Annotated in this window: 37 protein-coding genes and 3 pseudogenes; 30 read left to right on the top strand and 10 right to left on the bottom strand. The window is 38.5% G+C overall.

All coding sequences use genetic code 11. The features are described from left to right. Positions 1–229: pseudogene (locus H541_RS13805) on the bottom strand (transposase); the annotation flags it as partial. Positions 230–370: 141 nt separating this feature from the next. Here H541_RS13805 and H541_RS11645 point away from each other — a divergent pair. Next, complete coding sequence (locus H541_RS11645; protein WP_022796316.1) at positions 371–622, top strand: hypothetical protein; 252 nt, start codon at positions 371–373, stop codon at positions 620–622. A 138-nt stretch (positions 623–760) separates the two neighbouring features. Here H541_RS11645 and H541_RS13610 read toward each other — a convergent pair whose 3' ends face one another. Beyond that, positions 761–1,276 carry a hypothetical protein gene (locus tag H541_RS13610; RefSeq protein ID WP_022796315.1) on the bottom strand — a complete coding sequence of 172 codons (516 nt, stop codon included), beginning with the start codon at positions 1,274–1,276 and terminating at the stop codon, positions 761–763. Positions 1,277–2,258: 982 nt separating this feature from the next. Between H541_RS13610 and H541_RS0105395 the strand changes: the two genes are divergently transcribed. Then, on the top strand, positions 2,259–3,173 hold the full coding sequence (locus H541_RS0105395; protein WP_022796313.1) for an ATP-binding cassette domain-containing protein: 915 nt from the start codon (positions 2,259–2,261) through the stop codon (positions 3,171–3,173). Further along, entirely contained in the window at positions 3,173–3,946 is a 774-nt protein-coding gene (locus H541_RS0105390; RefSeq protein ID WP_022796312.1) for an ABC transporter permease, read from the top strand. The genes H541_RS0105395 and H541_RS0105390 overlap by 1 nt, the downstream gene beginning before the upstream one ends. 270 nt (positions 3,947–4,216) lie before the next feature. Here the strand turns inward: H541_RS0105390 and H541_RS0105385 are convergent, their stop codons facing one another. After that, entirely contained in the window at positions 4,217–5,167 is a 951-nt protein-coding gene (locus H541_RS0105385) for an aldo/keto reductase (RefSeq protein WP_022796311.1), read from the bottom strand. Positions 5,168–5,414: 247 nt separating this feature from the next. Between H541_RS0105385 and H541_RS0105380 the strand changes: the two genes are divergently transcribed. The 5 genes from H541_RS0105380 to H541_RS0105360 all read left to right on the top strand — a co-directional run bounded on the left by H541_RS0105380 (position 5,415) and on the right by H541_RS0105360 (position 9,780). After that, entirely contained in the window at positions 5,415–5,879 is a 465-nt protein-coding gene (locus tag H541_RS0105380; RefSeq protein ID WP_022796310.1) for a hypothetical protein, read from the top strand. Between the two features lie 387 nt (positions 5,880–6,266). Continuing rightward, on the top strand, positions 6,267–7,535 hold the full coding sequence (locus H541_RS11635; protein WP_022796309.1) for a betaine/proline/choline family ABC transporter ATP-binding protein: 1,269 nt from the start codon (positions 6,267–6,269) through the stop codon (positions 7,533–7,535). Between the two features lie 2 nt (positions 7,536–7,537). After that, a complete protein-coding gene (locus tag H541_RS0105370) occupies positions 7,538–8,173 on the top strand; it encodes an ABC transporter permease (RefSeq protein ID WP_022796308.1) in 636 nt (211 codons plus the stop codon). Further along, on the top strand, positions 8,173–9,108 hold the full coding sequence (locus H541_RS0105365) for an osmoprotectant ABC transporter substrate-binding protein (protein ID WP_022796307.1): 936 nt from the start codon (positions 8,173–8,175) through the stop codon (positions 9,106–9,108). Before H541_RS0105370 ends, H541_RS0105365 begins: the two co-directional genes overlap by 1 nt. 6 nt (positions 9,109–9,114) lie before the next feature. Further along, complete coding sequence (locus H541_RS0105360; RefSeq protein ID WP_022796306.1) at positions 9,115–9,780, top strand: ABC transporter permease; 666 nt, start codon at positions 9,115–9,117, stop codon at positions 9,778–9,780. Positions 9,781–10,009: 229 nt separating this feature from the next. Here H541_RS0105360 and H541_RS0105355 read toward each other — a convergent pair whose 3' ends face one another. After that, complete coding sequence (locus tag H541_RS0105355) at positions 10,010–10,987, bottom strand: NAD(P)-dependent oxidoreductase (protein ID WP_022796305.1); 978 nt, start codon at positions 10,985–10,987, stop codon at positions 10,010–10,012. A gap of 212 nt (positions 10,988–11,199) precedes the next feature. Between H541_RS0105355 and H541_RS0105350 the strand changes: the two genes are divergently transcribed. Beyond that, positions 11,200–11,898 carry a YjjG family noncanonical pyrimidine nucleotidase gene (locus tag H541_RS0105350; protein WP_022796304.1) on the top strand — a complete coding sequence of 233 codons (699 nt, stop codon included), beginning with the start codon at positions 11,200–11,202 and terminating at the stop codon, positions 11,896–11,898. A 275-nt stretch (positions 11,899–12,173) separates the two neighbouring features. Here H541_RS0105350 and H541_RS0105345 read toward each other — a convergent pair whose 3' ends face one another. Next, positions 12,174–14,270, bottom strand: a complete 2,097-nt coding sequence (locus H541_RS0105345) for a heavy metal translocating P-type ATPase (RefSeq protein ID WP_022796303.1) — start codon at positions 14,268–14,270, stop codon at positions 12,174–12,176. Between the two features lie 259 nt (positions 14,271–14,529). On the opposite strand from H541_RS0105345, the gene H541_RS0105340 reads away from it, so the two are divergent. Next, positions 14,530–15,789, top strand: coding sequence for a chloride channel protein (locus tag H541_RS0105340; RefSeq protein WP_022796302.1), 1,260 nt, complete (start codon positions 14,530–14,532; stop codon positions 15,787–15,789). 314 nt (positions 15,790–16,103) lie between these two features. Here the strand turns inward: H541_RS0105340 and H541_RS13760 are convergent. Beyond that, positions 16,104–16,329, bottom strand: a pseudogene (locus H541_RS13760) (hypothetical protein); the annotation flags it as partial. Positions 16,330–16,700: 371 nt separating this feature from the next. Between H541_RS13760 and H541_RS0105335 the strand changes: the two are divergent. From H541_RS0105335 to H541_RS0105305, 7 genes are read left to right on the top strand one after another with little or no spacing between them, the layout of a single operon-like run. Then, positions 16,701–17,357, top strand: coding sequence for a glycerophosphodiester phosphodiesterase (locus H541_RS0105335; RefSeq protein ID WP_022796301.1), 657 nt, complete (start codon positions 16,701–16,703; stop codon positions 17,355–17,357). Continuing rightward, positions 17,354–18,190 carry an ABC transporter permease gene (locus H541_RS0105330; protein WP_022796300.1) on the top strand — a complete coding sequence of 279 codons (837 nt, stop codon included), beginning with the start codon at positions 17,354–17,356 and terminating at the stop codon, positions 18,188–18,190. Before H541_RS0105335 ends, H541_RS0105330 begins: the two co-directional genes overlap by 4 nt. Positions 18,191–18,244: 54 nt before the next feature. Continuing rightward, complete coding sequence (locus tag H541_RS0105325) at positions 18,245–19,219, top strand: ABC transporter ATP-binding protein (RefSeq protein ID WP_022796299.1); 975 nt, start codon at positions 18,245–18,247, stop codon at positions 19,217–19,219. 11 nt (positions 19,220–19,230) lie between these two features. After that, positions 19,231–20,415 (top strand): extracellular solute-binding protein, encoded by a 1,185-nt coding sequence (locus H541_RS0105320; protein WP_022796298.1) that lies wholly within the window; start codon positions 19,231–19,233, stop codon positions 20,413–20,415. Then, a complete protein-coding gene (locus tag H541_RS0105315; RefSeq protein WP_240470902.1) occupies positions 20,382–21,317 on the top strand; it encodes an ABC transporter permease in 936 nt (311 codons plus the stop codon). The genes H541_RS0105320 and H541_RS0105315 overlap by 34 nt, the downstream gene beginning before the upstream one ends. 19 nt (positions 21,318–21,336) lie before the next feature. Beyond that, entirely contained in the window at positions 21,337–21,786 is a 450-nt protein-coding gene (locus H541_RS11630; RefSeq protein WP_022796296.1) for a hypothetical protein, read from the top strand. Beyond that, positions 21,783–22,769, top strand: coding sequence for a CehA/McbA family metallohydrolase (locus H541_RS0105305; RefSeq protein ID WP_022796295.1), 987 nt, complete (start codon positions 21,783–21,785; stop codon positions 22,767–22,769). The genes H541_RS11630 and H541_RS0105305 overlap by 4 nt, the downstream gene beginning before the upstream one ends. Before the next feature lie 372 nt (positions 22,770–23,141). Here H541_RS0105305 and H541_RS0105300 read toward each other — a convergent pair whose 3' ends face one another. Continuing rightward, entirely contained in the window at positions 23,142–24,164 is a 1,023-nt protein-coding gene (locus tag H541_RS0105300; RefSeq protein ID WP_022796294.1) for an oxidoreductase, read from the bottom strand. A gap of 193 nt (positions 24,165–24,357) precedes the next feature. On the opposite strand from H541_RS0105300, the gene H541_RS0105295 reads away from it, so the two are divergent. The 3 genes from H541_RS0105295 to ppdK are packed head-to-tail and all read left to right on the top strand — an operon-like array spanning position 24,358 to position 28,521. After that, positions 24,358–24,993, top strand: a complete 636-nt coding sequence (locus H541_RS0105295; protein ID WP_022796293.1) for a CBS domain-containing protein — start codon at positions 24,358–24,360, stop codon at positions 24,991–24,993. Between the two features lie 12 nt (positions 24,994–25,005). Further along, a complete protein-coding gene (locus tag H541_RS0105290) occupies positions 25,006–25,824 on the top strand; it encodes a pyruvate, water dikinase regulatory protein (protein ID WP_022796292.1) in 819 nt (272 codons plus the stop codon). 57 nt (positions 25,825–25,881) lie between these two features. Continuing rightward, positions 25,882–28,521: a pyruvate, phosphate dikinase gene (gene ppdK / locus H541_RS0105285; protein WP_022796291.1), complete on the top strand. Its 2,640-nt coding sequence runs from the start codon at positions 25,882–25,884 to the stop codon at positions 28,519–28,521. Positions 28,522–28,738: 217 nt separating this feature from the next. On the opposite strand, the gene H541_RS0105280 is transcribed toward ppdK, so the two are convergent. Further along, positions 28,739–30,178 carry a cryptochrome/photolyase family protein gene (locus H541_RS0105280; protein WP_022796290.1) on the bottom strand — a complete coding sequence of 480 codons (1,440 nt, stop codon included), beginning with the start codon at positions 30,176–30,178 and terminating at the stop codon, positions 28,739–28,741. A 612-nt stretch (positions 30,179–30,790) separates the two neighbouring features. On the opposite strand from H541_RS0105280, the gene murQ reads away from it, so the two are divergent. The 6 genes from murQ (at position 30,791) to H541_RS0105250 (ending at position 37,274) form a co-directional block, all read left to right on the top strand. After that, complete coding sequence (gene murQ, locus H541_RS0105275) at positions 30,791–31,684, top strand: N-acetylmuramic acid 6-phosphate etherase (RefSeq protein WP_022796289.1); 894 nt, start codon at positions 30,791–30,793, stop codon at positions 31,682–31,684. A gap of 221 nt (positions 31,685–31,905) precedes the next feature. Beyond that, positions 31,906–33,399 carry a PTS transporter subunit EIIC gene (locus H541_RS0105270; protein WP_022796288.1) on the top strand — a complete coding sequence of 498 codons (1,494 nt, stop codon included), beginning with the start codon at positions 31,906–31,908 and terminating at the stop codon, positions 33,397–33,399. 327 nt (positions 33,400–33,726) lie between these two features. After that, positions 33,727–34,572 (top strand): MurR/RpiR family transcriptional regulator, encoded by an 846-nt coding sequence (locus H541_RS0105265; protein WP_022796287.1) that lies wholly within the window; start codon positions 33,727–33,729, stop codon positions 34,570–34,572. A 410-nt stretch (positions 34,573–34,982) separates the two neighbouring features. After that, positions 34,983–35,705 (top strand): methionine ABC transporter ATP-binding protein, encoded by a 723-nt coding sequence (locus H541_RS0105260; protein ID WP_026501639.1) that lies wholly within the window; start codon positions 34,983–34,985, stop codon positions 35,703–35,705. Between the two features lie 26 nt (positions 35,706–35,731). Continuing rightward, entirely contained in the window at positions 35,732–36,373 is a 642-nt protein-coding gene (gene emtB / locus H541_RS0105255) for a metal ABC transporter permease EmtB (RefSeq protein ID WP_420805189.1), read from the top strand. Between the two features lie 61 nt (positions 36,374–36,434). Further along, on the top strand, positions 36,435–37,274 hold the full coding sequence (locus H541_RS0105250; protein WP_022796284.1) for a MetQ/NlpA family ABC transporter substrate-binding protein: 840 nt from the start codon (positions 36,435–36,437) through the stop codon (positions 37,272–37,274). 107 nt (positions 37,275–37,381) lie between these two features. On the opposite strand, the gene H541_RS11625 is transcribed toward H541_RS0105250, so the two are convergent. Further along, the gene (locus tag H541_RS11625) at positions 37,382–38,677 is read right to left on the bottom strand and encodes an aspartate aminotransferase type Ic (RefSeq protein WP_052168268.1); all 1,296 of its coding nucleotides are present in this window, start codon (positions 38,675–38,677) and stop codon (positions 37,382–37,384) included. Positions 38,678–38,860: 183 nt separating this feature from the next. Then, positions 38,861–39,127, bottom strand: coding sequence for a YitT family protein (locus H541_RS0105240; RefSeq protein ID WP_026501638.1), 267 nt, complete (start codon positions 39,125–39,127; stop codon positions 38,861–38,863). 487 nt (positions 39,128–39,614) lie between these two features. On the opposite strand from H541_RS0105240, the gene H541_RS0105235 reads away from it, so the two are divergent. From H541_RS0105235 to H541_RS13755, 4 genes and pseudogenes are all read left to right on the top strand, one after another. Further along, positions 39,615–39,869, top strand: a complete 255-nt coding sequence (locus H541_RS0105235) for a DUF302 domain-containing protein (protein ID WP_231455875.1) — start codon at positions 39,615–39,617, stop codon at positions 39,867–39,869. Positions 39,870–39,874: 5 nt separating this feature from the next. Next, positions 39,875–40,183: pseudogene (locus H541_RS12930) on the top strand (DNA topoisomerase); the annotation flags it as partial. A gap of 76 nt (positions 40,184–40,259) precedes the next feature. Then, positions 40,260–41,422, top strand: a protein-coding gene (locus tag H541_RS0105220) for an IS3 family transposase (RefSeq protein ID WP_156831878.1) whose coding sequence is annotated in 2 segments (ribosomal slippage) — positions 40,260–40,533 and positions 40,533–41,422 — 1,164 coding nt in all. Because the reading frame shifts where the segments join, the coding sequence is not laid out codon by codon here. Positions 41,423–42,383: 961 nt separating this feature from the next. Continuing rightward, a partial coding sequence (locus H541_RS13755) for a helix-turn-helix domain-containing protein (RefSeq protein WP_169461099.1) occupies positions 42,384–42,553 on the top strand: 170 nt, incomplete at its 3' end.

The raw sequence follows: 42,553 nt of genomic DNA, 5'->3' as shown, positions 1-42,553 counted from the left end.
CTATCGCTTCTTGCTGAGCATAGGTATCAAAGTGCGTTGAATCCACGTCAATGATCAACTCTGAAGAACTGTTGAGAGGCTCAAAATGATCCAGTAAAGCTAAATTCAATGTCGAAAAATCTTTGATGGTTTGTTCATCCATCCGCTTAAAAAAACGTGAGATAGTTGGTTGGGATACAACTTTGTGGTTAAGAATGACGGGAAATACTTGATCTTTATTCAGATAATCAGCAGCAGAATCTGTTGATTATCCGGTAGCCAATTGAAAAATCAGTTGTTCAAGCGTATTAACATTGGAATGCTTAAAGTGCTTGCGATAGTCCTTAAAATGTTAGAATAAATTTAAAGCGTGTTGATAGGAGCCAAAAATGTGAAACGATTAATGAATGAATATAAAAATTCACGTCAACCAACTGAAGGGTTTATAGAATGGCTTTTAAAGAGAAAACTAAATGGACTTGGTAAGTTGTGTTTTGCAGGAACACTTTGGTTTACTTGGTTAATTATATGGATAAATCCTCCTGTAATAGTATTTACTTTTGAAGGTATCTTTTTAATAATTTGTTTGGTTACTTTAATCGCAATCGTCAAAAAGATAGCTAATTTGGTTAGACGAAAATAAAAGTATATTATCATGCTAAAAGAAATATATAGACTTAGGCAATAGTTTTGTATGAAGCATAAGATAAATATTAGTTAGATAGATTTGATTTAATAGTGTCTGAGGTATATTAATATTGACTAAGTAAAATATTATAAATTAATCTCTACCATAACACCATGCTTCTGCAGATATTGTTATATACTCTTGTGTTTGTGAAGCAGTTTGAGTAATGTGTTGAGTAGTTTTCATCTTATAAGACGTATTTGCACTCACACTGCCATATTTTGCAGTAACTGCTTTCCTTTGAGCTTTTCCGACAACGTTTAAAGTACTCATGTTACTACCTTTAACCCAAAAATAATTAGTAACGTAATGTCCTACCTTACCATCCCAAACAACTGTGCCCTCGCCCCATTTTGTTCCCGGAGCTGCTAACGGTTGTATCAGCGCTGATGAAGATGTGTCTTGAGACAGATAAAAAGAGTCTATTTCATTGACAACTTGTTCAATTGTTTCCCCTTTTTCAAAGACGGTTGGTTGAGAAGTTGCAACGGTGTTTTGATCTATACCTATTTCATCTGATACAGAATCTGCTTTAACATTATCGGTTGTTGCAACAATGAACATGCCTAATAGGAATATTGTCCTTGCTAATTTAATTATTAACTTCATTAAAAGCCCTCCTAAATAAGTATTGGTAAAGTCTGCTAAATCACTGTTTCTTTTTCCCTTTTTTGATTAGTTCATCTAACCATTTTGCTCTTGAAACCAATCCCCATGCCCCTATTCCAATTAAAACAATACAAAAAATCAACAACCAAAAGTCCATTATCACCCCTCCTTTGTCTATCTAACATAAAGTGTAAACGCTTCTTTTTGATAATGCAAAAGATATTCTCATAAATTTTAACTGGTAAGTCAATTTGGCATGACCTTTCAAAACTAATTTGAAAAAAGTTCAATAAAGTATACCGTATTAAACAAAAAGGGAACTTTGATATAATAAGGTTTTTATGTGTTCAATAGAGTTGATCAATAACAAAATTGAGAATTTGAGATCTCAGAGGATGGTGGGTATAAAACAAGCGTCGTTGGAGAAAGACATTTTAGTGTAAGTAGTGGGGAAAAATAAAAATGCGGAATTTTAAAGTTAGCAATTGAATGAAGGAATTGCTAAGTGTTCCATGTCTATTTATCGGTTAAAATATTTCTCATGCCGATAATTTACACGTTTTTGTTAATTCAAATGGATCAGGTAAATTTTCACACTATATTTATACAAATCTAACGACAATTTCTGGAGTTCATGTTGGGGAGGCACATAAAAAATAATGAAAAACAAGGGAATAATATGTAGTCTAATCGGTGCTACTATCTAGAGGGAGTTGTTAGAGCAACTCCTCTTTTCGTTTGTATTCCACCTAGTAGTTCTCAAATGCTCAATCACGAGATTTTTATTCCCCAGTTATACCAGTTAATGATTGTCAATAACAGATTAGGTCTTAAGGCTCATGACAGCAAGACTATAAATCGCTATACTTTAAAACATTGATTCAATTGATTCAATTGATCAATGGGTCGATCATTAATTAAAAGAGCTATCATTAGAGACCCGTTTTATGATACTGGTTTTAACTGGCAATAGGAGGGTGTTATGACAACAAAATTAGAAGCAACATTGCTATCTAAGAAGTTTGGTAAGAAAGTAGTACTAGATGATATATCTTTTACTATTGGAGAAGGTAAGATAGTCGGTTTAGTTGGTCCAAATGGTGCGGGGAAGACAACCATTATGAAAATCATTTTAGGCTTGATTGATTTTGATAATGGAGAGGTCACTATTGATGGTAGTAAAGTCTCAATCACCAGTCATCAAGCGTTAGGGAAAGTAGGGGCTTTAATCGAGTACCCAGGTATTTATCCATTCTTAACAGGCTATGATCATTTGCGCTTATTCTCCACCAATAAAGATACGGAGAGCATCGAGCACGTCATTTCAGAGTTAAAGATGACGACTTATATCAAACGTAAGGCAAAATCTTATTCATTAGGGATGAAACAAAAGTTAGGGATTGCTTTGGCAATCTTGAATCAACCAGAATTAGTAATTCTTGATGAACCAATGAATGGTCTTGACCCACAGGCGACACGTGATGTCCGGGAGTTGATCATAGGCTTAGCGAAAAGTGGGACCTCTTTCTTGATCTCAAGTCATATCTTGGGTGAATTAAGTAAAGTCACTGACGAGATGATCATCATTGATAAGGGTAAGATCATTAAGCAAGTCACAATGAGTGATCTTTCTGCTGATTCAGCGCACTATCTAGTGATCAAAACCTCTGATGATGCAGCAGCCAAGGCACTATTACTTGAAGAAGGTTACGAGCTTGCCAAAGACCCTGAGGCGTTAGCTTCGATCAGGATCAAGAAAACCTCTGACAGTATCTTGACTGAAGTGGTACAGCTGCTTTCTCAAAAGAATATCCAGTTACAAGATGTTGATCATCAAGATGAGGATCTTGAGTCTATCTTGTTAGAGCTATTATCGGATTCGAAGGGGGAAGCATAATGGGAACATTGGTCAGACAAGAACTATTTAAATTAACGAAGAAAAAATCGACTATTGCTGTATCAGTCTTGCTAGTTGCCTACATGGTCATCTTTTTGATTTTCGTAAGAGAAAATCAAAATATCATTGATCCTCCCTCTGTCGTTAGTCAACTTGGCGGTGGTTTATCATGGAGCGTTTTCGTCATGATTGCGGCGGCTAGTACGATGATCGCAATGGAATCTCAATATGGTACCCTTAAAGATCTGTTGTATCGGACCTATTCGAGAAATCAGGTATTAGCAAGTAAATGGATCACGTTGTTTCTTTATTCGATCTACCTCTATTTACTCATATTTGTCACCAACATTTGCTTGAAATTTATCCTATTCCCGGATATTTCATTGAGTGACAAACTCGAGGGCTCGAGCACGATTATAGAGTCGATGGGCTACTTCATGTTAGGAAACTTTATTGGATTGTGGCTGATCATTAGTCTAGTGCTGATGATCTCATGCTTTTTCAATACCTCTGCAGCAGCCATTTCTGCTGGTATCATTTTCTACTTTGCCTCTTCGATCTTATCCGGGCTCATGATGATGGTGATTGAGAAGTGGAACTGGCTGAAGTGGAATCCCATCAATATGTTGAACCTACCGAATCAAATCGATAGTGAATCAGTTATGATAGATTTTACGCATCTAACGACTGATGAGTTGATCATAGGAAATATTGTTTATATCATTCTATTCCTAGGCTTAGGTCTTCTTGTCTTCAGAAGAAAGAACGTCTAAAATATCTGTCAATAGAACAAAACTACGACTATTACTGCGAATAGAACTCGAAATAGAACTATCACTAAAAAGTGAGTTAAAAATGACGATTAAAAATAATGGTGTTTAGTGATATTTATTGCTATTTAAAAGAAAAAACAAGAAAAATGAGGCCTACATTCATATAGGCCTCATTTTTCTACCTTTATTAACTTTAAAATAACATCTACTTACAACATATAAATTATAATAATTGAATCGTTTATAACATTTATACCAGTGTTACAACCATTAAGGCAGATCATGTCCAGCTGCAAAATAGAGATCATACCACTCTTGATTTGTCAGAGAAACATCAGCACCTTTAACACTATCAATGATGTGTTTTGGGGTCATAGTGCCTAGAACAACTTGAATCTGTGCTGGATGTTTTAAAATCCATGCCGTGGCGATCGCATTTTTTAACACACCATACTTTTCCCCCAGCTCTTCTAATTTTTGGTTCAGAACTGGGTAATTAGGATCATCGATAAAGGTCCCTGCTATTTGGCCATGTTGAAACGGTGACCATGCTTGTAAGGTGATATGGTGTTGACGAGAATACTCTATAATTCCCCCATCACGGTTCACTGAAAACTTATCTTCCATGTTAGTATGTAAGCCAAAATCGATCATACCACTGTGAGCTAAACTGAATTGCACTTGATTGAATACGAGCTTTTGAGAAACAGCTGATTGGAGCATTTCAACTTGCTGAGGGTTAAAGTTAGAAACGCCGAAATAGCGAACTTTGCCAGAAGAGTGCAGAATATTGAAAGTTTCAGCAACTTCATCTAAGACCATCAATGGGTCAGGACGGTGAAGTAAAAAAGAATCAAGATAGTCGATCTGTAGACGTTTTAGAATATGCTCGACAGAATTAATTAAGTGTTCTTTTGAAAAATCATAACGATGGCCAAGAGGGAACCCGTCTGTAGCAACGTTGTTATTGATAATACCTGCTTTTGACTGGATAAAGAGACTATCGCGACTAATGTTTGAATGTTTTAAGGCATTTCCGAAAATCGTTTCAGAATCCCCCTTACCATAAATATCTGCAGAGTCGATAAACGTCATACCATGGTCGTAAGCAGTCGCTAACGTTTGACCAGCTTCTCTTGGGGACAAAGCTGCTATACGCATGATACCTAAAACAATTTGACTAGTGGTGATATCTGTATTTGTTATAGTGATGGTTTTCATGATGTTGTACGCCTCCAGTTGGGTACTTTTAGTTTAAAACAGTTAGTTTTCGTCATTTAATGGTATGTTACAAGTTAAAGGGGTCAAAGAAATATATTCCTATTTCTTTTTCTTAAAACTGTTAGTGAAAATAGAACCACTATTATGGTGGAAATTAGCAGAAGCAACATCCCTAATGAAAGGGTGATTTTGTTGTTACTCAGACAGGATAACATACTAAAATTACAATAACATTATAAAAGGATTAATGAAAGAATGTGATAACATGAAAAAAATTAAAGCATTAACTCTTATTGTATTAACCTTTATTACGATATTCCCGTCTGTTGTATCTGCAGTAGAAAAATCCGATTCAAACAATCCAATTGCATCTCAGCCAGATATTACTTTTCAAAAATCGGATATTAATAGTAAGGCAGCCACTAAAGAAGCAATTGAGAACGGAGCCTTAGACGCCAAGCGATTGGTCAGTTACCACAAGATGGTTAGCGAGCAACAGGATGTTTGGACAAAAGGGAGCTTGATTCCTAAGCAATCTATGGTCGTAAAGAAAAGAGACCATCCTATAATCGCAAAGAGAAACATAAAAATTGGGATGTTTAGCATTCCAACAACTAATATAGAAGAAATAGAAGAGAGCCCTATGCCGTTCAAGAGTCTTGAGATAGAGACTAAACTGCATAGGACTTTTTGCAAGGAATCAGTTTATTGAGCATATTAGTGGGTACAGACCCAAACTCACAAGGCTTGTCTGTAGATTGAGTCAGTTAGTTCTCACAGGATAATATTTATAGTATCATAATAAGTTTAAAAAGAGCATTATCAGTTTTTATCAGTTGAACAAAATCGAGATTTAGGGCATCATTATAGTGTCAGACTTTTTGAAATTATCACAATAAAGAGCTCGTTAGATAACTTATATTTTTGTTATTAGACCTAATAATTCGCAAAATATACTGTTTGTATGCGGGAAGCATTGTGAACCAATAGAATGTCTTCGGTTATCCTAAGAAGCGAAAGTCCATCAGGGGTTTAAAGGCGCTGACGTAATTATATGGTGTGATAAAGGCTTGAAAGATAAAAAACGAGAGGTGAAAAGATGATCGAGTTTAAAGATGTCTCGAAAATTTATAAGGAAGGAAAGGTCGCTGTTGAGGATGTAAATTTGTCCTTTGATAAGGGGGAATTTATCTGTTTTATCGGAACAAGTGGTAGTGGTAAAACGACTTGTATGCGGATGATCAACCGAATGACCAATCCAACTAAAGGAAAGGTATTAATCGGGGGTAAAGATGTTGCTGAGATGGACCCTGTAGAATTGCGTCGTAAGATCGGCTATGTCATTCAAAGTATTGGTTTGCTACCTCATATGACGATTCGCGATAATATTACGCTAGTGCAAAAATTACTTAAGGTCGGTCAAGAGGAACGTAATAAAACGGCAGAAAAAATGATTGATCTTGTCGAACTACCACGCGAAATGCTCGACCGTTATCCTAACGAATTATCCGGTGGTCAGCAACAACGGATTGGTGTGGTAAGGGCGTTAGCAGCAGACCAAGATATTATCTTGATGGACGAGCCTTTTGGCGCGCTTGACCCTATTACGAGGGATTCGTTACAAGATCTGATTAAGGATCTGCAAGTTCGGTTAGGTAAGACGATTATCTTCGTGACACACGATATGGATGAAGCTCTTAAATTAGCTGACCAAATCGTGATTATGAGTGAAGGAAAGGTCGTTCAATTCGATACACCGCAAAATATTTTACAACATCCCGCAAATGAATTCGTCCAAGAATTGATTGGTGAGGATCGTCTGCTTCAAGCAAAGACTGATCTTGTACCAGTCAAGGATGTCATGTTGTCTAAAGCGATAGCGATCACTCCAGAAAAGTCATTGCAAGAAGCTATTAAATTGATGAGAGAAAGACGGGTTGATACGTTATTAGTAACAGATGCAAGTGGCGTTTTAAAAGGGTTTATTGATGTTGAGACCCTGGACCGTAAGCATGGTAAAGCAACAAGTGTAGGCGATATTTTAAATACAGATGTTTTCTATGTCAAAGAGACATCCTTATTACGTGATACCTTACAACGAATCCTCAAAAGAGGACTGAAGTATGTGCCAGTTGTTGATGATGACAAAAAATTGGTAGGGATTCTGACGAGAGCTTCTTTAGTTGATATTGTATATGACGTTATTTGGGGCGATGAAGAGGGCATCGCGATAGATCAAGATAAAGAGACAGCATCATCTGATGCGCCAAGTTCTGAGAAAGTGTCGGAAACAAAAACAACAGAACAAGAAACATCAGAATCAAAAACAACTGAAACTAAAACCGCTACCATTAAAGAGGAGGTCTGACGATGTCCAGTTTCTTTAATGAATATGGGGGTCAGATCATAGAGAAGAGTGTTGAGCATCTCTATATCTCTTATGCAGCTTTACTTTTGGGTGTTTTAGTCGCTGTACCGTTAGGAATCGTTTTAACGCGTTTCCCAAGAGTTGCGACTGTTATTATTGGGCTTGCTAGTGCATTGCAAACCGTGCCATCGCTGGCTCTGTTAGCGCTAATGATTCCAATCCTTGGAATCGGTAAAGTCCCTGCAATAGCGGCTCTTTTCATCTACTCCTTGCTACCTATTTTAAGAAATACCTATATTGGATTAAAGCAAGTAGACAGTGATTTAAGAGATGTGGCTAAGGGCATGGGAATGACGAACCTCCAATCGATTATTCGAGTAGAATTGCCATTAGCCAGCAAGACAATCATGGCAGGGATCAGATTATCGGCTGTATATGTGATTGCTTGGGCGACCTTAGCTTCTTATATCGGGGCAGGTGGTTTAGGTGATCTGATCTTTAGTGGGTTGAATAACTATCAACCACCGTTGATCTTTGCAGGAACAATTCCAGTGACGATTTTCGCACTCTTGTCTGACTGGCTATTAGGAAAGATCGAGGATAAACTGACACCAAAACCGTTAAGGGAGGGTGTATGATGCATTTTAATAAAACAACAGTAAAGCGCCTAGTAATCCTATTGTGTTTGCCAGTCTTTCTTATTGTATCTGGGTGTTCGTTCCCCGGACTCGCTTCGACATCTGATGAAGATACCGTCGCAATTACCGGTGGCATAACGGCAGAGGCGCAGATTTTAGCTGCACTTGTGTCTGGAATGGTTGAACATTACGCCGATAAAAGTACGGTAATTATCAACAATTTGGCGACCACAACCATTAATCATCAAGCCATGCTTAATGGTGATGCTTCGATTTCTGCAGCACGTTATACGGGGACGGATTTGACCACGACCCTTGGTCTTGAACCTGAGTCAGATCCACAAGCGGCTTTTGATATCGTTAAAAGGGAATTTGAAGAACGTTATCATCAAACATGGTTCCCATCATATGGGTTTGACAATACCTATGTTTATCTCGTTCGCAAGGATACAGCAGAGGAATATGGGTTGGAGAAAGTCAGTGATTTGAAAGATGTGGCTGGCCAGTTGGTAGCTGGCGTTGATCCTGCTTGGATAACCAGACCTGGTGATGGTTATGATGGATTCAAGGAAGCCTACGGATTTGCTTTTAAAACTATTTTACCAATGCAAATCGGGCTGGTTTATGATGCCGTTGCTAATGGGAAAATGGATATTGTTTTAGGCTACTCGACAGATGGTCGAATCGGTAGTTATGACTTGGTGATGCTAGAGGATGATCTAAGATTCTTCCCTCCATATGATGCAGCACCGATTGTATCAGATGAGCTACTAGAGGAAACACCTGAGATAGGACCTGCAATTGAAAAACTAAAAGATACGATTGACACTGAGAAAATGCAGGAGCTCAATTATGAGGTCGATAATAACTTGGTCGAACCAAACATCGTGGCAGAACGTTTTCTTGAAGAAAATAATTACTTTGAAGGGAAGTGATGGAACATGACTGATATGAACTTGCTCGAACAATTTATATTTTATTTCAGAGAGAACGGACTGTATGTCTTATCTCAATTTTCCCGTCACTTCTTGATTTCAATTTATGGTGTCTTATTCGCCGCAATCGTGGGGATTCCGATTGGAATTGTGATTGCGAGACGGACAAAACTAGCCGATTGGGTGATCCGAATTGCCAATCTCATCCAAACAATTCCATCCTTAGCGATGGTTTCTATCTTGATGCTTGGTTTAGGACTAGGACCAAATGTGGTTATCTTAACGATTTTTCTTTATTCCTTACTACCAATTATCAAAAATACTTATACAGGTATGCAACAAGTAGATCATGGTATTTTGGATGTAGGTAAGGGAATGGGAATGACAAGTTTTCAACGGTTATATATGGTAGAAATACCACTTTCTGTTTCAGTGATCATGGCTGGTATCAGGAATGCCCTAGTTGTTGCGATTGGTATTACGGCAATCGGAGCTTTCGTTGGTGCTGGTGGTCTTGGTGATATCATTATTCGAGGAACTAATGCAACGGATGGTGGAGCAATTATCTTGGCCGGTGCCTTGCCAACAGCATTAATGGCAATCATTACAGATGTAGGTCTTGGCTTTATCGAAAGACGTTTAGACCCAGCAAGCCGTCGTTCAAGAGCATAAATTGATCAATAGCACCAATAATTGTTGATGGTTAAAATAGTTATTGATAATTAAGGTAGTTATCAGTAGAAAAAATTGTTATCAGTAGTAATAGTATCTATTAAGAAAAGAATAAAAAATCAAGGGATTATGATGTGAACTACGCCATCAAAGTCCCTTGATTTTTTTAATGAATTTAGTTTAGTTGTCAAATAAGTCTAGTGCGATAGTCTAGTGAGAGCAACTCAGCTCATTTTACAATGTTTTTAGGAACATCGCTTAAGAACGCTATTGTGTTGGCAAAGGCTATTTTTGCACGTGAGATCATGGCTTCTTGGGTAAAGTAGCCAATGTGAGGTGTCAACACAGTGTGCTTGCTATAAAGCAATGGATGGTCTTTTGGAAGTGGTGGTTCTATATCAAAGACATCGATCCCAGCGCCAGCGATAGTTTGGTGATTCAATGCGGATGCTAATGCCTTTGTATCAACAACTGGTCCACGAGCACAATTAATCAATACAGCTGATGTTTTCATAAGACTTAGCTCTTCCTTGCCAATCATACCTTTAGTGATTGGTGTGAGCGGCACGTGTAGCGTCACGATATCTGACTTTTTTAACAATTCTTTCAGTGGCATATAAGTGATGTCCATTTTTTTAGCTTCTTCTTTTTCAGAATGACTGGTTGCAATCACAGTCATTTGAAATGCCTTGAATAATTTTGCCACTTCAAGTCCGATATGTCCTGTTCCAATAATCCCTACAACTTTGTGCTTTAATTCAAATCCTTTGTAAATGAGCTGCTTTTCTTGATTTTTTGTTGGTGTTTTAATAGCCTGATTTTCAGCTGATATTTTTCTGAATAGATCAATAGTAAGACCAACCGTCAGTTCTGCTACAGCAGTATTAGCATAGCCCGACGCATTACAGATCTTGACGGGATTTTCTTGACCATCTGGTAGGGATTCTGGTAGAGAAACGTGATCAACGCCAGTAAAAGCAACATTGATCAGTTTCAATTTGGGATTAGCTATGACTGCTTCTTTGGGGAAAGGTGTATTGGCGATCATCACAATATCAGCATTTTCGCTTCTAGTCACTAATTCTTCCTTGGAAGTCGCCTTCTTAGAATAATAGACAAACCCATGACCAGCTGTTTTGAGAGGTTCTGCTAACTCATGAATCAATGAATCGGGAACATTTAGTGGTTCTAATAATTTGATCAACACTAGGATCTTCTCCTTTATCAGTTTTATCAGAAGCATACGACAACACTTGAGCATATGATAACACATGACACCAAAAGTGTATCCTCTATCTGAGACGATGTCCAATAAACCAATCATCTTAACACTAGAAGAATACTTGCAAATTTTTTGAGATTATTTAAAATTAGAAAACAAGTAAGAAAAAAGTGAGGAATCAAGTGAGGAGTCAAAAGGTGAGTTATCAGTATGTTATTTTAGATTTAGACGATACATTATTGGATTTTAAAAAGGGTGAAGCTGAGGGGCTATCTCGTGTTTTGAAGAATCATGGTGTGGCAGATGATGAATTATCCCATGTTGTCTCAATCTATCACCAAGTTAATCGGACAGTTTGGACTGAGATCGAACAGGGTAGTGATCGTAAAATGCTATTGAATCAGCGATTTACTAGACTGTTTAAACAACTAGGTCGCCCAGTTGATGATTTATTAGGTTTACAAATTGAAAGTGATTATAGAGCTTATTTAAACAATAATTTTGCCGTCATCGAAGGATCTAAGCAGTTGTTGGAACGATTATCTGCTAAAAACCTGACGTTGATAGCGGGAACCAATGGCAGTCAGGAGACACAAGAAAACCGGTTGAAACATACCCAATTAGGACAGTACTTTGATTCAGTCTTTATTTCAGAAGCAGTAGGATATGCTAAACCGAGTGAAAAATTCTATCAACCGATTTTTAAGCATTATCCCAAAATGGACCATAAAAATGCCATTATGATTGGCGATAGTTTGAACTCAGATATAGCAGGTGCTCATAACAGTGCTATTGATAGTATTTGGTTTAATCCATCTGGCATGAAAAACACTTCGTTGGTGAAACCCAAATTTGTGGCTAAAACGTACTATGATATCTTATCTATCTTGGTGTAACTGTTGGATTAATTTTTTGTTTTCAAATTTTTATTTTTATTTTTAATTTAAAAAAATTTTTGTGTTTTAATTTTTTGTATTTTAAATATTTTGATTAGTTTTATGACGACCTACTTGAGTAGGTAAGACACAGTCTATGTCCCTTTCATACAAAATGCCCAACCTATTACGAGTAGGTTGGGCGTTCTTGTTGTCATACTATTCGAAATTATCATGTTTCGCAAATTCATTAAAGCGTGGTCTTGATTAGGTATTAGGTAACCCTCTTAAAGGATTTAATCATTCATTTTCAAGAGCATGGCGTTGAGGGCGACAATCACGGTACTGAGTGACATCAAGATTGCTCCTACGGCTGGGCTGAGGATGATTCCCCAGTTGGCAAGGATACCAGCTGCTAGAGGGATTGCAATGATGTTGTATCCCGCTCCCCACCAAAGATTTTGAATCATCTTCCGTTGGGTGTTTTTAGCTAGTGTCAAGAAGTGCAAGATATCTGCTGGGTCACTTTTCACTAGGATGATGTCAGCTGAATCATTTGCTACATCCGTTCCTGCTCCAATAGCAACACCGATATCTGCTCTGACCAGACTAGGGGCATCGTTTACGCCATCTCCAACCATCATCACGGTTTTGCCCTCTGATTTGTAGTGTTTGATGATTGTTTCTTTGTCTTCGGGCTTCAAACTAGCGTGGACATCGTCGATTCCTAATTCTGACGCAACTAGATTGGCAACTGCTTCGTTATCACCCGTTAGCATCACTGGTTTGATTCCTTGTGCCTTAAGGGCTGTGATCATTCGCTTAGCTCCAGATTTGATTTGGTCTCCTTGAGCAATCAAACCGATGAGTTGTTGGTCGACCAAGAGATAACTGATTGAATTACCTTTTTCCGATAGGTGTGTAAAATCAGTAGCGTTATAGTCTATGGTGTGATCTTTTAAGTAAGAGACATTAACGATTTTGACATCGTGACCGTCAATAGTCCCGTCTAAACCAGTTCCTGGGATATTCTCAACTTGTGTTGCTACTGGCAGGTCAACTTTCTCCTCTGTTGCTTTTGTCATGATGCCTCGGGCAAGAGGATGACTTGAGTTTTGTTCCAACGCAGCAATATAGGCTAAAATCTTTTGCTTATTATAGCCATTTTCATTCGAATAAGAGATGATCTCATTGACGGCAAAGTTACCTTCTGTCAATGTACCAGTCTTATCCATCATGACGACATCAACCTGTCGAGCAACTTCTATTGCTTGCCGATTTTTAATTAGGAGACCATTTTTGGCACCTAGTGACGTCGATTTGGCGGTCACCAATGGGATAGCTAGCCCTAATGCATGTGGACAGGCGATAATTAACACGGTCACCATCCGTTCTAGTGCTATTCCGATATCTCCAGTTAGAGATAACCAAATGACGAAGGCTAAGATGCCGACCACTAAAGCTACGTAGAATAACCATTTTGCAACTTTGTCAGAAAGTGTTTCTACTGATGATTTATCTTGTTGAGCTTTACTGACTAAAGCCATCACTTGAGACAAGTAACCAGATTCCCCAGTCCCTGTGACAGTGATTGTTAACGTACCATTCCCATTGACCGAACCACCGATAACAGCGTCATTAACAGTTTTTTCGACTTCTTTCGATTCACCAGTTACCATAGCTTCATTGACTGATGATTTACCTTCAACGATTTTTCCATCAGTTGGTATCTTTTCACCAGCTTGAACCAGTAGTTTTTGACCAACAGTGACATCACTCAGTTGAACTTCTGACGTGCTACCATCGTCACCTACTAATTTTGCAGTTTTTGGTAAGAGTGCAGCCATTTTCTCGAGAGCATTTCCAGCATTGCTGATGGCGTTCATCTCGATCCAGTGACCTAATAACATGATCACGATCAAAGTAGCTAACTCCCAGAAGAAGTCCATCACGTGTGTGTCGTGGAAAAATGTGTTCATGATGAAGGCGTACAGACTATAGAGATAAGCAACTGATATTCCTAGAGATATCAGGGTCATCATGGCCGGGTTCTTCATGCTCAACTCCATCTTTGCACCCTTTAAAAAAGGCATACCACCATAAAAGAAAAGGGCAGTTGCTAAGACAAAAACTACCCAATCAGAACCAGGGAAAGTGATTTGAAATGGTAGATCCAATCCCATCATCGGTGAAAATAAAATAATTGGTATCGCAAGAATTAGGGAAACAAAGAATTTCTGTTTGAGATTACCCATATGCATGGAGTGATCCATCATGTGGTCATCAGCGTGATCCATATGATGATTCATGTGATCCATATCTTTAGAATGAGCCATAGAGGCATCATCTTGATGGTCAGAGTGATTGTGTGTTGTTTTGTCGTGGCGTGTCATGTGTATCCCTCCAAAATATCATTGTTGCGTTTAATGAAACCTACATTGCAATCTTATCATTAAGGATTACAAATGTAAACGAATAAACCTTATAGATTTAAGTTGTTATAAAAGAAAATGACACTGATATCATTGAAATGCTAACCATTTTCGTGTAAAACATATAGTGTTATGTATTTTCATAGTGGTTTGTTCGTGTTGAAGTTAGTCAGAAGCAATGAGATTCAAACAACACGCGAATTAGGAGGATGATTTACGAATGAAACTATTTCTTGATAATATTAAATTTAGAGGAAAGGAGACACTCATCTTTTATAGTGGGGTTATCATTGTTGCTATCCTTTCTGGTGCTAGCTCACATTACCTGCTATCAGCATTGTCGTTAGTAACTACTATTAGAGAGGCAAACCCATTTTTGATAGGGGCACTTCCCATTATTGGACTAGTAACAGCGTATGTTTTTAAACATTTTAATAGAGGAGCAGAAAGAGGAAACAATGTCATTATTGAAAGCACCCAAAGTGAGATCAATGTGCCGTTAAGAATGGGTATTTTTACGTTTGTTTTTACTATATTATCCCATCTTTTTGGAGCTTCGGTTGGTCGCGAAGGAAGTTCCGTGCAAATCGGAGGAGTTTTAGCTAATCAAGTCGGTAGGAAAATGAAGTTGCCTACGAACAAGAAAGCATTATTGGTTCACGCTGGCATTAGTGCAGGGTTTTCTGGCATATTTGGAACACCTTTGGCAGGCACCATGTTTGGAATGGAAGTTCCTTACATTTTAAGGTTAAATCAAGCAGCTTTTTTACCCTGTCTTATAGCGGCCTACGTATCAAATGCAACAGCCTTATTATTGGGAACAACCCATCAACTTCAACAAATGGGGACTATTCCTACCCTGACCTTTAAATTTATAGCTGTCTTGGTAATCGCATCATTTTTATTTGGTTTAACAGCTTTGGCGTTCATTCGAGTTATCGTAAGTTTAAAGTTACTATACAATCGTTTATGGAAACGTTATTGGCTAAAGGCTATATTATCTTCAGTTACAGTAGTCGTATTAATATTGGCACTGCATGGTGAATCTTATGAAGGATTAAGCTTGTGGTTAATACAAGATGCCTTTAACCAAACGCTTGATGTGCAAGTGTCCTTGCTTAAATTTGTATTAACAACATTCTCTCTTAGTGCAGGATTGCAGGGTGGGGAAGTGACACCACTTTTTGAGATTGGAGCAACCCTGGGAAATGCCATCGCTGGTTTAACCAGTGAGTCTACGTCTTTTTTTGCGGCAATAGGTATGATAACCGTTTTCGGCTGTGCCACAAACAGCCCAGTGTCGACTATTTTTCTAGGAATTGAACTATTTGGGCTAGATGGTATTCCCTATTATGCGATTGCAATTATTTTAGGAAATCTTGTGATGGGAAGAAATAGTCTTTATCCCTCACAAAAAGTCGTTCGGAGACGATTTTTCATATCTCGAGGCGATATCGGTAAGAAATTATCTGACCTTTAATCTTTAACAGTTACATAAAAGGCTTCTTCTTACCTTCTTCTGTGATATCGGTTGTCAAATATGATAGTGAGTGTTTATCCCCTGAACAAATCATCGTTATTTACGATTTTCAATCAGCAAGACAGTCACATTCAAAATCAACGAAAAGTTCTCGACTTACTAACTTAACTCCTCCTTGACAGCTAGTCCATTTCAATCAACCAATCGGCCTTTTTGATGACGCTCAAGTGTTAGGTAAGTCAATCCTAAGGTGTATAATGCTGAAATACGTTGTGTCAATTCTTTCTGCACATCAACGGATAAAGGATCAGTGATGGTTTGTTTGCACGAGAAACTAATAAACGCAAGAAGGTATAGATATCCGGGCAAGTTCCAACCGTTGAGCGTGCATTATCAGACAGTCTTTTTTGAATGATAACGATGGAGAATGGTAAATTTGCGATTTTTTGAACAGACACAGGGTCGCCCGTATTTAGGCAGATAGTGTGCTAAAAAGCTCGGGAAAGTATCGTTTAGATTACGTCTGGGCTCAACCCGTAAGCGGGTTGACAAAGCGTGGCAACTTGCCAAAACCTGACAGACAAGTATCGCAATTATTTAATAAAAACGGAAGTTGGTATGGATAATTTCTGATGATAAAGATAAGACGACTACTGAATCTCAAAAAATGTCACACCATCCTAATGAAAGAATAGTAAACCCTATACTAATGGTAACAGAAAACATAGTAAGTGAGAAAACGTAGCGAATGAGAAAACAGAATAAAAATTAAAAATCGCGGGAGCGATTTTTTTTTACGTATTCTTTGCAATTCTTAATAAAACTTTACAGCGAACTCATTAGAACTCAATAATCGCCTTATATAATATAAGCATCACTTAAAAATATAGAACTACGAAGGGATGAGTACAATGACTTTGTTGACTGCCCACTCTGGGAGTGACGAATTGCCTGAAAATAGTATCAAATTTGCCTCTTTTTTTAGAAACAAACCAGCAGTCGATGCCATAGAAGTCGACGTTAGATATGATGACTTAGAACACAAATTAGTCCTGCATCATGAACCATTAGAAAAGGATAGATTGTACACGTCACTTGCCTCTATTTTTAAATGTATCAAAAATAGCCATCTCTTGATCAATTGTGATTTGAAAGAAACGGGATTAGAAGACGAGGTCTTTTGGTTAGCAGATCAATATGGTATCAAACACAGAGTCTTGTTGAGCGGAGCTGTGAATCCGTTATTTTTGAAGAGGCATGCGAATCATATTTTGATGAACCTAGAGAACGGGATTGATATCGATCGTTTGACAGGAGTCTTGAACGAACAAGTCTTAGTAGTGGCACTTGAGACCTTAGCTCAAAAAGGGGCAACTCTTATCAATTTAAATGAGAACTGGTTGACTCCAACTATTCAGGAACGAGGGGAAGAGTTGGGATTACTTTTCTCCGTTTGGACGGTCAATGATTACAAAAAAATAGCCAGGTATCGCAAACAACGCGTCTTCAATATTACCTCTAAAAAGGCTTGGGGTTTCATCACTAGGGAAGTAGGGATTTCATCATGAAGTATTTGAATCCTGTCCGTATATATCGGTCGTTTGGTGGAAAGTACCTGTTTGACGTAATGATTTTTGCAGTATTCTTATTCTTTTTCTATGGCCCGTTAGTTAACACGTTTACGTTAGCTTTTGCGGATCAATATCAAGTACCACATGTGCTTCCAACGCAGTTTGGAGTAGCGTGGTGGCAGTATATCCTAGCTCAAGATGACCTAATGGTTTCAATTGCTAATTCGTTCATTATAGCGGTCATTGCGACTGTGTTATCTCTATTAGTCTGTATCCCAGCTGCCTATGCTTTAGCTCGTTTTGATTTCAAAGGGAAGAGTTTTTTTATGTTCTCCTTTCTTCTATCAAATGCGTTTCCGAAGATTGGACTATATACGGCACTCGGCATATTGTTTTATCGCTTTCAATTGATGGGAACTTTGACGGGTGTCATCATCGTCCATATATTGAATACGATGATCTTTATGATCTGGATTCCAGCTGGTTCATTTCAAAAAATCCAGCGCCAACAAGAAGAAGCAGCAAGAGACATTGGTGCAGGCCCGATTCGTACCTTCTTCAAAATTACAATGCCACAAGCCATTCCGGCTATTGCTGTCGCAGCTATGTATACCTTTCTTGGCTCACTCGAAGAAGCCCAAGGAACCTTGTTAGTAGGATTTCCGGAGATCAAAACTATGGCAACATCTATGTATAGCGTTATCTTAGATTATCCTCCGATGGCTGGTGCAGTCTTTTCAGTCATCTTGATCATTCCAACACTCCTGTTACTTTGGTTGTGTCGCAAGATTTTTGGTAAGGATTTGTTTTCAGGTGGCATCTCATTGTAACGTTAATAATTTGCAAAACGATATCACTCATCAGACACAGGAGGCATCAAGGATATGTTGAATCAAAATTTGGATAAAAGAAAAGTGAGGATTTCTGGCGTTTCTAAGGTCTACGACAATGGCGACGGGATCCATGATATTAATCTGGATATTTACACTGGCGAAATTTTGACGTTGCTCGGACCATCGGGGTGTGGGAAAAGTACGATTCTACGCTGTTTAGGTGGGTTACAAAGTGTCGACACAGGCACGATAATGATTGATGATCTGGATGTCACAGATCAGCCCGCAGAAAAACGGCCAACCAGTATGGTCTTTCAAGGCTATAATCTGTGGAGTCATATGACTGTCTATGAAAATCTGGCTTTTGGATTGAAACTAAGACACTATCCAAAAAAGGTTATTAAAGAAAAAATCAAGAACATCCTAGACCTCTTAAACTTGCCGGGGATAGAGAAAAAATTCCCGAGTCAACTATCGGGGGGACAACAGCAACGCATAGCAATTGGCAGGTCGTTACTGCTAGAACCATCAGTTTTGTTGATGGACGAACCTTATTCTGCATTGGATGCCAAGATTAGGCAACAGATGCGAGAAGAATTGAAGCGTATCCAAAAAGAAACCAAAGTGACGGTGGTCTTTGTAACGCATGATCAAGAAGAAGCCATGTCGTTATCGGACCGAATCGTTGTGATGGAGAAAGGTCGGATTGCTCAAATTGATACACCTTCAGAGATTTATGAGAATCCCATCAATCATTACACGGCATCTTTTATCGGCGAAATGAATTTTATCCGCATTGATGATGACCGAGAACTAGCTTTTCGACCGCAAGACGTGACACTTTCACCGGTGAAAGGGGAAAGAAATGGTGAAATCTTACAAATCATGAATGCTGGACATTTTTCTATCTTACTATTGAATTATAACGGGAAACAACTGAAAGTGTATCTCGATAAAGAGGAATCAAAACAATATAAAGAAGAGCAATCCCTTTACTTCACAATCACTAAATCAAAAACCTATTAGGAGCGAAAATAATGACACAAAAAAAGAAGTCTCTATTCAATAAATGGTTAAACTGTTTTGGCTTACTGTTAGGAGCACTTGTCTTAACAGCTTGTGGAACAGTACTATCTCCTTCAGACGAAAGCAGTGATGGCAAAGAAACAGTAACGCTTTGGGCAGGTGGATCGGATAATGTGAAAGTTGGGATGGACAAGATCGTTAAGGCGTTCAATGATAGCGAAGCTGGTGAAAAGTATGACTTAAAACTTGAATTCATCCTCTCAGGAACTGGAACGCAAAGTTTAAGTGATCGGATTATTGCAGCAACAGAAACAGACCAAAAAGACACCGATTATGATCTCATTTTAGTGTCTGATGCTGAATATAGTTCCTATGTTGAACAAGGAGGCGAGGATGTCTTCCTTCCTTACGATGTAGAAAACATCCCTAATCTGGATAAGGTCGTTACTAAAGTGTCTGATGGGGATGGATACCTAGTGCCATATCGTGGGACGACCGTAGTGTTAGCCTATGATTCTGCTAAAGTAGCTACTCCTCCAAAGACAGCAGACGACTTATACCAATGGATTAAAGATAATCCAGGTCGATTTGCCTATAATACGCCGGGATCAGGTGGTGCAGGTAGCTCATTTGTCCAAACGGCGATCTATAATTTCTTGCCAGAAGAAGCTATGACCTCGAGTGATCCGAAGTGGGCAGCAGAATGGGATCAAGGATTTGACCTTCTAAAAGAGTTGAACGGGGACATGTATCAATCAGGTGGCAAGGTGGTTTATCCGAATAAAAACCAAGGGACGCTAGATCTGTTGGTTAATGGTGAAGTGGATATGATCCCTGCTTGGGCTGACATGCTGATTACAAACCTATCAAATGGCACACTTCCTGATACAGTTAAAATGGCTCAAATTGAACCCGGTCTAACAGGCAATGTTGATGGCATGGCAATTCCAAGTATTGGCTCAAATTCTGAAGGGGCACAAGCCGTGATGGATTTCATGCTAACCACAGATGCACAACAAATTCTTTTAGATAGCATGGCTGCAATCCCTGTGATTGATAGTAGTCAAGTGAGTTCGGAAAACTCTAAGTATTTAGAAGATCTTAACATTGAATCCTTTAGAACCAGCAGTATCGGGACTCTTGGGACGGAGCTGAATGAAAGATGGGACAAAGAGATTGGAACGATGGCCCAATGATAAGTGAAAAAATGCTACTTCGCGATAAAGAACGCCAAGTAGCTCAGCGACAAAAAAAGGTTCAAATGACAGTGTTGGCTACTGCCTTACCCTATTTGTTGATTTTACCGGCTTTCTTGATTGTAGTCTTTTTCATCGTTTATCCTATAGGAACAACGGTTGTCAGAAGTTTTCAAGATGGTGAGACCAAGGCATTTACATGGGCTAATTATCAGTATTTCTTGACCGATCCTATCCAACAAGCAAACTTGCTTTACACACTCCAAATAGTTATTGTTACAGTGGTCTTTTCAGTTGTTTTGGGGTATCTGTTGGCATTGTATATGAGATTTAGTCGCTCAAAGGTCAGCAAATGGATGAATCAACTCAATTTATTACCACGATTCATACCTAGCCTAGTAGCTGTTTATTCGATGATTATGGTCATTAGAGATTCTGGTGTCCTGAATCGTGTGAGTCAGCTATTCGGTGGGGATTATAAACCCGGGATGATGTACAATGCCGTTGGAATCACAGTGATGAATCTATGGTTCAATATTCCCTTCGTGGCATTATTGATTTTGGCGAGCCTATCCTCCATTAGGATGGCTTCTGTCGAGGCTGCTAGGGATGTGGGAGCCAATTGGTTCCAAATCTTCAAATCTATCATATTGCCAGTGACTTATAAAGAAGTATTAGTAGCTATTACGTTTGTCTTTATGGGAAATGTTGGTTCGTTTACGACGCCATTTCTTATGGGGGGTAATCATCCTAAAATGCTTGGCATCGCACTTTATGATCAATTCAACAGCTATATGGATTATGAGAGAACAGCTGCGTTATCGGTGATCATGTTTTTGATCTGTTCTGTATCAGCAGTGTTCTATATTATCAGTAATTTGAAAAAAGAAAAATGGCGGTAGGAGAAGGGGAAATGAAATAGTGGAACTATATTCGGAAACGCTCACGCTTGATCCATCGTCGCATCAAAAACATCTGAAGATACCACTGGAGTTGGATCGCCCATATGATGAGTTAAAGATTACATTCGGTTACTCGCCAAAAATTGTCCCCGAGGCGGTAGCAATCAAGAGAATCGAGGAACGATTATCAGATTATTTTAGACCTGAAGATAGCCCAGTAGAGGCGAGTGGTTTCTTACCTTTGGTTAATCTTATTACGGTATCACTTTCTTATAACGGTCACTATCTGGGTTGCCACCATAACAAGAAAACGCCACAAGAAATAGTCATTTCAGAAAAGGGAAGTTCAGCAGGATTTATTCCTCAAGCAGTTTGCCAGGGACAATGGGAAATACAATTGGATATGCATTGCTTATTATCGCCAACTTGTGTCGTTGAGTTGCGTGTAGTCGGAGGAGATAGAGCATGAAGTATCTACAAACGGAATTACATTCCCATACAATGAATAGTGATGGAGACTTTACTACAGCTGAATTAGTGCAGGCTGCGAAAGATTTTGGCTATAAAATATTAGCTATTACAGACCATAATACGATGGCGCCTACCTTGGAGTTACAACAACTGACAAAAGAAACCGAGGGAATTCGGGTTTTGAAGGGCATGGAATGGACGACTTTTTACGGTCATCTCTTGGTGATTGGTGCAAGAGAGGTCATTGACTGGCGAGATGCAGAAAAGGATACGATTGACGCGTCCTTAAAAGCAATCAAAGCGGTTGGTGGGATAACTGGAATTGCACATCCATTTTCTATTGGGAGTCCTATCTGTACAGGTTGTAGTTGGGATTTTCATGTAGAAGATTTTGGCTTGATCAATTTTATCGAAGTGTGGAATCGTTTAAATCCAGATGATAATTTTAGAAGTCAGCAAGCTTACGATATGTGGGTTGATCTCCTTGACCAAGGCTACCGAGTTTCTTGTAGTGCTGGTCGTGATTGGCATCGTCAAGAAGCAGCTAATGACAATACTGCGTTGACATTTATCGGCGTTAGTAACATGGATGATTTAGAGTTACCGACTGAAGAAGAAACACTTGAAAGTTTGAAAAGAGGAAATTTCTACATTAGCCTAGGTCCGATATTAGACTTATACGTCTCGCAAAAAGGTCAGCGGTTCTATATGGGTGACGAACTGAGTGCAGGGACCACTAAAGCAACGGTGAAAGTGTCAGGAACAGAACAAGAAAAATTACAACATTTTGGTTTTTTTCCGGAGAAAATAGTTGTAATCAATAATGGAAAAGTCATCAATGAACGTGAAATAGACCAAGGATCAACATCTTATATCAGTTTAACAATCGAACCAGGTTATTTACGGTTTGAAGTTTGGGGAACAGCCAAACACAAAACCAACGAACGGTTGATTATTGCTAATCCTTACTATGTGGTGTAAGTAGTGGTTCAAATAGTGTTATAGATAGTGGTGTAGCTATATGTACCTATAGAAAACTTGATGGCGTTTTATGTGTCACATGCAGATTGCTTAGGTAGATATAAAATTATATAGACATAAAAACTATAAAGAACAAACTATAAAGTTAATTACTGTAGAGCTAAAAAAAGATAAAAAGAAACAAAAAACACAGAAGTAAAAGTTATAAGAAAAACGCTGTAATTCATTGGATTTGCAGCGTTTTTTACCATTATTTTTTATAGATTTTAACCTAATACACAAACCTATTTTGTCTCTGCTGAAATGGACCATAGCCAACGATATAAGTTGGCAGTAAGACCAGTAGTTGGGTTTATTAGTCCAGTTAATGTATTAACGGATCCTAAAGCCTCGTTGGTAGGCTTTGGGGATTGGGGTGTTAAGGTGGAGTGTTTCTCCTGCGTGTAGGGTCCAATAAGGGTCTTTCAATATGCCGCGGCCGACAGCCACAAAATCAGCTTTGTTAGATGCAATAACCGCGTTGGCAACGGCAGGATCGTGAAGGAGGCCAACTGCTGTGACAATAGCATTGGTGGCATCTTTGATTTTTTTGGCATAGTCGACTTGATAGCCAGCATACAATTTATTAGGACCCGTAGGCCCTTCTCCACCGCTACTGACATGAATTGTGTCAACGCCAGCAGCCATATACCGTTTGATTAACTGGATGCTATGGTCTAACTGATAGCCGTTAGGGGCATACTCTACTGCACTAATACGAAGTTGTAAGATCATTTCTTCTGGAATGACTGCCTTGACAGCTTCAACGACCTCTACACCAAATAGTGCCAAGTCTTTTCCATATTTATCAGTTCGATGATTGGTTAAAGCGGATTGGAATTCATGGATCAGATAGCCGTGTGCCCCATGTAGTTCTATAAAATCAACCCCAGCATCAACTGCTCGACGGGCGCTGTCTTGGAAATGCTGAACGATTTTTTCTGCTTCTTGAGTAGATAAGGCATGAGGTGTTTTATAATTTGGAGCAGGAAATCGGGTTGCTGAAGGGGCTACTGGTTGCGAGGCGTCTTCTGCTTTTCTTCCCGCATGGGCGATTTGAATGCCGACAGTTGCTCCGTATGTCTTCAGTTCACTCACTAATGATTTCAAAGGTGCGACTTGGGCATCTTCCCACAAGCCTAGATCAAAGTCGGTGATGCGACCATCTGGATCAACATCAGTCATTTCGATAATGATGGTCCCAGCGCCGCCAACTGCCCGACTAACATAATGTTGCCAATGCCAACTGTTCACGATACCATTTTTTTCAATAACTGAATATTGGCACATAGGGGGCATGACGACACGGTTTTTGAAGTGAGTCTGTTTGATAGTGATAGGGTCTAGTAATGACATAGGCATCCTCCTCGTAATGATCAAGTTACTACCAGTGTAATCCTTTAGCGATTTCTTCAAAAGAAATTTGCTCTATTTTTTTGTGTAACTGTCTCTAGAACTGACGATTGATAGTTTTCTGCAGTGATAGTTGACATTTCTGTAAATGTGACATACTATATGGATATAATATGTCACAAAGGAGTGGTTATGGTTGGAGTTTTCACAACGGCAAAAAGAAATAATCACCATCGTTAAGGCTGAGCAGCCAATCACGGCTGAAAAGATTGCAGAGATTGTTGGGTATTCAAAGGCAACTTTAAGACCAGATTTTTCGTTACTGACGATGAGTGGGATCTTAACAGCTAAGCCGAAAGTTGGTTACTTAATCAACGAAGAGTTCAGCGATTCGCTGGTAGTCGATCAGATTGCGCGACAAAAGATCGAGCATGTGATGGCGGTTGCGGTCAATATTCCAAAGGAGTTAAGTATCCAAGATGCGATTATCCAGCTTTTCTTAGAGGATTGTGGTTCTCTTTATATCGTTGAGGATCGTGTGTTGGTCGGCATCGTGTCGCGAAAAGATCTCTTGAAGGGGGCACTGGGAGATGCTGATCTGTCTAAAGTTCCGGTTGGGACTTTGATGAGTAAGATGCCTAATATCTACACTATTTTTGATGATACAAGTGTCTTAGAAGCCACACGCTCACTCGTATTACATGCTGTTGATAGCTTGCCCGTTTTGAGTCGAGAGATCTATGACAGCGAAGGCAAAAAGGTAGTAGTTGGGAAGTTTTCCAAATCTACTGCGACAAGGCAGTTGCTAGACATCTTGAAAAAAGAGTTTTGATAGGGGGTAACTATGGAACATTACATGATACATATTTTATCTGATTCAACAGGAGAAACAGTTGAGGCTGTGATTCGATCAGCGATATATCAGTTTAAAACGAACAATTATCGCATCATCAAACATTCGTATGTTGCTTCAGCTGAGGAAATCGATCAGATCTGTCGAAAGGTTGCTAAGAATGAGAAGTCGCTCTTGTACTATACGTTTGTCAAAAAAGAAATGGCGGACTATATGAAAGAGGCTTCTAAACGCTACGACATTGAAAGTGTTGATATTTATTCTAGTATTTTAAATAGTATGTCACATTTATTTCAGCAAGCCCCTATCGAGAAACCAGGGAGTAATAGGAGACTAGATGAATCGTATTATAAAAGAATTGATGCTATCGAATTTTCAGTCATGTACGATGATGGTCGAGATCCTAGAGGCATCGAAAAGGCAGATATCATCTTGATTGGAATCTCTCGAACATCTAAAACACCACTTTCAATCTATTTAGCCAACAAAAATATAAAAGTAGCTAATGTGCCTTTGTTCCCTGAGTCACAACCACCAAAGGAACTGTTTACTATTAATCCTGAAAAAATTATTGGCTTAACGAATTCTCCTGAAAAACTAAATGAGATCAGACGTGAGCGACTGAAATCTCTTGGAATGCCTGACCAGTCAAAATACGCCGGACGTGAAAGAATATTAGAAGAACTCGAGTATGCTTCAGACGTGATGGCTAAACTTGGCTGTAAAGTTATCAATGTGTCTAATAAGGCAATTGAAGAAACAGCAGACATCATTATTAGCTATTTGAGTACTATTAGTCAAAAAGTATAATTCGTCGTTTTTTCTCACTACTAGAATATTAAATAAATTATGAAGGAGTGACTATGAATGGAAGCAATTGTTAAAGCTAAGAAATTTGTCTACGAGTTTTCTGAAGGTAATAAGAGCCAAGCTACTTTATTAGGGGGTAAAGGTGCTAATTTGGCAGAGATGACACGTCTAGGGATTCAGATACCAGAGGGTTTCACGATTACGACGGAAGCTTCGATCCAGTTCTATCAAGAAGGAAAACAATTATGGGATGCTTTAAAAGAGCAAATTGAAAACGCTTTGATAGACCTAGAACGCAAAACGGGAAAATCATTTGATGATCCTAAAAAACCCTTACTGGTGTCAGTTAGGTCTGGCGCAGCTATTTCTATGCCTGGGATGATGGATACAGTCTTGAATTTAGGACTTACGACAGAATCAGTTAAAGGTCTTGCAGTTCAAACTGGCAATCCCGCTTTTGCTTATGATAGCTACCGTCGATTTATTCAAATGTTTGCTGATGTGGTCAAGGGTGTGCCACGGGTCTTTTTTGAGCGCGAACTCGAGCAGGTAAAAGCGGTTCATCAGTTGGAGTTTGATTATCAATTGACGGCACCACAGTTGATGGACTTGGTCACAACCTACCAAAAAATCTATCAAAGAGAAACAGGTGAAGCCTTTCCACAAGTGCCAAGAGAGCAACTTTACCAAGCTGTCGAGGCTGTTTTTAGGTCGTGGAACAATGAGCGTGCCATCCTGTACCGGGAATTACACCACATTCCTGATGACCTTGGGACTGCAGTCAATGTCCAACGGATGGTGTTTGGCAATCTAGGCAATGATTCAGGTACTGGTGTTGCATTTACTAGAAACCCTTCAACAGGTGACAAGGAACTGCTGGGTGAGTTTTTAATCAATGCTCAAGGGGAAGATGTGGTAGCAGGCATCAGAACTCCGCGACCAATTAAAGATTTGGAACGTCTAGATTCATCTAGTTATCATCAATTTTTAGAGATTGCACGCACTCTTGAAAATCATTACGAGGATATGCAAGATATAGAGTTCACCATTGAATCGGGGAAACTCTATCTGCTACAAACGCGTTCTGGGAAGAGGACTGCAGCAGCAGCCATCAAAATTGCGGTGGACCTCGTTCATGAAGGTAAGATTACCAAAGAAGTGGCGATTAAACGAATTGATACGAAACAATTAGACCAATTGTTGCATCCCACTTTTGATCCGACAGCCATTCAACAAGCAGCACAACTCGGTAAGGGATTAGGAGCCTCACCTGGTGCCGCTTCAGGGAAAGTTTATTTTGATGCTGAAAGGGTCGCCTCTGCGAAACATGAGGGCATTAAAGCTATCTTAGTTCGGAAAGAGACGTCTGCCGAGGACCTAGCGGGGATGGTTAGTTCAGAGGGCATTCTGACAGCACGTGGCGGGTTAACCTCTCACGCGGCAGTCGTGGCTCGCGGTATCGGTAAGTGTTGTGTGGTTGGATGTTCAGCAGCAACGATTGATGAAGAGGCGAAGACACTAAGCTTTGGAAATCAAGTGATTCATGAAGGAGACGTCATTTCAATCGATGGCGCTAGTGGAAATGTCTATAGAGGAAGAATTTCAAAAACGAAAGCACAGTTAACAGAAGACTATGATACCTTTATGACCTGGGTTAATGATCTGAAGACTTTGAAAGTGAAAGCCAATGCTGATACACCAAAAGATGTCCTTCAAGCCTTACAATTAGGAGCAGAAGGTGTCGGTTTGTGTCGTACAGAGCATATGTTCTTCCAAAAAGACCGTATCAAGAGTATGCGAAAAATGATTTTGTCGCATTCAGTTTCAGAACGGCAAGTTTACTTGAATGAACTCTTAGAGATGCAGCGGCAAGACTTTTTTGAAATGTTCGTTGCATTAAATGGTAAGTCGATGACGATTCGTCTATTAGATCCTCCGCTTCATGAATTCTTACCTCGTGACCCTGAGGAGATTCAAACCATCGCGACTGAAATGGGGCAATCACTAACCGATTTTGAACACTATATGGATTCTTTAGCGGAGGTTAATCCAATGCTTGGACATCGAGGGGTTCGTTTAGGAATCACCTATCCTGAGGTCTCAAGAATGCAAGCTCGGGCAATCATTGAGGGAGCAATATTAGCTGGGAAAGAGATGGGTAAGAAAGTAGAGCCTCAAATCATGGTGCCTTTGGTTGGAATTGTTAGTGAATTGTCATACATCAAGAAAGAAATTGAGGCAGAAATCGCTGATGTATTTCTTGAAAGAGGAGAAGAGATCATCTACAAAATTGGGACAATGATCGAAGTACCTCGTGCAGCTATTACGGCAGATACGATTGCTAAAGAAGCAGATTTCTTTAGTTTTGGGACCAATGATTTAACACAAATGGGCTTTGGATTTTCAAGAGATGATGCCGGAAAATTTTTACAAGAATATGAAGATAAAAATTTGCTATCTCCTAACCCCTTCCATACGATTGATGTTGAAGGAATCGGAAAATTAGTAGAAATGGCCGTTCAACTCGGTCGTTCAGTCAAACCGAACATTGAACTTGGTGTTTGTGGAGAACATGGTGGCGATCCTGAATCCATTAATTTCTTCCATAAATTAGGGTTGGAATATGTTTCTTGCTCACCATTTAGAGTTCCTATCGCAAGACTAGCAGCCGCAAAAGCTGTACTAGCGAAAGTTTAACACAGAAAAAAATTTGAAGTTGGTCTAGAATTCTTTTTTAGAAACCGTTTTGGAAAGTACAAAAGATATCAAGGTGTAAAAGATACAAAAAATCTAACAGAAATAAAGAATAGTGAAAGAAAGGGTGAGACACAGGTCTCACCCTTTCTACCTTTTTAACAGTTCAACAAAGTTAACAGATTCATAGAGCTGTGTTCAACAATAATTGCGTAGAGATTTAAAATCTGTCTTTACTTTCTTCATAGGCTGCTACTGCTCTTTTTCTAGCCCATTGATGGTCGATTATGGGTTCCGGGTAGTCTTTGCCAACTATCACGTGGCGTTTTTGCTGTATTTGCATGTCTAGTATAGAAGGAAAATGGATCTCCTTTTCTGATAACGTTTTGAGTTCTGGAACATATTGCTTAATGAAGGTGCCACTTGGATCAAATTTTTTGGATTGCGTGATAGGGTTAAATATTCTGAAATAAGGGACAGCATCTGTACCGGTTGAGGCTGCCCATTGCCAACCACCAATATTACTAGCAGGATCGTAGTCAATCAATTGTTTCTTAAAGTAAGATTCTCCTAAACGCCAGTCAATCAATAGGTCTTTGGTTAGAAATGATGCAGTAATCATGCGTAAGCGATTGTGCATCCAACCTGTCGTTTTTAGTTGTCTCATGGCAGCATCAATGATGGGGTATCCTGTTAATCCATCTTTCCATCGTTTAAATTGTGACTCATCGTTAACCCAATGGATATGGGAAAAGTAGGGGATGATAGGCTCTTTTTGTTGATTAGGATGTGTGGCATAAATCATGTTGTAGAAATCACGCCAAGCAAGTTCTTTGATGAAGCTTTCTTTCCCAGAACTATCCTTGGCCGGAAGCGCTGCTTCAAAAACCGTCCTTATCGAGAGTTCCCCAGTACGTAAGAATCGTGATAACTTACTGGTACCACTTTGAGCAGGAAAGTCTCGTTTCTTATCATAATTAGAGAGATGATTAGTGATGAAATCGTGTAGTGCTTTCTTAGCGCTTACGGTTCCAAAATTTAATTGAGCTATTTCTTTAGTTAATTTTTCCTGAGGCAATAACAAATCTGTTAAATTACCCATATTATCCTCACCTGTAGCTTGAATAGACGGTCGAAGTCTTATGTTAGACGATTTAAACTGAATGATATTGGGCTTTCTTTTTTCGAAAGCTTCCCATTTCTTAAAGTAAGGTGTAAACACTTTATAGTAAGAACCATTGTCTTTAACAATACTACTGGCATCTATCAAATAATGATCCGAAAAGTGATGCGCTGTTACCCCAAGATTGGTAAAAACAGCTAAAGCTTCCCGATCACGCTTCGCCCCAAATCCTGTCTCATCTTCATTAAAGTAGATATTATCCCACTCAGGATACTGTTCTTTTAAGCTTTTAAATGTTTTCTCAAGCTCTCCCTGTAAAATGAGGAGCTTAATTCCTTTTTCAACTAATTGGTGTTTAAAGTGTTTGACAGCTGAAAAGAATGTATGCTGGTTAAAACCAAAATTGTCTGTTAGTTGTGATGGGTTGATATGAAATAAAAAAATGATGGGATTATCGTGATGATTCTTAAGAAGATGATTTAGCGCTGTGTTATCTTCTAAGCGTAAATCACGGCGAAACCACATGATTGAAGTCATAAAGTGCCTCCATTTCCATTGTCTATCTTTTAGTGTGCCATTTTAGTGTGTCATTTAGTAAAGCATTTTCAAACCTTTTGTATACACATGTCTATTCATAACCCTTTATCATATCGAAGTATAACTGGCTTTATTGAGTGAAAATGGCTTTATATAGTAGTTTCTCACCGAGTATACCATAGCTACTGAAATTAAACTTGTTACACATTTGACCAAGAAGATGAGTTGATTTTAATGGAATGCTTTTATAAGAATGCTTTCTATAAACGAGAAACAAAATGTCAAATAAATAAAATTAAACCAATTATATTTGAAATATCGTTTCATACGTGCTATCATTATAGGTGAGTGAAACCGCTTTAACAAAGGAGTGGTGGGATTTCCAATTATGGATAAGGTTTCACAATATGTCAGACAAGTGTCAGCAACAAAATGTAACATTAACCATGATATTCACCAAATACATGGCAGGTAATCAGACATCATAGGGTAGTGGGTTCTTTGGTTGAGAGTGTAGTAGCTTTATACTGTACTGTATGCAAATAACTGTATGTAGGTAACTGCATACGGTGAGAAGTATGCAGAAAGGTTGTAGGTAAAAGGGGGATATTAATGGATTTAGGCAAATTAACAACAGAAACGCGTAATAAAAAAACGATGAATCTGGATGAGTTATCAACAACTGATTTCTTAACGGTCATGAATAACGAGGATCAATTGGTAGCTTTAGCGGTTAAAAAGGAAATTCCCGTGATTTCTCAGGTGGTTGATGAGATTGTTTCATCATTTAATCATGGTGGCCGTTTGATTTATATGGGTGCTGGAACGAGTGGTCGTCTAGGGGTACTTGATGCTGCTGAGTGTGTTCCAACGTTTAGTGTTTCAAGTGAGTTAGTAAAAGGGTTGATTGCTGGTGGTTTAAAAGCAATGACTATTGCTGTTGAGGGGGCTGAGGATTCTAAGGAGTTAGGTAAAACTGACCTGGTTGACCTTAAGTTGACGAAACACGATACGGTTGTTGGAATTGCTGCGAGTGGTCGGACTCCTTATGTGATTGGTGGATTAACTTATGCCAATGAGGTCGGTGCAACGACTGCAGCTTTATCTTGTAATAAAAGTGCTGAAATCAGCGCTTTCGCTACTTACGCTATCGAAGTAGAAGTTGGTCCAGAAGTTTTGACTGGATCAACAAGGTTAAAGGCTGGGACTGCTCAAAAGCTAGTTTTGAATATGTTATCGACCGGAGCGATGGTCGGTATCGGAAAAGTATATCAAAATTTGATGGTCGATGTGTTGCCTTCAAATGATAAATTAGTGGAGCGCGCGAAACGGATTATCATGGCAGCGACTGATTGTACGTACCAAGTTGCAGAGACAGCTTTTGAAGCATCTGGTCACAAGGTCAAACTGGCAATTGTGATGGTAGTAACAGCTACCACAAAGGAAGTTGCAAGCGATAGGTTAGAAAAAGCACACGGCTTTATTCGTCAAGCGATTAAAGGATGACTTGAACTTAGTGTGAGTGACATAGAGGATTTAGCTATTTGATAATAGGTTAATAGGGTTAACATAGGTCAATAGAGTTAATCAATGAATTACGAATACTGGTAAAAAGTAAAAACTATCATAAGAAAAAGTAATAGAAGTAATCAGTAACAGAAGTAGCAGAAGTAAAAAGCAATAAAATAAAAAGTTTATAACACTAAACTACTAATGGAGGGATTAGAATGGCAAAAATTAGTGAAAAAACATTAGCACATGATATCTATGCCCATATCGGTGGGACGGGAAATGTTTCTAATGTTATCAATTGTATGACACGGGTCAGGATTGATATTAAAGATGATGACCATGTAGATATTGAAGGATTGAAGAAGGTTCCGGGGGTATTGGGTGTCGTTGAAGATGAATTGCTTCAAGTTGTCTTAGGTCCAGGAATTGTGACCAAAGTAGCCAATATAATGTCTGAAGAATTAAAAGGCAAACCGGCAGCTGTTGAGGCTGATAGTCCGGTAAGTGGTAAAACTCAAGCGGAGCGAGAAGCGGCAAAAAATAAATCAGAAATCAAAAAACGCAATAATACACCGTTTAAACGGGCGCTAAAAGCAATTGCGAGTATCTTTGTACCGTTGATTCCAGCTTTCGTAGGTGCCGGTATCATTGGTGGTATTGCTTCGATTTTAGGAAATTTACTGACAGCTGGAGTTGTTTCTGGGGATGCATTGACCAATATCCGTGTAGTACTCGGAATCATCCAAAGTGGGTTATTTGCTTATTTAAACATCTATATTGGGATTAATGCAGCTAAAGTGTTCAAGGGAACTGAAGGTCTTGGTGGTGTTATTGGTGGTGTCGTTTACTTAACAGGTATGAATCCTGAAGCACCGCTACCAAACATCTTTACTGGTCAACCACTGGCAGCTGGTCAAGGTGGTGTTATTGGGGTTGTCTTAGCCGTTTGGATTTTGTGTTATGTTGAAAGAAGTCTACGTAAGGTTGTACCAAACTCAATCGACGTCATCGTTACTCCGACTATTTCATTGTTAGTCGTCGCATTGGTTACTATCTTTTTAATCATGCCAATAGCTGGTGCAGTATCTAGTTCACTTGTTGGGGCAATCACTTGGGTGCTTAATGTTGGTGGTGCATTTGCAGGCTTTGTCCTTGGAGCGCTCTTCTTACCAATGGTAATGCTTGGTTTGCATCAAATTTTGACACCAATCCATATCGAAATGATTGCGAGTCAAGGTTACACCCTTTTACTACCAATCTTAGCTATGGCCGGTGCAGGACAAGTCGGAGCAGCTTTTGCATTATGGCTTAAATGTCGCAAGAATAAACCATTGGAAAATATGATTAAAGGTGCTTTACCAGTTGGTATCCTTGGAATTGGAGAACCGTTAATTTATGCTGTTACATTGCCACTAGGAAAACCATTTATCACTGCTTGTATCGGTGGTGGTGTCGGTGGTGCCGTTGTTGGATTGATAGGTGGCATTGGTGCTACTGCCATTGGCCCGAGTGGTGTTGCTTTGATTCCGTTGATTTATGGTGACAAATGGTGGGGTTATGTCCTTGGATTATTAGCTGGTTACCTTGGCGGATTCATTGCGACTTATTTCTTTGGAGTGCCAAAAGAAGCGACTGAAGCTAAAGAACTCGATACAGAAGAAATTGACGATAAGACAGTTATTGATTACAATAACTTTAATATGGACTAGCTTTAATATGGCTTTTAAATTTGTCCTGAAGTCAAACTGTTACTTAGCTAAACAGTGAGAGTTGCTGAAGAATAACTTGTTGAGGTGGTGAGAAATCGACCACCTCTTTTTTGACAAAAGTATAATCTTAAATCAAAGTACATAAGTCAATATATATATAAATCAGCACACATTAATTAGTCCGCAAAAATCAATATATTTGAATCAATATATGTTGATTAATACATTTAAATCAATATACTTAAGGAAATAAAGAAGAAAATAAAGAGGAAAATAAAGAAGGAAATAAAGTTAGAGATGGGATATACAAAGTAAGAGAGGTGACTAATGCCAAAGAGTATTTTAATTACAATACAAAGTAAGTTGACCAATTTTTCTTCTACTGAAGTGAGAATTGCGCAGTTTATTTTGGACAATCCAACTGAAATTCCTCATTTGAATACGGCTGAGTTGGCTGAAAAAACTGGGACAAGTCCATCAAGTGTTGTCCGATTTGCCCGTAAAATAGGGCTAAAAGGTTATACTGAACTACAAATGGAGTTGACAAGAGTAGAAAGTATTGATGAGCGTCTTTATGATGAGATTAATCCTAAAGATAATACTACGACTTTAAAGCAAAAACTTGCTTTACGAATCAATCACAGTATAACAACGACTTCTGAAAGCTTATCAAACAAAGCACTGGATCAGGTTGTAACGGCAATAGAGAGTGCCTCACATGTTATTGTATATGGACTTGGTGCTTCAGGATTAGTAGCCCAAGATTTTGTCCAAAAATTTGGCCGTGTCGGAAAGGCGACACATTTCATTACAGACACTCATCAAGTCGCTGTTGAAATCGAAAATCAGCTACCAAAACCATTATTCTTCGTTATTTCCCATTCAGGTGAGACAAAGGAGGCTATTACATTAGCCAAAATTGCCAGAGACAGAGGGTTAAAAGTGGTCACTTTGACCTCAAATGCGACGAGTCAGTTGTATGCGCTTGGTGACTATCAAGTGTTAACGACTGGCAATTTGAACGAGAAGGCTTTAAGAGCTGCCTCTACGACTTCTCTGATTTGTCAATTATATGCAGTGGATCTGTTGTACTATCGATATGTTCAAAAGAAGTACAGTTTTAATGCTAAAAAGATACAGGAATCATATCGAGTGGTGCAAGAGAATTTTTAACTCATACAAATCGTATTATTCATATTAAAGGTGTTTCACAGATGACACAGTTCGTTTCAACATTGTGAAAAACATATAATAAAATTCCAATACTTTTCAAAAACAAAAAAGAGAATACAGGAAAATGATATGAAAGAGCTGGCACTTGAATTGGGCAACCATTCAGGATCTGGCTCTTTTGTCTTAGTTTTGAACGTAATTTAACATGAAATAGTAAAAATAGTATGTAACTTTTGCTGTTCCATGTTATAGTAATCTATAACGGTTGACTGGTTAATTGGTGAGAAGATGACTCGCCAAAGAAAAACAAATAATAGCTTGATAAAAATAACAATATATATTATACTGTGTAAGCGCAACCAATATGTAGATGAATAGTTTTGGTCGCCAGATCTAAGGGGTGGATGACTTTGATCGTAGTGAAAGATGTTTCGAAGAAGTATCAACAGGTTTTTGCACTAGAACACATTTCATTTTCTGTTTCAAAAGGAGAAATTTTAGGAATCGTAGGGAAAAGTGGCTCAGGGAAGTCGACCTTATTGCGATTAATCAATTTGATGGAGCCATTGACTGAGGGACGGTTAGAGATTGCTGGAAGAGACACGAGTCAATTGACAGCTCAAGAAGTGGTTTCCCAAAAGCAGAAGATTGGTATGGTTTTCCAACAGTTCAATTTGCTGGCCAATAAAACTGTTGCTGAGAATGTTGCTTTGCCACTGACACTCATCAAGCAAAAAGATAAGCATCGTGTTGATGAGTTGCTTGATTTTGTTGGGATGGGTAAGAAGAGAGAGGTTTATCCAAAAGAATTATCGGGTGGCGAAAAACAGAGGGTTGCTTTGGCTCGAGCGTTGGTTCGAAGACCTGAAATTCTATTATGCGATGAGGCCACAAGTTCTTTGGATGAGGAAAATACGGATGCAGTTTTGAGACTGTTGCAACAAATCCATCGCGAGTTTGGTATGACGATTTTGTTTGTGAGTCATGAACTCGATACGGTTAAAAAACTATGTGAACGTGTGTTAGTGTTGGAAGACGGTAAAATGTTAGGAACGGTGTCAAATCGTCCTGAACCTCTTTCCAACCAAAAAATACCTTATTTAGAGAAAGTAAGGAGGCGGATGGAGGGGTGACATTACTAGAATCATTAAACTATTATATGCCCGAATTGATGACTTCAATTAAAGAAACTGGGATTATGATGGGAATCTCAATGAGCTTTTGTGTCGTAATAGGCTTGCCACTAGGAATTTTCATGTTTATGTCTAATCCTCATATAAAAGGAAAGAAAACGCTCTCTTATTGGCTTTTTAACTTTGTCGTGACATTTATTCGCTCATTTCCCTATCTACTGTTTGTAATCACGTTGATTCCCTTAACAAGATTAATACTGGGAAGAGCGTTTGGACCTTATCCAGCATCGTTTCCGTTAAGCATTATGGCAGTTGTTTTGTATGCGCGTTTAGCTGAGCAAGTTTTACTCGATGTTCCAAAGGAAACTGCTTTATTGGCAGAGTCTCTAGGGGCATCTAAGTGGCAATACATCTGGCATTTCTTGTTGCCAGAAGCACGAAGTGGTCTAATTTTGGCTTATACAACCTCAGCGGTCAGCATGGTGTCTTACTCGACGGTCATGGGAATTATTGGTGGTGGTGGGATCGGTGATTTTGCGATTCGATATGGTTACCAGAGTTATCAATATGGCATTATGGCTGTTGCGATAGCCCTTATGATCTTTAGTGTGTTTATTATTCAAATGGTTGGGAACACGGTATCTCAACGACTCGATAAACGAAAATAGGTCATTCTTAATTTGGTTTCATTAGGTTTATAAAATAAAAAAGAAAGAAGGAAAAGAGATAATGAAAAAAGGATTAACAGCATTTTTAGCACTATTTTTGGCGGTGTTTTTAACAGCATGTGGTTCTGGAGAGGCAACTAATAATACTGATGACTCAGTAGGTGATAAGGCAGAAGATAAAGTGATTACCGTTGCGAGTCAAGCGCCTCCAATGACAGATGTTGTCAAAGTTGCAGCAAAAGTAGCTGAAAAAGATGGATGGGAGATCAAACTCGTCCAAGTTAATGATAACGTTGCATATAATGATATGGTTTCAAGTGGCGAAGCTGATGCTAGTTTTGCACAACATAAACCGTTTATGGAGCAATATAATGAGGCTAATGACACTAACTTAGTTGCAATTCAACCAATCTATGATGCAAAAGTTGGATTTTATTCAAAAGATTATACTGCAGTTGATGATATTCCAAATGGTACAACTGTTGCCATACCTAATGACCCTTCAAACCAAGGGCGTGCTTTAGCTATTCTAGCTGAACAAAATTTAATCACTTTGGCGGATGGTGTAACTGATAGCGGGACAATCAAAGATGTTGTTGACAACCCAAAAGAGTTTAAATGGTTGGAAGTAGACCTTTTGAATTTAGCAGAAGCTTATAGTGAACCTGATGTGTCATTGGTTTATAACTATCCGACTTATATCGCAAAAATTGGCTTGAAACCATCTGATGCGCTATTCTTAGAACAAAAAGTCGATCAACGTTTCTCAATTCAATTAGTCGCTCGAGAAGATAACCAAGATTCTGATAAAATCAAGGCTTTAAAAGAAGCTATGACAAGTGATGACGTCAAATCATTCTTAGAAGATGAACATGGCGATACATTGATTCCATCGTTTTAAGTTAATGATCCTGATTTAAAAAATCTGGTTTAGAGAGTTCTAATTTTAATGACGCAAAAAAGAATCGCATATCGCGATTCTTTTTTTGAGTGAACTAGTATTACGTTTCAATGCTTACCCAACTGACTACTAGGGGTTGCAGTATCATCTATAGCACCTTCGAGTTGCCGGCGTAAGCAGCAAAATTCGATGGTTAAGCAGATAGCATCAATCGCCTGCTCGACTTCCTCTAAAGGAATAGATGTCGGAGCCAATCGAATGCTATTATCTAACGGATTTATGCCGTATGGATAGGTTGAATTTGCCTTTACGACTTTTACCCCAATATCGCTCAAGTGAGAAACGATATCAGTGGCACAACCTGTCATTGTCGTCAGATGAACGAAATACCCCCCTTTTGGTTCGGTCCAATCCACCATCTTACGGTCAGAAAAATAAGCGCGAAATTTTCGAGTAATTAAATCAAACTTAGGTTTCAATAGTTTTGCATGATTCGCCATATGCTGTGCCAAGTGTTCTTGGTCTATTAAAAATTTGACATGACGTTTTTGGTTGATCTTGTCAAATCCGATGGTTTGGTAAAACATTTCATGGCTAAAAAAAGCAATGTTTTCTTCGCTACTAGCAAGCGCGGCAACGCCAGCTCCTGGAAAAGTTATTTTTGAGGTGGAGCAGACCATCCAAGGACGGTTTGGATATCCTGCTGCTTTACAAGACGCTAAAATATTTTTAGCAATAGTATGATCTTCAGTGAGGTGATGAGCCACGTAAGCATTATCCCATAGAATAATAAAATCATCAGCCAAAGTCTCTAACTGAGCAAGACGACCAACTGTTTCGTCTGAATAAGTGACGCCAGTTGGATTACTATATGTTGGAACACACCAGATTCCTTTGATACTAGCATCTGTTGCTACTAGTTCTTCGACAATATCCATATCGGGTCCAACGTCTGTCATAGGGACGGGAATCATAGTGATACCTAACTTTTCTGTCATAGCAAAGTGACGATCATAACCAGGTGAAGGACATAAAAAGGTCAGTGGTCCTTTATCTTTGAGAGAAGGACCATTCTTGCTATAGAGCAAGGACGTTAATACCATGTGTAGTAATGAGAGACTAGAATTTCCTCCTACAAAGACTTCATCAGTTGTTACCCCTAACATCGCAGAAAAGAAGTGCTTGGCTTCTAGTATTCCAGTAAGCTCGCCATAATTTCGGATATCTTTGTGGTCTTCAGTCTCATAATCCTCCGGAGTAATATTTGTCAAAAGAGAGGTTGATAGGTTTAACTGGTCTTTATCAGGCAGCCCTCGTGTCATAGTGAGGGATAAAGGATTCTTTAACAAGTAGTCGTATTTCGTTTTAAGATAATGATAACGTTTTTGCCTATCAGTAAGCATTTTGGACACGATTTGACCCCCTAAGATCGGATGATAGTTCAAATTATAAAAGAACTGTTCACCTAACACAACATGTTATAGTCTATTCCATGACTATCTGGAAAATAGATAATAAAAAAGAAAAAAAGTGCCATTTGGCACTTTTTTCATACTAAAATTAATACGACTATTTCGTTGACATCATTACAAATACTCTACTGGGAAGAAGGTGAAACCACTACCCAAGACTTCCGAAACATTATTGACGAGAACAAAAGCTTTAGGATCGACTTCCTCCACGACTTTTTTGATTTTGAAAAACTCATGATCTGTTGTCACAATCAATAACACTTCCTTCTCACGACGACTAAATCCACCCTTGGCATTTAATAGAGTGACACCCCGATTAACTTCTTTTCCAATAGCGATTCTGATTGCTTCTAACTTCTCTTCCGTTTCGCTCATAATCATGATCGATTTCTTCATTTATTGCTAGTTATATGGCTTACCGTGAGTTTTATAACAATCGCAGTCAATTAATTATATGATTTGGGATGATACACTACTCTTAAAACCAGTGGTTACAATTTTATGTAGTTAAAAGAAGACCTCACGAGAATAATTGCAAAAAGAACTTCATTTTTTAAGGAAGAAGGATATTTTTGTCATCGAATCTTTGGAACGACTAGGGCGAAACTATGATGAAATTTTTTATATAGTGCAGCAACTGGATTAAAAGGATATCGGACTGATTGTTTTGAACATGCCTATCCTCAACCAATGAGAACTTTCGACGAAATCATTTTCTAGAAAGAAATTTCTATCCAATAAGAATTCCAAATCATGGACACTATTATCAAAGAAGCTTTAATAGATAAAATATTCAAAGCAGATTCTAAAAAAGTCGATTCCACAAAATATACATGAAATGAAAAATGGAGGAATATAAGTGAACTTTATGTATGAAGTTAAAACAACTAAATCATTCCAAGCGGCAACAGAAGCACTCATTGAGAAACTCAAAGAAAGAGAATTTGGTGTATTGTATCAAGTTAATTTTAAAGAAAAAATTAAATCTAAAGGGTTAGATTTCCCTACAAATTTTGAGGTATTAGAAGTATGTAATCCAAAACAAGCAAAAGAAGTATTGGAAAAACGTATTGAAGTTGGCTACTTTTTACCGTGTAAACACGCCAAATTGCCGATTGGTTGATCGGCATGAACGCAAGCCCTTTGTATACGTTAAATTTACAATAGAAGGGCGTACAAGGTACATTTTCCCTAGGACGTGTTCAAACGCCCACCTTATACCTTATTTTTCAGCGCCAGGAAGCCATAGAGAATTTTAAAAAAGAACCTTTTTTCGAGGTGGAAGCTAGTATAAAAGTAAACCAAGGGTCATTTAAGGGCGTTCTAAGCCCCACACAGCGTTTTAAAACCCAAGAGGAGCTTTTAGCTTTTGTTTCTTCTAAACAAGCTAAAATAGGCAATCAAGAGGGGATAATTGCTGATGTTCAAACCAAAGAGATGGATAGGCTACAATTAACTAGACAGAAAAATTAAGGTGTGTAGACTAGAAGAAAACATACCAGGAGGAATTTTTATGTCTAAGAGAACACGAAGAACTTTTTCACAAGAATTCAAGCAACAAATCGTCAATCTTTACTTAGCTGGAAAGCCACGTGTAGAAATCATTCGAGAATATGAACTAACGGCTTCAGCATTTGACAAATGGGTAAAGCAATCTAAAACGAGTGGTTCATTCAAAGAAAAAGATAATCTTACGCCTGAACAAAAAGAATTGTTAGAACTACGTAAAAGAAACCAGCAATTAGAAATGGAAAATGATATTTTAAAGCAAGCAGCGCTGATATTCTGACGAAGAGACAAGTAATCGATGCGAATAAGCATCTTTACCCTATATCAGCGATGTGCAGAATATTAGGTCTATCACGTCAGTCCTATTATTATCAATCAAAACCAAAGAAAGACGAATCAGAACTTGAAGAAGCAGTCGCTGAAGAATTTATCCGCAGCCGAAAGGCCTACGGCTCAAGAAAAATAAAAAAAGCCTTATCAAAACGAGGCATTCAGATCAGCCGACGAAAAATTAGTACAATCATGAAAAATAGAGGATTAAAATCGAGCTATACTGTTGCTTATTTTAAAGTACATCATTCTACTTGCAATGAAGCCAAAACGACAAACGTATTGAATCGTAAATTCTTAAGAGACAACCCATTAGAAGCGATCGTAACAGACTTGACTTATGTACGAGTCGGGAAAAAATGGAATTATGTCTGTTTCATTTTGGATCTGTTCAATCGAGAAATTCTCGGCTATTCTTGTGGAGAACATAAAGATGCCGTTCTAGTAAAAAAAGCATTTAGCCGTATCAAACAACCTCTGACAGAGGTTGAGATTTTTCATACTGATCGTGGAAAAGAGTTTGATAACCAAGCTATTGATGAATTATTAACAACTTTTGACATCAATCGATCATTGAGTCATAAAGGCTGTCCTTTTGATAATGCCACAGCTGAATCAACTTATAAGTCGTTGAAAGTAGAATTTGTCTATCAATACACATTTGAAACCTTACAACAATTGGATTTGGAGTTATTTGACTATGTCAATTGGTGGAACCACCTTCGGTTGCACGGTACACTTGGCTACGAGACACCGGTTGGTTACCGTAACCAGAGATTAGCGCAGCGAATCCTTGATAATGAGCTCGGATGTGCTAACGCTAGCGAGGCAGTCTAGCTTTAACTGTTAGCTCCTGCCGAAGATCGTCACATCCGAGGAGGCTCATTGTCAAGGACAATCGGAATAGCATACGGAAAGAAGTTCTGCACCTTATAAAATTTGTTAAAAAACTGTTGCCATTCCATTAGACAAGAGAAAATAAATATTCCATATCTACTTTATTGGATCCATAACATGACTAAATTCTGAATACTTTTTAAAGCTTATCATTTGGTAAAACTGAATATAAGTTAATTATATAGACTGAAAATTTTGAATTTTCAGAATAGAATAACTTAAAAGTACTGACAAAATTTTTTAAAGGGGCAATATTAATGTTCTGAGATAATCAAATCTTACCGAAAATATCAAAAGTCCAATGTGGCACAATCTGATTCTGTCACATTCGATAAAATTGCTCTATCCTTAGAGGCTCTAAGAGAAAATCATTTTTTCTTTTAGCGATTTTTTTCTATAGCTTTTTTAAATGTGACTTATCATCTGTTATAGTCGTATTAAGTAACATTTGAGAGGTGGCTAAACCGGAAAATATGGGCAATGAAATTAGATGCTTTTTAGTATGTATAAAATAACTACGGTCTAATAAAACGCCAATAAATCCTATAGCTAATATATTTTTTCTGCAATGTGTCCCATCGCAATCGCAGGTTGGCGATTGATTTCTCAGAGATTCACACATCTTTTTCTGATCATCCGATAAGACAATGGTTATATAATCAGTCGTCTCCAATTCTTTCGAATCTTTTGAAAGAATAATTTAGGAGTAAAGAATGTTGATATATGGAGTTTAGAGTAAATGTTGCCGCTGATTGGCGAAGTGTAGAGTGGTCTAGTGATGAGAGGTGAAAATAATTGCACTTATGTAAGGTTACAATACATGTGTTACATGAAAATAAAAAAATAGAGGAAGCTTCTGCTATACTGTAATTACCACACCACAGAAAGGAAAGCTTCCCCTATGAAGAATATTATAACAGAAGAAATGCGATACAGAAAGAAAGTCGTTGATTATGCGGTTAAACATGATAATAATGCCAAGGCTGCACGCAAATATCACACAAATCGGATGCAAGTCAAACGTTGGAGAGACAACTATGATGGGACATGGGATAGTTTAAGAAATAAGAG

Source organism: Bavariicoccus seileri WCC 4188 (assembly GCF_000421665.1).
In the GTDB taxonomy this organism is placed as follows: domain Bacteria; phylum Bacillota; class Bacilli; order Lactobacillales; family Aerococcaceae; genus Bavariicoccus; species Bavariicoccus seileri.
This window is presented reverse-complemented; position numbering and strand designations above follow the sequence as displayed.

What these genes read in the sequence shown, in the direction of transcription:
- H541_RS0105235 (WP_231455875.1), top strand. Translation starts at nt 39,615, where the DNA reads ATGTATGAAGTTAAAACAACTAAATCATTCCAAGCGGCAACAGAAGCA.
- emtB (WP_420805189.1), top strand. Translation starts at nt 35,732, where the DNA reads ATGCCCGAATTGATGACTTCAATTAAAGAAACTGGGATTATGATGGGA.
- H541_RS0105300 (WP_022796294.1), bottom strand. Translation starts at nt 24,164, where the DNA reads ATGTCATTACTAGACCCTATCACTATCAAACAGACTCACTTCAAAAAC.
- H541_RS0105345 (WP_022796303.1), bottom strand. Translation starts at nt 14,270, where the DNA reads ATGACACGCCACGACAAAACAACACACAATCACTCTGACCATCAAGAT.
- ppdK (WP_022796291.1), top strand. Translation starts at nt 25,882, where the DNA reads ATGGAAGCAATTGTTAAAGCTAAGAAATTTGTCTACGAGTTTTCTGAA.
- murQ (WP_022796289.1), top strand. Translation starts at nt 30,791, where the DNA reads ATGGATTTAGGCAAATTAACAACAGAAACGCGTAATAAAAAAACGATG.
- H541_RS0105360 (WP_022796306.1), top strand. Translation starts at nt 9,115, where the DNA reads ATGACTGATATGAACTTGCTCGAACAATTTATATTTTATTTCAGAGAG.
- H541_RS0105250 (WP_022796284.1), top strand. Translation starts at nt 36,435, where the DNA reads ATGAAAAAAGGATTAACAGCATTTTTAGCACTATTTTTGGCGGTGTTT.
- H541_RS0105290 (WP_022796292.1), top strand. Translation starts at nt 25,006, where the DNA reads ATGGAACATTACATGATACATATTTTATCTGATTCAACAGGAGAAACA.
- H541_RS0105280 (WP_022796290.1), bottom strand. Translation starts at nt 30,178, where the DNA reads ATGACTTCAATCATGTGGTTTCGCCGTGATTTACGCTTAGAAGATAAC.
- H541_RS0105325 (WP_022796299.1), top strand. Translation starts at nt 18,245, where the DNA reads ATGTTGAATCAAAATTTGGATAAAAGAAAAGTGAGGATTTCTGGCGTT.
- H541_RS0105265 (WP_022796287.1), top strand. Translation starts at nt 33,727, where the DNA reads ATGCCAAAGAGTATTTTAATTACAATACAAAGTAAGTTGACCAATTTT.
- H541_RS0105340 (WP_022796302.1), top strand. Translation starts at nt 14,530, where the DNA reads ATGAAACTATTTCTTGATAATATTAAATTTAGAGGAAAGGAGACACTC.
- H541_RS11635 (WP_022796309.1), top strand. Translation starts at nt 6,267, where the DNA reads ATGATCGAGTTTAAAGATGTCTCGAAAATTTATAAGGAAGGAAAGGTC.
- H541_RS0105320 (WP_022796298.1), top strand. Translation starts at nt 19,231, where the DNA reads ATGACACAAAAAAAGAAGTCTCTATTCAATAAATGGTTAAACTGTTTT.
- H541_RS0105365 (WP_022796307.1), top strand. Translation starts at nt 8,173, where the DNA reads ATGCATTTTAATAAAACAACAGTAAAGCGCCTAGTAATCCTATTGTGT.
- H541_RS11625 (WP_052168268.1), bottom strand. Translation starts at nt 38,677, where the DNA reads ATGCTTACTGATAGGCAAAAACGTTATCATTATCTTAAAACGAAATAC.
- H541_RS0105370 (WP_022796308.1), top strand. Translation starts at nt 7,538, where the DNA reads ATGTCCAGTTTCTTTAATGAATATGGGGGTCAGATCATAGAGAAGAGT.
- H541_RS13610 (WP_022796315.1), bottom strand. Translation starts at nt 1,276, where the DNA reads ATGAAGTTAATAATTAAATTAGCAAGGACAATATTCCTATTAGGCATG.
- H541_RS0105270 (WP_022796288.1), top strand. Translation starts at nt 31,906, where the DNA reads ATGGCAAAAATTAGTGAAAAAACATTAGCACATGATATCTATGCCCAT.
- H541_RS0105390 (WP_022796312.1), top strand. Translation starts at nt 3,173, where the DNA reads ATGGGAACATTGGTCAGACAAGAACTATTTAAATTAACGAAGAAAAAA.
- H541_RS0105240 (WP_026501638.1), bottom strand. Translation starts at nt 39,127, where the DNA reads ATGATTATGAGCGAAACGGAAGAGAAGTTAGAAGCAATCAGAATCGCT.
- H541_RS0105335 (WP_022796301.1), top strand. Translation starts at nt 16,701, where the DNA reads ATGACTTTGTTGACTGCCCACTCTGGGAGTGACGAATTGCCTGAAAAT.
- H541_RS0105305 (WP_022796295.1), top strand. Translation starts at nt 21,783, where the DNA reads ATGAAGTATCTACAAACGGAATTACATTCCCATACAATGAATAGTGAT.
- H541_RS0105380 (WP_022796310.1), top strand. Translation starts at nt 5,415, where the DNA reads ATGAAAGAATGTGATAACATGAAAAAAATTAAAGCATTAACTCTTATT.
- H541_RS0105385 (WP_022796311.1), bottom strand. Translation starts at nt 5,167, where the DNA reads ATGAAAACCATCACTATAACAAATACAGATATCACCACTAGTCAAATT.
- H541_RS0105395 (WP_022796313.1), top strand. Translation starts at nt 2,259, where the DNA reads ATGACAACAAAATTAGAAGCAACATTGCTATCTAAGAAGTTTGGTAAG.
- H541_RS0105330 (WP_022796300.1), top strand. Translation starts at nt 17,354, where the DNA reads ATGAAGTATTTGAATCCTGTCCGTATATATCGGTCGTTTGGTGGAAAG.
- H541_RS0105315 (WP_240470902.1), top strand. Translation starts at nt 20,382, where the DNA reads ATGGGACAAAGAGATTGGAACGATGGCCCAATGATAAGTGAAAAAATG.